The 57,671-nt window shown below is 39.2% G+C and carries 38 protein-coding genes and 2 pseudogenes (1 of these 40 running past the window's edge); 9 read left to right on the top strand and 31 right to left on the bottom strand.

What is annotated here, in order from left to right; all coding sequences use genetic code 11:
* Together ACHRWY_RS04630 and ACHRWY_RS04625 are read right to left on the bottom strand one after the other, a co-directional pair.
* Window positions 1–236: the 5' portion of a hypothetical protein gene (locus ACHRWY_RS04630; protein ID WP_395352978.1), read on the bottom strand. Its footprint begins 25 nt before the window's first position; the window shows 236 of its 261 coding nt (coding positions 1–236); its start codon is at window positions 234–236; its stop codon lies beyond the left edge, outside the window.
* 398 nt (window positions 237–634) lie between these two features.
* Window positions 635–1,876 (bottom strand): DUF6624 domain-containing protein, encoded by a 1,242-nt coding sequence (locus tag ACHRWY_RS04625; RefSeq protein WP_395352976.1) that lies wholly within the window; start codon window positions 1,874–1,876, stop codon window positions 635–637.
* 808 nt (window positions 1,877–2,684) lie between these two features.
* Here ACHRWY_RS04625 and ACHRWY_RS04620 point away from each other — a divergent pair.
* Together ACHRWY_RS04620 and ACHRWY_RS04615 are read left to right on the top strand one after the other, a co-directional pair.
* Complete coding sequence (locus ACHRWY_RS04620; protein WP_395352975.1) at window positions 2,685–3,104, top strand: hypothetical protein; 420 nt, start codon at window positions 2,685–2,687, stop codon at window positions 3,102–3,104.
* A gap of 300 nt (window positions 3,105–3,404) precedes the next feature.
* Window positions 3,405–3,959: a hypothetical protein gene (locus ACHRWY_RS04615; RefSeq protein WP_395352973.1), complete on the top strand. Its 555-nt coding sequence runs from the start codon at window positions 3,405–3,407 to the stop codon at window positions 3,957–3,959.
* 88 nt (window positions 3,960–4,047) lie between these two features.
* Here ACHRWY_RS04615 and ACHRWY_RS04610 read toward each other — a convergent pair whose 3' ends face one another.
* The 9 genes from ACHRWY_RS04610 to ACHRWY_RS04570 form a co-directional block, all read right to left on the bottom strand.
* Window positions 4,048–4,239 carry a hypothetical protein gene (locus ACHRWY_RS04610; protein WP_395352971.1) on the bottom strand — a complete coding sequence of 64 codons (192 nt, stop codon included), beginning with the start codon at window positions 4,237–4,239 and terminating at the stop codon, window positions 4,048–4,050.
* Between the two features lie 438 nt (window positions 4,240–4,677).
* Window positions 4,678–5,100, bottom strand: a complete 423-nt coding sequence (locus ACHRWY_RS04605; RefSeq protein ID WP_395352969.1) for a DUF417 family protein — start codon at window positions 5,098–5,100, stop codon at window positions 4,678–4,680.
* Window positions 5,101–5,439: 339 nt separating this feature from the next.
* Window positions 5,440–6,306, bottom strand: coding sequence for an AraC family transcriptional regulator (locus tag ACHRWY_RS04600; RefSeq protein ID WP_395352967.1), 867 nt, complete (start codon window positions 6,304–6,306; stop codon window positions 5,440–5,442).
* 256 nt (window positions 6,307–6,562) lie between these two features.
* Window positions 6,563–7,891 (bottom strand): L-fucose:H+ symporter permease, encoded by a 1,329-nt coding sequence (gene fucP / locus ACHRWY_RS04595; protein ID WP_395352965.1) that lies wholly within the window; start codon window positions 7,889–7,891, stop codon window positions 6,563–6,565.
* 78 nt (window positions 7,892–7,969) lie between these two features.
* Window positions 7,970–8,761, bottom strand: coding sequence for an SDR family oxidoreductase (locus ACHRWY_RS04590; protein WP_395352964.1), 792 nt, complete (start codon window positions 8,759–8,761; stop codon window positions 7,970–7,972).
* Entirely contained in the window at window positions 8,752–9,585 is an 834-nt protein-coding gene (locus tag ACHRWY_RS04585; protein ID WP_395352962.1) for an amidohydrolase family protein, read from the bottom strand. Before ACHRWY_RS04585 ends, ACHRWY_RS04590 begins: the two co-directional genes overlap by 10 nt.
* A 1-nt stretch (window position 9,586) precedes the next feature.
* Window positions 9,587–10,603, bottom strand: a complete 1,017-nt coding sequence (locus tag ACHRWY_RS04580) for a zinc-binding alcohol dehydrogenase family protein (protein ID WP_395352960.1) — start codon at window positions 10,601–10,603, stop codon at window positions 9,587–9,589.
* A gap of 395 nt (window positions 10,604–10,998) precedes the next feature.
* Entirely contained in the window at window positions 10,999–12,372 is a 1,374-nt protein-coding gene (locus ACHRWY_RS04575; protein ID WP_395353216.1) for an MFS transporter, read from the bottom strand.
* Window positions 12,373–12,881: 509 nt separating this feature from the next.
* A complete protein-coding gene (locus tag ACHRWY_RS04570) occupies window positions 12,882–13,895 on the bottom strand; it encodes a GntR family transcriptional regulator (RefSeq protein ID WP_395352958.1) in 1,014 nt (337 codons plus the stop codon).
* Between the two features lie 223 nt (window positions 13,896–14,118).
* On the opposite strand from ACHRWY_RS04570, the gene ACHRWY_RS04565 reads away from it, so the two are divergent.
* The 7 genes from ACHRWY_RS04565 to ACHRWY_RS04535 all read left to right on the top strand — a co-directional run bounded on the left by ACHRWY_RS04565 (window position 14,119) and on the right by ACHRWY_RS04535 (window position 23,871).
* Window positions 14,119–15,132: a LacI family DNA-binding transcriptional regulator gene (locus tag ACHRWY_RS04565; protein ID WP_395352956.1), complete on the top strand. Its 1,014-nt coding sequence runs from the start codon at window positions 14,119–14,121 to the stop codon at window positions 15,130–15,132.
* A gap of 476 nt (window positions 15,133–15,608) precedes the next feature.
* Window positions 15,609–17,210 carry a hypothetical protein gene (locus ACHRWY_RS04560; RefSeq protein ID WP_395352954.1) on the top strand — a complete coding sequence of 534 codons (1,602 nt, stop codon included), beginning with the start codon at window positions 15,609–15,611 and terminating at the stop codon, window positions 17,208–17,210.
* A gap of 412 nt (window positions 17,211–17,622) precedes the next feature.
* Window positions 17,623–18,288, top strand: a complete 666-nt coding sequence (locus tag ACHRWY_RS04555) for a hypothetical protein (RefSeq protein ID WP_395352952.1) — start codon at window positions 17,623–17,625, stop codon at window positions 18,286–18,288.
* A gap of 263 nt (window positions 18,289–18,551) precedes the next feature.
* Complete coding sequence (locus ACHRWY_RS04550) at window positions 18,552–20,276, top strand: alpha-L-fucosidase (protein WP_395352950.1); 1,725 nt, start codon at window positions 18,552–18,554, stop codon at window positions 20,274–20,276.
* A gap of 45 nt (window positions 20,277–20,321) precedes the next feature.
* Window positions 20,322–22,775, top strand: a complete 2,454-nt coding sequence (gene galB / locus ACHRWY_RS04545; protein ID WP_395352948.1) for a beta-galactosidase GalB — start codon at window positions 20,322–20,324, stop codon at window positions 22,773–22,775.
* Between the two features lie 325 nt (window positions 22,776–23,100).
* Window positions 23,101–23,364 carry a sulfatase-like hydrolase/transferase gene (locus ACHRWY_RS04540; RefSeq protein ID WP_395353215.1) on the top strand — a complete coding sequence of 88 codons (264 nt, stop codon included), beginning with the start codon at window positions 23,101–23,103 and terminating at the stop codon, window positions 23,362–23,364.
* 204 nt (window positions 23,365–23,568) lie between these two features.
* Window positions 23,569–23,871, top strand: coding sequence for a sulfatase-like hydrolase/transferase (locus tag ACHRWY_RS04535; RefSeq protein ID WP_395353213.1), 303 nt, complete (start codon window positions 23,569–23,571; stop codon window positions 23,869–23,871).
* A 219-nt stretch (window positions 23,872–24,090) separates the two neighbouring features.
* Here the strand turns inward: ACHRWY_RS04535 and ACHRWY_RS04530 are convergent, their stop codons facing one another.
* The 20 genes and pseudogenes from ACHRWY_RS04530 to ACHRWY_RS04435 all read right to left on the bottom strand — a co-directional run bounded on the left by ACHRWY_RS04530 (window position 24,091) and on the right by ACHRWY_RS04435 (window position 57,540).
* Window positions 24,091–26,121, bottom strand: coding sequence for a sulfatase-like hydrolase/transferase (locus ACHRWY_RS04530; RefSeq protein ID WP_395352945.1), 2,031 nt, complete (start codon window positions 26,119–26,121; stop codon window positions 24,091–24,093).
* Between the two features lie 182 nt (window positions 26,122–26,303).
* The gene (locus tag ACHRWY_RS04525) at window positions 26,304–27,830 is read right to left on the bottom strand and encodes an arylsulfatase (RefSeq protein ID WP_395352943.1); all 1,527 of its coding nucleotides are present in this window, start codon (window positions 27,828–27,830) and stop codon (window positions 26,304–26,306) included.
* 159 nt (window positions 27,831–27,989) lie between these two features.
* Entirely contained in the window at window positions 27,990–28,154 is a 165-nt protein-coding gene (locus ACHRWY_RS04520; RefSeq protein ID WP_395352941.1) for a hypothetical protein, read from the bottom strand.
* Between the two features lie 322 nt (window positions 28,155–28,476).
* On the bottom strand, window positions 28,477–31,269 hold the full coding sequence (locus ACHRWY_RS04515; RefSeq protein ID WP_395353212.1) for a carbohydrate-binding protein: 2,793 nt from the start codon (window positions 31,267–31,269) through the stop codon (window positions 28,477–28,479).
* Window positions 31,270–32,100: 831 nt separating this feature from the next.
* Window positions 32,101–32,763 (bottom strand): annotated as a pseudogene (locus ACHRWY_RS04510) (glycoside hydrolase family 98 domain-containing protein); the annotation flags it as partial.
* A 251-nt stretch (window positions 32,764–33,014) separates the two neighbouring features.
* The gene (locus ACHRWY_RS04505; protein WP_395353211.1) at window positions 33,015–34,865 is read right to left on the bottom strand and encodes a glycoside hydrolase family 98 domain-containing protein; all 1,851 of its coding nucleotides are present in this window, start codon (window positions 34,863–34,865) and stop codon (window positions 33,015–33,017) included.
* Window positions 34,866–35,069: 204 nt separating this feature from the next.
* Window positions 35,070–39,449 carry a carbohydrate-binding protein gene (locus tag ACHRWY_RS04500; RefSeq protein ID WP_395352939.1) on the bottom strand — a complete coding sequence of 1,460 codons (4,380 nt, stop codon included), beginning with the start codon at window positions 39,447–39,449 and terminating at the stop codon, window positions 35,070–35,072.
* 138 nt (window positions 39,450–39,587) lie between these two features.
* Window positions 39,588–41,474 carry a glycoside hydrolase family 98 domain-containing protein gene (locus tag ACHRWY_RS04495; RefSeq protein ID WP_395352937.1) on the bottom strand — a complete coding sequence of 629 codons (1,887 nt, stop codon included), beginning with the start codon at window positions 41,472–41,474 and terminating at the stop codon, window positions 39,588–39,590.
* A 144-nt stretch (window positions 41,475–41,618) separates the two neighbouring features.
* A pseudogene (locus ACHRWY_RS04490) lies at window positions 41,619–41,939 on the bottom strand (L-rhamnose mutarotase); the annotation flags it as partial.
* A 250-nt stretch (window positions 41,940–42,189) separates the two neighbouring features.
* On the bottom strand, window positions 42,190–44,106 hold the full coding sequence (locus tag ACHRWY_RS04485; RefSeq protein ID WP_395352935.1) for an alpha-L-fucosidase: 1,917 nt from the start codon (window positions 44,104–44,106) through the stop codon (window positions 42,190–42,192).
* A 257-nt stretch (window positions 44,107–44,363) separates the two neighbouring features.
* Window positions 44,364–44,885 (bottom strand): carbohydrate binding domain-containing protein, encoded by a 522-nt coding sequence (locus ACHRWY_RS04480; RefSeq protein WP_395352933.1) that lies wholly within the window; start codon window positions 44,883–44,885, stop codon window positions 44,364–44,366.
* Between the two features lie 154 nt (window positions 44,886–45,039).
* The gene (locus ACHRWY_RS04475) at window positions 45,040–45,918 is read right to left on the bottom strand and encodes an aldo/keto reductase (RefSeq protein ID WP_395353210.1); all 879 of its coding nucleotides are present in this window, start codon (window positions 45,916–45,918) and stop codon (window positions 45,040–45,042) included.
* A 130-nt stretch (window positions 45,919–46,048) separates the two neighbouring features.
* Window positions 46,049–47,170 carry a glycoside hydrolase family protein gene (locus tag ACHRWY_RS04470; RefSeq protein WP_395352931.1) on the bottom strand — a complete coding sequence of 374 codons (1,122 nt, stop codon included), beginning with the start codon at window positions 47,168–47,170 and terminating at the stop codon, window positions 46,049–46,051.
* 19 nt (window positions 47,171–47,189) lie between these two features.
* A complete protein-coding gene (locus tag ACHRWY_RS04465) occupies window positions 47,190–47,408 on the bottom strand; it encodes a glycoside hydrolase family 95-like protein (RefSeq protein WP_395353208.1) in 219 nt (72 codons plus the stop codon).
* A 120-nt stretch (window positions 47,409–47,528) separates the two neighbouring features.
* Entirely contained in the window at window positions 47,529–47,699 is a 171-nt protein-coding gene (locus tag ACHRWY_RS04460) for a glycosyl hydrolase family 95 catalytic domain-containing protein (protein WP_395352928.1), read from the bottom strand.
* A gap of 30 nt (window positions 47,700–47,729) precedes the next feature.
* Window positions 47,730–48,842, bottom strand: coding sequence for a glycoside hydrolase family protein (locus tag ACHRWY_RS04455; RefSeq protein WP_395352926.1), 1,113 nt, complete (start codon window positions 48,840–48,842; stop codon window positions 47,730–47,732).
* Window positions 48,843–48,873: 31 nt separating this feature from the next.
* Entirely contained in the window at window positions 48,874–51,108 is a 2,235-nt protein-coding gene (locus ACHRWY_RS04450) for a glycosyl hydrolase family 95 catalytic domain-containing protein (protein WP_395352924.1), read from the bottom strand.
* A 68-nt stretch (window positions 51,109–51,176) separates the two neighbouring features.
* Complete coding sequence (locus tag ACHRWY_RS04445) at window positions 51,177–52,205, bottom strand: glycoside hydrolase family protein (RefSeq protein ID WP_395352922.1); 1,029 nt, start codon at window positions 52,203–52,205, stop codon at window positions 51,177–51,179.
* A gap of 125 nt (window positions 52,206–52,330) precedes the next feature.
* Window positions 52,331–55,150 (bottom strand): glycoside hydrolase family 2 protein, encoded by a 2,820-nt coding sequence (locus ACHRWY_RS04440; protein ID WP_395352919.1) that lies wholly within the window; start codon window positions 55,148–55,150, stop codon window positions 52,331–52,333.
* An 8-nt stretch (window positions 55,151–55,158) separates the two neighbouring features.
* On the bottom strand, window positions 55,159–57,540 hold the full coding sequence (locus ACHRWY_RS04435) for a right-handed parallel beta-helix repeat-containing protein (RefSeq protein WP_395352917.1): 2,382 nt from the start codon (window positions 57,538–57,540) through the stop codon (window positions 55,159–55,161).
* Between the last annotated feature and the right edge of the window lie 131 nt (window positions 57,541–57,671).

The following is a 57,671-nucleotide window of genomic DNA, read 5'->3' as shown; positions in this document are numbered from 1 at the left end:
GGGTAGTGATAAAAAACAAAGTCCGGTATTACACCTTCATCGGGTCTTCTCAGGGCCGATGCCTGCCAGATAACCGGGATATCAATTTCAATTTTTGAATAAGGTAGCCCCCGGAACAAAAACTGCCCGCTATTTAATGTTAATTCAGGTTCCAAAAAAGGTCGCTTTTCTTTCATCCAGATCTCAAGCCTTACTAAGAGCCCTGACATATAATCAGGCAAAGTTTTCTCTGCCATATCATTATTACCGGTACTTTCTCGGGCTATAATACGAGGGCACTGAAAAAGTAGCTATTTATCAGAAGAGGTTGTTTTCATATTTGAAAATAACCTCTTTTTCTTTAATGTATTCGGATAGGTGATGGAGAACACTTTCGTACAGACGATTCTCAGAGCCTCAATTTTACTTGTAAAATTACCTTTTTACTTTTAAAGGACTTTTTCAGTGCCCTCTATAATACCCTAAAGGCTTTTTTTCCAGTGCTGAATTCTAATAATCTATAGATTAAACATACTTATACATGGAGCCCGGCTAAGATCAAATTCCTGCTTAAGGGAGGGTGAAAATGTACAGAGATACACCAAGTGAAAAAATAACGGGTGCAAGAATTCCAAATATACTCATTAACTCCAATCTACTTTAAGATCTGTATCCAGCGCCACTCACTGTGGAAAGAATCAAATTCTTTCTCTTCGGAGATCTCTTGGATGTTCAGCTTGTCCATGAATTTTAATAAAGTCAAAAAATCCAAGGAGATGCTCTTGTATTTTTCCTGGGCATTCCTATTGTAGATTCTGGCAAAGATTACCGCTGCCTTATAATTTTGCTTATCAGTCATCCCCCCCAAGATCATTGATGCGGAATTGTAGTAATCATATACTTTTTCAAACTCCCCTTTTTCGAAGGATGATTTGGCTGCCGCGATTATTTTTTTTGTTTCAATACGTGTTGACCTGTCATTTAGTGAGGCCTTGCGCCTTGAAATTTCATTATAGTGAAATCCGTAATTCACTCCATAGATTTCCAGTGGAAGAAGTCCCAGTTTTCTTCGCCTTTCATTTACCCTGTTCTGTTTTATGATGGGCCTGAATCCGCTTGCTTGACCATTGGAGGTCCATATAACCTGTGTTCCGTACAACTGCTTGTAGTTGAGGTTGCATTGGACCCGGTCGTATAAAAAAGCAAAATTCTCGAGGTCGATTTCGTGGGTCTCTAAGAGCTTTTCCATTTGGTGCAGTGCCAATTTCTGCAGCTCGATGTCCTGGTCGGCGTGCTGAACTATGAGCCAAAGGTTATTCTGGCCGTCTTTTCCGATTTCCGATTTTTTCGGCCAGCCGTACCTTTCAATTATCTTTCTCGCCTCAGTCAGGTTTTTCAGGTCCGAGGCATTAATTTCCCGGGTCAGCTTTTGTATCTCAGCTGTATCACTTGTAACGATACGCGCCCGCCTGATTCTCTGGTCTTCATAAGTCATACTGTTTATCTTTTTGCGCAATTGGGGCGGTCCGAGGGTCTGCTGGTATGCCTTTTCGAGATCTATGGCTCTTGTGACCATTTCTATCCATTTCTCAGGCATTGCCTTTCTTAAATTATCAAAATCTCCATCAATAACAAGCAGGTCGGCTTCTGTACATCCAGAACCCAGTGACTTGCCGATAGTTTTAAGGGCAGCTTCCAAATCATTTATGGACGAGTATGCAGCTGATAATTTGTATAGGTTCAGAGCATTCAGCTCATGCATTGCGGCCGCCTGCTCAAATTTGGTGACAGCGTCAGCGTAGTTTTTTTGCAGGTGAGAGAGATTGGCCTCTGCCAGCAGTGTTTCATATTTGACGTTGACCTGGGCTTCAAGACGAAATCCGGTTATAAGCACCACTATAAGAATTATTTGAAGTTTTATTGGAAAGGATTTTAAAATAATTGCCCCAAGAACTATTCCATGAAAAATTGCCGTGTTAAAAAAGTTGTAAAGATCAGTCTATATATATAGTAGTTACTTAGTTACGCCTTGCTTCTTTTTTAGGTCATTAACAATTTTACTTGTCGAAACTATAAGTTTTATTTACTGTTAAAGGAACTACAATAAAAACTAAATAAAAAGACAATTAAATAAGACCTGAAATACAAATTATTACCCGGTAATTGCAAAAAAATCTTCAATAAAGTGGTTAGATATTTGAATGCTTCCCCCTATTTAGAATAACCTATTGAAATTTTGATGGGTTATTTGTTCTTTGTTACCTCGATCAAATTTTGTAAATATTGCTAATAACCTAAAAACAAGGTTTACTTTATCGATTGATCAAAGCATTTGCAGTTGCATTTTTTCGCACTTAAGGTATAGAATCGCTTCAATATAAATACAAAAAGTTGACAAAATTTCATATTGCAACCGTTCCCAATTGTGGGAACGGTTGCAATCTTATATATATCACACAAACCCATAATCATCTAAAAATAAAATATATCTTTATGAACTTCAAAATGCTTTTCTATACCTTTTAAGTGATAAAGGATTTAAAAATTGCTGAGATATGCTGTATCAGAATTAATAATACAGCATTGATCCCAGACAATACTCCGTCATAAGACATCCCATTAAAAGGCTTGTTAAGAGTTTTTTAATATTCTGTTTCTGGGGCTATACAGAAAAACACTCTGGTTAATCAACTATATATTAAACGATGAAAGCAACAATTCTTTTTTTATTTGTCATTTGCATCTTCATAGATTCACATTCGCAGTCAAAATCATTTACTGCTAAAGAGGGACTAATGAACCTTTTAACTAGTAAGCATCAATATGAGCGTGCACTTCACTTTAATAAAAATAAAGCCTCAGAGTTTAAAATAAAATACACTCAGGCTTACCAAAAAATCAACGCAGACAAGCGCGAAATAATAGCTTATATAGATAATGCTTTAAAAACTGACGCGGTCACACTAAGCAAAAGAAGTACATTTTATAATTATGAAAATCCCTTAAGTTCCTATAGTGATCCTAAGAATATAATTTCCTGGAAAACTTACCTTAAGATAGTGAAAGAAAGTCTGGAGAAATCGAAAAATATTTTGCCTACCCTTTCAGAGATCCCAAATAATTAAATCAGTTAACCATAATCGATGATATTAGTATGAACACATTTCTATTAACGATTATGCCTTTGAATTATCCGGCTCTATTTTTTCTATGGCTTATTTTCCCATCAGGCAGGACGCTGTTTTGCGGGCGGACCCTTTAAGGTAGCCTCTGTTTTAAGACCAACTATCATTCTTAATAACAATTTGCGTCCTTTTTTTTACTGATAATCAAAAAATCATCAACAGAAAACATGGATTTGCCCCCCCTCACTTTTGTGAGAATTATGGACCATGTCAATAATAAACTAACAATCAATATTTTACATGAAAAAGATAATCATTTATTTAAAACACCTTTGGCTTTTAACAGCACTGCTAGGCTGCAGTTACATTTGTAAAGCTCAGACTGGCACCCTAGACACTGTCCTTATCAAAAAGACGCTCAATATTTATTTTGTCATCAAGTTGAAAAATGCACCAGATCAGACATCCAGAGCTTTGATATTAGACCCTAATCTCATCGCAAATCTGGATATGCCATCAAAAGCCGAGTTTAAGAAGCGGTATGGACAAATTGAAGCTGATATGTTTATGATCATAACAGCAAAACCAGGCGTCAAATTTCAGAACTTATCTCAGATATTTCACCTTTACGGGGTTGATAAGCAATATCAAAATTATCCTGTGTATGTTGATCAAATGGAAACCACAGAGCCCAAAACACTGCTTGCTAATGTTGGATCCATCGAAACGGTAAAGGTTAATAAAGAGAAGAAATATATTGATATTGAAACTATATTTCACAATAATGGAGTCAATTTTAGAAAAGAAGCGGAAAAATCCCAACAAGAGCTTATAAAAAAAACCCAGGAACATTAAATTACCACCCAACGTAAACAAGTCAGGTAGCAATATTGCTGTCTTTTGTTATCTTAACCAGATGATCTGCATACACTACCCATCGGTTTTATTCCCCTTGATACCAAATAGAAAGGATTGGGCTGGTCATGTTTGAAAATGATTCTGCTATTGCAATATACCATGCCGGAAGTGTTGGTTTTGTCCAGGCAAATCTAGGCATTCCTCCTCTCTTCCCTACTCCAATTACCGGCAATATTGATGATGCAGCACCGGTAACTCCTTTTATATAAATTTTCATATTCTAAATCATCTAGTAGCACTGTAAATGCCTGTACCAATTCTATTGTCTTTTTAAAGTCGGATGTAATTCCAAGGACTCTTTGGCAATAAATTGCAACGCAAAGCAAAGCTGCGGATCATTAAATGAAGCGATATCTTTTTGGGTAGTGGAAATAACAAAGTCTGGCGTGACAACTTCATCGGGCCTTGCCAGGGTAGATGCCTGCCAAATCACCGGGATATCAATTTCAATTTTTGCTTTAAACTAAATATTATCTTCAACGCACCTCAAGAATAAAGACTATTCTTAATTTATCAGACCTCTAAATTACTGATGAAGATCGCGTTACTGCTATTTCTTCATCCTGCATTATGATACCCCATTGGCCACGATAGCTATTAATAAAATGTACAATTTCGCTATCTATGCCTTATTAAAAAAATAAAAAAACTTTTTTTATCTTCTAGTTTTTGCGTAGACCATCACCGAAATTGCCAAGAACGGAATATCCTTTAGGATGAAAAAATCGGTCACCGGAAAATTTTCCACCATCCTGAAAACTTTTGGTGTAGTAATCAAAAAACTCAAAGTTGTCACAAATATAATTCCTGATGCTACACTAGCATACATTCCCACTTTTTTATAAAAAAAAGAGAGCAGTAAACCTACTCCAGTTATAACTTCAAAAGTTCCTATAATATTAGAAACTGTCTGTACTGACATTACTTTGTACATCCAACCCATTGCACAATGGTTTTCCACTAAATCTTTAATAGCGTTCGCTTCTACGGCAGTAAATTTAAAAAGTCCTATCCAAATCAAAATAATTACTGTCCCTAACACTCCAATTCTGTACGCAATCTCATTTAAATTCATCATTATATCAGTTTTTAATTTTACAATATTCAAAAGTAATGCCTCTTTTTGTTACATATTGTCAGTTACTTGACATAAAAGAACAATTATTCAATTAAAGTTCATTGTTTAAAAATTCATTACAAACAAATGTCAACTACCATAAATGTTATAGCCTGCTGAGGGGACCAAGTACCTTTTCATCCGACTTTTATAGTAAAAATTACTACGCCGTTATTATTTATAAAACTTACTGAAAAGATCTCATCAGAAAAATCAAGTAAAAACAGCACGTAAATTATTGCCTCCATACTATTTACTTGTTTCAAAGTGTATTATAATAAAGAATAAGGCGTGCCAAATTTAAACTAAAGCTTTTTTACGGTATTCCCTGGGTGTCGTGTTTTTTAGGCTTTTGAAGAGCTTATTGAAGTTTGAACCTGATTTATAACCACACTGATAGGCAATTTCAGAAATATCTAAATCAGTTTCAATTAAACTCTTACAGGCATTTGAAATCCTGACTTCATGGAGATATTCCCCAAAAGGCTTTTGGGTTTTTGCCTTGAACATTCTACAGAAAGATGTAGGGGTCATATTGGCAATTTCAGCAATCTGCTCAATGGATATTTTCTCTTTGTAATGCGTCTTTACATATTGAAAAACCACGGCAAGACGGTCATTTTTATTATCCTTGGAAAGCGCCAGATAAGAATCATAATTAAGGTAGCGCAAATCTTTACTCTTTGACAAAAGAAATAAAATTTCAAAGACTCCCATAATAACTTCAAAACCTTTCTTTTTAAGGAGTTTTTCCATTTTCATTGCAATGAGTGTTCTAGTTTGTCCGCCAATAGATACACCTTTTACGCTCTGAGAAAGAAATTTTCTTATCTCCCCAAATTCTTTGAGCTCATAAAAAGAAGTGCTAAAAAGATCTCTGCTAAAATAAATGACTATGGACTTAGCTTTAAGATTTCTGATTCCTTTGTAGAAAATCCTGTCATTGAGCCAAACATGCGGAATATCCTCCCCGAGAAAAACCATATCACCGGGTCCAAAGGATTCCACTGCGGTTCCTATAATTCTTTTTCCATAGCTCTCCTGGACATATACTAGTTCAAAATCCGGATGCGAATGGAAAGTGGACTCAAAGAATGCTGCCTCGCGAGAAAATACAGAAAGTGGTGCATTGGTGTAGCAGGAAATATTTGTCTTTACAATTTTCATAATTCAATGAGCATTAAATGCCAATAAAATCAAACTACTGAGCCTTGTTTGTTTGTAAAAAAGACAGACCATAAAGGAGGTACAATCTTAAAACCTCCTTTTATGGCTGCCTGGGATAAATCTATTTAAAAAAATTCCTTTGTTTAAAAGGAACCAACAAACTAATAACAATAGAATTTATTCCCTATTTAATAATGGATATCTTAACCTTGCAAAGGCGCTCAATACGGTCTTTAATTAAACTTGTTCCACGGGTTTAATTGGAATTATTGCGTAGAGACACCCTACCATAATTGGCCACAACTGCCAAACAAATTAAAGGCAGGATAAATGAAAAATTCACCTCGTCAATATAGCCCAATACTTGACAATCGGCGAATCCAGGGCCACCCCAATCCAGGATACTGCCTTGTAAAACCGGCATCAGGGCGCCGCCAACAATAGCCATAACGAGTCCCGCAGAGCCAATTTTTGCTTCATCTCCCATATCTTTTAAGGCTATGCCATAAATGGTTGGAAACATAATGGACATAAAAACAGAAATACAAACCAATGAAATTAGCCCGGGCATGCCCTCAAAGAAAATTGCTCCAGCTGCGCACAGCACTCCTCCAATACCAAATACCATCAAGATTTTCGACGGGTTTATACTTTTCATTAGTCCGGTTCCAATCCATCGGCCCAGTAAAAATAAAAGCATCGCCGCTATATTGTAATAAGTAGCTGTCAGCTCCAGTGAAAATGTTTTATTGATGTTGTCTACATATTGAAAAATAAAAGTCCAGCACATGATCTGCGCCCCTACATAAAAAGCTTGCGCTAAAACCCCGTGTTTGTAATTTTTGTTGGCAAATAACTTTTTAAAAGAATCTCCAATGGACATTTTATCTTCATGCGCTGTTTTGGGCATTTTGGTAAAAATGATGATTAGCAGAATAATGAGCACAAATATTCCCAGTCCGATGTATGGCACGCTTATCACATCTAAATCATTCTTGCGAATTAAGGCCAACTCATCTGAATTTAAAGCCTTTAGGGCCTCCGGCGTGTAATGGTCTGATTTTATTTTATCTATCACTAAAAACTGGGCCATGACAAGGCCCGTTATGGCACCAACAGGATTGAATGCCTGCGCTAAATTTAAACGTTGGGTGGCAGTCTCTTTATTTCCAAGAAATAAAATGAGTGGATTTGAGGTGGTTTCGAGAAAGGCCAAACCACAGGTAATCACCCAGAGTGAGATCAGAAAAAACGTGTAACTTTGATAATGTGCCGCGGGATAGAACAAAAAAGCGCCAGTTGCATACAAGATAAGCCCTACTATAATTCCTGATTTATAGCTGAATTTTCTAATGAATAAAGCTGCCGGCAAAGCCATAAAGAAATAACCGAAATAAAAGGCAAATTGTACCAGTGAGGCCTGCACATTGGATAATTCGGGCATTACTTTTTTGAAAGTAGAAACCATTGGCGTGGTCAAATCATTGGCTATTCCCCAAAGGGCAAATAAAGTTGTGATGATAATAAACTGAAAAAGTAATTCCTTTTTTACTACAGGAATCCTAAAAGATTGATTGGTATCCATGAATTGAATTGGTTAGGTTGATTGGTTAGAAAGAAAAAGTAATAAACAAGTATGATTTGTTCTCTATGGCAACTGTTTTTAAACTGTCAACAAGGAACGGTCCAGGTGTACATAACCTCCATCACAAAAAATGAACTGGCCAGTGGTATGTGAGGATCTCTCCGATATGGTGAATAGACAGGTATCAGCAATCTCATCAGGGGTTGTCATTCTGTTTTCCAAAGGAATTTTTTGCACAATGGATTTTAATTTTTCCTGCCCGTTCTCTAGTGTATCAATCCAGCTTTGGTAGGCAGGAGTCCAGCATTCGGCTATAATAATAGCATTTACCCTTACCGAATCCTTGATTAAATCTACCGCCCATTCGCGCGTTAAACCCAGAACACCACCTTTGGCAGCGGCGTAACCAGAAGTCCCGCCCTGACCGGTTAACCCAACTTTAGAACCAATATTTAAAATTTGGCCTTTGGAAGCTTTTAAATAAGGAAGCGCATACTTGACCATTAAAAAATAACTCACCATATTGAGTTTAAGAGAATTCATAAAATCTTCATATGAAGCCTCAAGTCCTACTCCGTCATTCACACCGACATTGTTGATCAAAGCGTTAATTCGACCGTATTTCTCCACAATCTCTTTGATGGCCCTCTGAACTTCTTCGGGATTGGTTACATCGGCCTTACAAAACAATCCGTCGATTCCCTTACTTTGAATTTCTTCTATATAGGCATATCCCCGATCGTTTCTGTCAATTATAACGGGAATAGCCCCTTCGATGGCAAGATGCTCCATGATGGTGACTCCAATGCTTCCTTTAAGTCCGGCCGCACCGGTAATAACTACTACCTTTCCTTTTAATGCTAAATCCATAATTTATAAAATTGTATTGCATTGCCGCCCATAATAGCCTCTTGCTCTTTGATGCTTAATTTTGCAATGAAATTCGTTACTAATTCTTTTGTTTTTCCATAGTCTGCGGCCAGTAAAGATACCGGCCAATCAGAGCCAAAAAGGAGCCGCTCTGGCCCAAAAGCATCCAGGGCCAATTGCATGTAAGGCTCTATTTGCTCAGGGGTCCAAGAGCTATAATCAGCCTCGGTACTCATTCCCGAGAGTTTGCAATAGACATTTGGATATTGGCCAATTGCGCTCAGTGCAACTGCCCAGCCCTTATAAAACCCGTCTTTAATATAGGGTTTTGCAATATGATTGATAATAAATTTTTGATTTGGAAAACGGCTTACAAGTTCCACGGCTGCCAGCAACTGATGCGGAAAAATAAGAATATCATAAGTGAAATTATATTTTTGCAAAGCGGCAATTCCATTTAAAAAATCGGGACGTACCATGAAATTATGATCCGCTTCGCCCTGCAGCACATGTCTGAATCCCTTTAGTTTTTCAAACCCGCTGTAGCGGTTCAAAACACTCTCGATATCCAAGGCCTTTAAATCAACCCAGCCGACAACTCCTTTGATAAAGTCATTTTTTTGGGCCAAATCCAGAAGAAATTCCGTTTCACCCAGGCTTTGATGGGCCTGAACAGCCACGCAAGCGTCAATTTGGTTAATCTGATAGACCGCTTTTAAATCTTCAGGCATAAAATCCCTTGCAATGGCTTTCATATCCTCCCCGATCCAGGGTTGTTTCTGGGGGTCATATTTCCAAAAGTGCTGATGTGAATCTATGGTCATGTTATGTCAGCTTAAAATCAACAGTGGCTTTAATTACCCCAGTAGCTGGATTGAGCCAACTGTCAAAATTATCAATCATCTCGGTATAAGGGACATTATGACTAATGTAGGATGCTGTTGGAAACTGGTCCAAAATACTTATAACGTGCTCAAAATCTTCGGTAGTGGCATTTCGGCTGCACATCAGGGTTATCTCTTTGGCGTGAATAGCCGGATGACTATAGGTCAATTCTGCCTTGGATAATCCAACAAGCACAAAACGGCCGCCATGTGACATATAATTCGGGCAGCTTTCTAAAGCACCTTTGAAACCTGATGCATCAAAAACAGCCGTACAGAGGTCTCCATTGGTAATTTTGGTGATTTGCTCAACGGTATTGGCATCGGCTTTCACGGTATAATCTACAACAATTTTTTCTTTGGCATAAGCCAAACGCTGCTCATTGACATCAATGGCAATAACTTTAGCCCCGGCAATCTGAGCCAGTTTCATTATCCCGATTCCGATGGGACCACAACCAACCACAGCCACGATCTCTCCCGCAGCAATGCCTGCTCTTCGCACGGCATGTGCCCCTATGGCCAGTGGCTCCACAATTGCCATCTGGTCATCAGATAAGTTATTGGCCGGTAAAAGAATTGAAGTGGGAACCGAAATTTGTTCCTGCATTCCTCCATCGGTATGCACCCCTAATACTTTAATATTGACACAGCAGTTGGTTTTTGCGTTTCTACAGGCAATACAAATACCGCAGCTAATATAGGGCATCACTACCACTTTATCTCCGGCGTTTATTCCTCTGGCGTTTTCACCAGTTTCCAGTACAGTACACGCCAGTTCATGTCCCAGTATTCTGGGATAGCTAAAAAATGCCTGATTTCCGCCATAGGCATGCAAATCCGTTCCGCAGATCCCTACCTTATTAACTTGTAATAAGGATTCATTTTCTTTTCTAACGGGAGCTTCTTTTTCTTTTAAAATAAACTCACCTGGCTTTTGGCAAACAATATATTTCATACGTAAAATTTTTTTTGATTCGGGGCGATGGCTGCAAAATCCATCACATCACTTATTTTGGGTATGGCCTTGTAGAGCATACCGATTATAATCATAAACCTGGATCCGTTTCACAGCGCATTGGATATACTTTATTTTAAGAAAACCATGTAAGTCAAAATCTTAGAGATTGCAACATCATGCTTTTACGATTCAACGGCACCAAGAGAGAAACGGAAAGAAAACCATAACTATGGTCTAATTCTTCCTATATCTTTGAAATTATATTTTATACTACTAAGAGTAGGTTTTTCAATAAAATCGGGGCGCCTACTTTTCGCCCCGAAATTAAAAGGCGCCATAAAAACTATCAAAAGGCAGCCACCACTACTGAGTTAAACAAAAAAACCTCAATACTATTTTTTATTAATCGAAATACCATAGATCCCACCAAATTTCAACATTAGCCACGCTATTGGATGCAGGAATGCCATAATCAAAAACCACATCGCATATCCCTGGCCCTCAACGGCATTCAAAACCGGATTTAATGCAGCGTGAAAAGCCGTGTCCAAAAAGCCAGCGGGTTTATCAGATGGGCCGGTCACCATGGAAGCTACAATCATATTCATTACAATGCCTCCCACTGTACTACCTGCAGCAACTACGCTAAATACGGTACCAAGGGAATGTTTAGGCACGATATCCACCACCAGTGAGCTGATGTTAATTAACCAGGCTAAGGCAGCGATGATAGTGAAAACCGTTAAGGTAAGTGAAGCACTTAAACCGGTTGCTGTTGCGATAAAGGGAGATAAAGGCATAAGCAAGGCACAAAAGAGCATAACCCACATCCTACTTTGCACAGGCAAAATTCCTTTTTTTACAATTTTGCCCGATATGACGCCTCCCAGAAGGCTGCCAACACCGGCGGCCGCGTAAATTATCCAGGTAATTTTTAAATCTTCCTGGGATAGATTTCTATCGGAGCTTAAATATTTAGGAAACCAAAATTGATAGAAATACCAAACAGGGTCTGTAATTAATCGGGCCAATAACAAAAGCCAGGTACCTCTGAAAGACAGCACCTGTTTCCATGACCATGGATTTACATTCTCAGCACTATCAGGATTCTCGGCAGCTGAAGCTGTTTGTAACATAAGGAGTTCATCAGGGGAAATTAATTTGCTTTTTTCCGGACGCCTGTAAATCATTAACCAGGGAATCAACCATACTAAACCCGCCAGACCAGTTAGAATAAAAGCAACACGCCACCCAGTACCGGTTCCTAGGCAATTTGCTATTGCGGGAACTCCCTGTGTATAATCATAAGTGGCCAGTGGAATTACTATGTAAGGCGCAATTGTAGCCCCGATAGTGGCTCCCATGGTGTACAAACCTATAGCCAGGGCTCTTTCTTTTGCCGGAAACCATTCCGAAACAGCCTTTGAGGCTGCGGGCCAAATACCGGCCTCCCCTAGCCCTAATCCAAATCTATAAAAACCTAAGGAGTTTACACCACGCGCAGCCGCGGTGAGCATGTTAAATACGGACCACCATGCTACAAAGAAAAACAAACTGGCACGCGTTCCGATTTTATCGGCAATACGGCCTGAAATCAGATAAGCAATGGTGTAGGCTATTAAAAATATATTGATAACATTGGCATATTGCTGATCATTCATGACCAAATCGATCTGTATCGTTGGAGCTAAAGCCGACAGGGTTTGCCTGTCAATATAATTTAGAACCGCGGCGATAAATAACAATACAATAATCCACCAGCGCATACCTTTTATTTTCATATTTAATTTTAATAAGCTGTTACGTAAAATATTTCTTTTATACCTTTTATTTTATTGGAAAAATTTGTTTTTATATTTTATTTCCTGCAGAACATTAGTCTTGCTTATTGATCTAATAATTATAAATACCTCTCCCGATCCAATTCTGTACAAAACCATTAAATGAAAATTAAAACTAACACTGGGTTTATATGGTTTTAAAACTTAGCTGGTTTGGTTTGGTCTGGTTTGGTTGGCAAATATATAATATTTTTTAGAATAACAGCCAAAATCTATTTTTTTTACAATAAAAAAAACGGCTTTCATTATTTTATAGTACAATATTTAACAATAAGAGAAAGAATGATATAATAATTTAACACCAACAAGAAATGATAGGTAAAAAACTAATTTTGATTTATGCCAGGTACTGGTGGCAACAAAAATTTGCGATAGATGAAAAACATTCCAAACAAGCATATTGGAAAATCAGGCTAAAACAAGGAATTCTACTCTTAGATGGAAGCTCTTATAATAATTTCTGAAGGATTCTCTTCCGAGCCAGTTTCATTATTATTTATAAGCTCGGCAGCGCGCTGGCCCATTTTAAAAAAATCAGTAGAAATAACAGTTATTCCTCCTTCTAAAATTTCCTTTAACTGCGTTTCATTATAAGAGATAACCCCTATCTCTTTTCCAAGATTGTAATTGTTTTTCCTGCAGAATTTGATGATTTTTACAAGGTCATCATTTTTCTCGCTAATTAAGATGTACAAAATTCCCTTTTTTATCTCATCAATTTCGGTATGATCGATGGTGGAACTTTTCGTCCCAACAAAAGAACAGTATTTTTTAAATCCTTTCATAACCGAAGTTTTATGAGGAGCAGTTAAGGGAGCCACCAAGCAAATTTCTTCATACTTTTTAATCTCAGAAGAAACTTTTGAAAGTGATTCAAAGATGTCATTTTCAAAATTTTGATATATTTGACTGTGCTGGGTTAAAATCCCATGCTCTTTTTGATCAATTAATATTAATTTCCCATCCGGGATTAAATTCAGCACATCACTTACATCTTCATTAAAAAAAGTACTAATTACAAAATGAGTGTAAGAGTTTATATTTTCAACTATCAATGATCTAAAAACTTTTTTATTGCCATGATGAAAAAAGATATCAACTTCAGAATTTTTATCTAGATTAAATCGTAATCCATCATAAATCCTTTCTTTAAAGGAAGTCATCTTATCTAACATAAAAAAAACTCTGTGCTGAATACTTGTATTTACTTTAGTGATAAAGTAACCTTTTGTATTGGAAGAAGTAATAATTCCTTTTTCAGAGAGAATATTTAACGCTTTAAAAACCGTTTCGCGACTGAGTCCCAATTTATCAGAAATATTTTTAACAGATGGAATCCTATCACTTATTTGAGCATTACCAGATGTTATATAATCAACAATGGTATCCACTAACTGTATGTATTTGGGAACTTTTGATTCAGGATTAATCTTTAAATGTTCAAGCATAGGTGATAATTATAATATTTTAAACAAATATATACAAAGACCTTAGTTATGTACCAGACCAGACTAGTTTTTTTTACCTTTGAAGAGAAAAAGCACCACAGGAAAACTAATTTTAAACAGGCAATCCTGCCAATTAACGGATATTCTGGGCGCATTTTTGCGTCAAATATAAAAAACATTACCTTTATCGATACTAAATAACTAACCAAACCAAACAGACCAAATGAAGAAACACCAGATAACTATCGTGGATATTGCCACGGAGTTAAACATGTCTAAATCCACTGTTTCCCGGGCACTCAATGGGCATGCCAATGTAAGTCCCCAGGCAAGAGAGGCTGTGCTTGCACTTGCCAAAAAACTTGATTATCAAAAAAATATGCTGGCCATTGGCCTTATCAGAAAAAAAACAAATAATATCGGTATTATTGTTCCCGAGTTCTCAAGTTCATATTTTCCCCAGTTGATTATCGGCGCGCAGCAAGCTGCCAAACTAGCAGGTTACAATACTGTTTTTAGCCAGTCTAACGAAAACTATGAAACCGAAGTTGCCAATACAAAAGTAATGCTGGCCAATCAGGTTGACGGTATTTTGATCTCTCTGACAAAGGAAACCAAAAATTACGACCACCTCAGGGTCTTTGAAAGAAAGGGTATTCCTATTGTGTTCTTTAACAGAGTCTGCAGCGAAATGCCAGTTCCTAAAGTGATCGTAGATGATTTTGAGGGCGCTTTTAACGCCGTAGAATACCTTATAGAAAGCGGGAGAAAAAGGATTGCACATCTGGCTGGTCCCCCTTCATTACTAATCAGCAGCCGTCGCCTTGACGGTTATAAAGCTGCCCTGAAAAAACACAACATTCCCATCGATGAAGAACTCATCATATCCTACGACCTTGAAATTTCTAAAGTCAATACTTATGTAAATCAGCTCCTTGATCTTAAAACTCCGCCAGATGCAATTTTTGCCGTGAATGATCCAACTGCTATTGAAGCTATGGGGACTATCAAAAAAAGAGGCTTACATATTCCCCGGCAAATTGCTGTTGTCGGCTTCAGCAACGATTATGCTTCGGGGCTCATTGCGCCAAGTTTAACAACAGTTGCCCAGCCTATTTCAGAAATCGGCCGTACTGCCGCGGAGTTATTAATTGAACAGATTGGCCGGGATGTTAAGGATTGGAAGGCTGTGACAAAAGTCTTAAAGACGCACTTGATAATAAGAGAATCGACATAAAAACCTGCTGAATTATCATTAAAAGTCCACATGCTGGACACAATACCTATAAATCATATCCTTCATTTGAGTTTTACTATTTTAGGTTGCACGATAATACTAATAAAATATTTGTCGTATTAAAGCGTATATCACCTCAGGGAAGAAATTAAGTAGTTTGGTATAATTTCCTCCTAAAATTTCAGTACAATGCCATATGATGTCGATCGAAACTTTACCTGAATCATAGGATTGGCCATGACTTATTGAAAAGAATCTTTACAGTCCCTTTCTATTGTTCTGAAGAGATAAAAAAAAAGTTACTCAATGGGAACGTTCCCATTTATTGGGAACGTTCCCATATAATTTAGCATCTTGTAAAAAAGGGTTCTCTTACTTAATGAGATAAATTTGGCACACAAAAATGGTCATTATCAATCAAGCATGCCTTTTCTGGCAGCGGTTGGTAATTTGCCAACCAGATTTCTTATAAAATTATGTTACACAAAAGGACTTTATTTCTGCTTCTGCTGCTGTTTTTATCTTTGAATTTAGTTGCTCAATACTCAAAAAAAAAACAGCAGGCAGATTGGTCCTGTTTAGTTAATGATAATCACACATTTTGCCATTTTTTTCATGCCTATGAACAAGCAAAACAAGATAACAATACTGCCAATAAGGCCGAAGCGCTACTATATTTAGGAATATGGTCTTATGGAAATAGTTTAGAAAATGCTCTTCAATATGCCAAAAATGCATTGGAGAACTATTCCAAACTTGAAAAAACAAAACCCGCCTTGGCCAAAACCGGGCGTGGTAAATGTCTTGAGCTAATGAGCATAATTTATACAAGACAAGGAAAATATTCGCAAGCTGGAGCAATGAGGGGTCAAGAACTCGGTTTATTTGAAAATAGTAATAGAAATAGCCTATTAAACCCGTTATCACATTCCAGCTCCGAACCGCTTTTTCAGATCCAGAGCATTAAAGATTCTGCAATCTCAACTTTCAAAAAAGCGTTGAGAAATGATTTTGAAAATTCATCCAATGAGGTTTCATTGGCGTATTCCTATCTTAAAATCGGACAATATGCCTTAAAGAACAACTATAAGAAAAGGGCTCCGCAATATTTCGGAAAAGCATTAAGCATAGCTGAAGGTACTCACGATAAGAAAGCTCAATTTTTTTCATTAATAAATCTAGGAAAATACCACTTCGATGCTTGTGATCTTTCAAAAGCAAATGACTATTACCAAAAGGCAAATAACATAGCTATTACCCTTTCGGATAAAATATTTGAAATAAAAGCAATTCAGTATCTGATTGCTTTAAGGAAAGTGGAAAAAAAATACTTTGAAATTACCCAGCTTCAAAATCGTCTTTTGTTTATTAAGGATCCCTTTTTATTATTGGAGAAAGAAAAAATCGGAAAAAGACTGGAAGTACAATTCAAAGTAGGTGAAAAAAATAAAAAACTGGCAGCTGTCTATAAGGAAAAAAAGGATATTGAACATACCAATTTTACTTTGACCCTTTTAATTATCACTATTTTTATAATATTAATGATTGTATTTTATTTTTCACACAAGATTAACCGGCGTGATAAGCAACTGCTTCAGCTAAAAAATGACCTTGTCGAGGCACTGGAAAAAGAGAAAGAATTTGAAGAAATCAAATTTCAGAATGATCTTGAGCACAGGGAAAACCAGCTCAGCAGCATCACTTTACAAATACTTGAAAAAAATAAGCTGTTAAACGAAATCAAAACCGCAATTGAGAAAAAAGAGCCTCTTTCAGAACAGCAGCTTCTAAAGGTAGTGAATCGTCATCTCGAGCAGAATATTTTGTGTAACAATTTTGATCTTTACTTTGAGGGTATTAATAAAAATTTTTATACCCGTCTCAAACAATCCTATCCCGATATCAGCTCTAATGACCTAAAAATTTGTGCCCTTATAAAGCTTAACATGTCTGTGAAAGAAATGTCGCTTTTTCTAAATATTTCCCCAGATAGTGTAAAAACGGCCAGGTACCGCCTGCGCAAAAAACTAAACCTTACAGCTGAGCAAAATCTCACCGAAATAATTTTGTCTATCTAAGTAAAATATATAATCAGTATTATTCTGCCAGGGTTAAGCCCTTCACCCCATGTTACAAATAGCCTTTAAAGACAAACAGTTTAAAAGGTAGCCCTATCTATTTTATCCTTAGGAGGTCTCAGGTAAATACGCTAACTATCAAAAGACAATCTATTTAAAGATTACCAAAGTCTCCAGAAAAATCCAGAGCACTGCATCGCTATACTTTTACATGGATTAGTTTACTAAATTTCTATCAGGGGATCCCTGTTGTCTATTTTTTGTCTACACCTTTTTTTAAGCCGCGACTTTTCTTTGCTCTAATTTTGATCTAAAGAATGCTACTATTCTCATTGTCCCAACTTTTAGTTCCAAGTTAAGGCTCGTGAGCTCACTTATGGTATTTTCCAAATAAAAATAATCCCTTAAAAAAATGAAAAACAGTGCTGCTTTTTTTATCTTTTGTTTAACTTTAATAGTTCCTCACTTCGTATTTAGTCAATCTCCCATGCCGCAAAAAATACCAAACCTAACACAGGAATTTGACATCATTTGCAAAAATTATGAAATTGACATAATAAAAACACCTTTAAAGACCAGAAAAGATACAACCACATCTACTGGTCTGCACATTAATAATTTTTTAATATACAATACAGCTAAGGCAAATGATATTTCTCCGGGCTATTTTTATTGGTACAATAACCAATGGAATAACTTAAAAAATATTATAAAAAAATATGGAATTCCTAGCACTCAGGGAAATACAGGTGATGTGTATGTAGATCTATCTACAAGAGATGTTTATGTTAACAATGGCACCATGTGGATCACAAAGATTAAAAATGATAAAAATCTGGCCCTTGTTAAATATAATTCTGCCTCGGGATTGTTAACCTATATCAATGGTAGAGTCAAGGATGATTCTATTAATTTATCTTTATTGCTGCCAAACTTTGGAAAACCAAACTGTATATCAATGAATGTTTCGAGAAAAACTATTAGTTTTATAGATAAAAATGGGTCGCTTATAATCTTTGATACCAGATTTCTAAAAAAGGAAACACAACACACAAGCTCTCATGATAAAACTCAATAACTTACTACTAAAAGGCAAATAAAGAGCCTTACATCTGATCATACTATTCACGCCCCAAATATTGTACCTAATTTCCAAAACAAGTACTACACTACACCTAAAAAATCTTGCAACCGTTCCCATATATTGGGAACGCTCCCAACATAAAAAACTAAGGTTCAATTACAAAAGGTATAAGGCAATGATTAGATTTGAGACACAAAGAAAACAAAGTCCAAAAGGCTTGCCTAATTCACAGTAAAATGAAAACTAATTTTAGAAAATTGACGATATCGTTTTGGTTAATACTGACTATCGTTTCTCCTGCTTTGTCTCAGGAACAAAAATCACCAGTTGACTCCATTCCGATGGAAAAGATACCCGTTAAGATCGCCGAAGGCCCTTGTGAACCAACCTGGAAATCACTTGGAGATCATTTTAAAGTACCCAAATGGTTCCGACAGGCAAAAATTGGAATGTGGCTTCATTGGGGCCCGCAAGCCGCTGGCCAAGACGGTGATTGGTATGCCAAATGGCTTTACATGCAAAAATTCGCCTGGCCAAAGTATGTTAATGTCTATTCAAACCACGTACAAAAATTTGGGCACCCAAGTGAATTTGGCTATAAAGATATCTTACCTTTATGGAAAGCCGAAAAATGGGACCCCGAAAAACTCATGAAACTGTATAAAAAAGCAGGTGCACGTTATGTTATCGCCCAGGGAATGCACCATGACAATTTCGACCTCTGGAATTCGAAATATCAACCCTGGAATTCCGTTAAGATTGGCCCGAAACGTGATATTCTTGCGGATTGGAAAAAGGCTGCTCTAAAGGAAGGTATGAAGTTCGGGATAGCTTTTCACGGCGATTATTCACTATGGTGGTTTCAACCTGCCTTTCTGAGCGATCTAGAAGGCCCAAAGAAAGGTGTGCCTTATGACGCTGCACAAAATTATGATGGAAAAGATACCTGGTGGAAAAAAATGGGACTTGATTTAAAAGACCTTTACGGAATTGACCTTAAAGACGATGTGACCTACCCTTCTGGTTTTAATGGCGATTCAGTGGCCTATAGAATGAAAGACCCTTTATCCCATGGTATTGCAAACGGCAACCTGAAGAAAAATATAGATTTTGCACGATGGTATGCCAATAAATGGACTAACCGTGTAATAGATGCGATAGATCAATTTTCTCCTGATTTTATTTATTTCGACGGAGGAAAATACACCTATCCTTTTGCAGGATGGAAAACCGGACGTGGTTACAGGGCAGATGCAACACCCAGGGTTATTGCTCACCTCTACAATACTAATATGAAGAAAAATGGCGGCAAACTCAACGCTATGGCATTCACCAAAGGAGACGAGGATCCAAGAGCGGTTGCTGTAAATTCTGAATCACGTGTTCCCGAAGGAATTAAACTTGACCAGCCTTGGCAGGCTGAAAATGGTTTGGGAGAATGGTTCTATCGAAAAGGTACTTTCTACGACAGCGGGATGGTCATCCATCAGCTCCTTGATGCGGTATCAAGAGATGGTAACTATGTGATCAACATTCCCCTTACCCCTTCCGGTGAGCTTGATCCTGGAGGCGAACAAACCCTTAAAGACATGGGCGATTGGATGGATATTAATGGAGAAGGTATCTATGATTCATCGGCATGGAACAAATGGGGTGAAGGAACAGTAATGATGGAGATTGGAAATTTGGGACCTAAGCAGGCCAAAACACCCTATACCTCAAAAGATATCCGTTTTACGGTCAACAATGGCAATCTATATGCTTGGCTTATGGCATGGCCTTCTGACCTCAAAGCGGTAATAAAGTCCTTACCATCTAGCGCTGGAAAAATTTCGGATGTAAAACTTTTAGGAAGCAGAGAGAAACTAACCTGGAAACAAACTGAGGCTGGTTTGGAGATTATGCTGCCTAAAAATATACCCGGTAAGTTTGCATTCGGCCTTAAAATTAAGGGCCAAATAAAAGGTCTGGAATCAAAATAATATGACTCATTGAGCAGATACTAAATTAATTACAAAATTATCTACATGAGAATCTCACTTCTATTTTTAGTGCTATGCAGTGTTTTAAATAGCTTTGCACAAACCAATCCCCGTAGAGTTGAACTGCTCGATGAAAACTGGAAGTTTATGCAGAAGGAAATTGCCAATGGTAAATCTATAGATTGCAACGATACCGACTGGGAAGTAGTAAAAGTTCCCCACGACTGGGCTATCCGCGGACCATTCGATATGAATATCGACAAGCAGTTTATACAAATAAAACAAGATCGTGAGGCGAAGCCTGATTTGCATACCGGTCGTACCGGTGCTTTACCTGCATATGGTGTAGGTTGGTACCGCCGGCAAATCAGCGTGAGTGCCCAAGACAAAGGCAAACGCATTTTTATAGAGTTCGACGGTGCCATGAGCAATGCAAAGGTTTTTCTTAACGGTGAATTTGTCGGTGAATGGCCATATGGCTATGCTTCATTCTCCTTCGAACTAACCGAGAAAATAAAGTTCGGAACCGATAATCTATTGGCTGTCCGTATCGAAAACAAACCCGAATCGTCACGTTGGTATTCTGGAGCAGGAATATATCGGAACGTTCGGCTTGTTACCACCGATGATGTGCACGTAAAACATTGGGGAACTTACATTACCACACCGTCAGTTTCAGTAAAAAAGGCTGAAGTTTGTATAAAAACGAGCATAATAAACCAAAAATCGACAAGTCAGAAGATCACCTTGGTTACAGAAATTCTGAACAGCAAGGGTGAGAAAGTTGCCAAAAATTCTTTTGCTCAAACTTTCCAAGATACCGCCACCTTCAAGCAAACACTAAGGGTGGCTAAACCAAGTCTTTGGAGCGTTGAAGCACCAACTTTGTACAAAGCTATCAGTAAAGTATATGTGGGCAATACATTAAAAGATGTGTATGAAACTTCCTTTGGTATTCGGACGCTCCGCTTCGATAAAGACAAAGGTTTCTTTCTAAATGACCAGCGTGTGCAGATTAAAGGTGTTTGTAATCATCACGATTTAGGAGCAATTGGAGCTGCCGTAAATCTGCGTGCAACCGAACGCCAACTGGAAATGCTCAAGGAAATGGGTTGTAATGCCATCCGTACCTCGCATAACCCACCTTCGCCAGAATTACTAACTTTATGCGACCAAATGGGCTTTCTGGTGATGGTCGAAGCTTTTGATGAATGGAAATTGGGGAAAAACAAAAATAGCTATCACAGACTATTTGATAAATGGGCAGAAAAAGATCTGGTGGCAATGATCCATCGCGATCGTAATCATCCTTCTGTTTTTCTATGGAGTACCGGTAATGAACTTAATGAGCAAAATTACAAATCAGGTGCTAAGGTGGCACAATTTCTTACCGATATCTGCCACAGGGAAGACCCAACCCGACTGGTTACCGCAGCATTCAACTCACCGCAATATGCCATTAAAAATGGGCTGGGCGATGCCATTGATGTCATTGGAATCAACTACATTAATCCACCATGGCGCTTCACTAGTTACAATAAAATCCACAAGGATTATCCAAACTATATTTTTCTAGGCTCAGAAACCCAATCAACGCTAAGTTCTACCGGAGTTTACAAACTTCCCTTGAAACGAAAAATCTATCCGCGCTATCCCGATTATCAATTGTCATCATTTGACGTTGAGGGGCCTAGTTATTTCACTACACCTGATGAAGAATTTGCCATGCTCGACGATTGCCAGGCAGCTGCAGGAGAATTTGTCTGGACAGGCTTCGATTATTTAGGTGAACCAACTCCATATTATGCAGGAACACCAGCACGTAGTTCGTATTTCGGAATCATAGACTTTGCCGGAATCAAAAAAGACCGTTTCTATCTGTTCCAAAGTCATTGGAGCAGTAAACCCATGTTGCATCTTTTACCGCATTGGAACTGGCGTATTCGCGATACAATTCCGGTGCTGTGTTACACCAATTATCCTAAAGCCGAACTATTTGTAAATGGCGTCAGTATGGGGGTAAAAACTTTCGATAAAAGTCAGCCATTTACCCGATACCGCTTGATTTGGCCCGAAGTGATTTACCAGCCCGGCGAAATCAAAGTTGTAGCCTACGACAATTCCGGAAAAGCAGCAGACACAAAAGTCATTAGAACTGCCGGCGAGCAGTATCAGATCGTATTAACTGCCGATAGGAAAACAATCAATGCTGACGGCAAAGACCTTTGCTATATCACAGCGGAAATTCACGATAAAGACGGAAATCTTTGCCCGACAGCAAACAGCTTGATATTTGTAGAAGTTCAAGGTGTAGGAAATTTAAGGGCCTTATGCAATGGCGATCCTACCGATCAGACCTCGTTCGCTTCCAATTATTACAGGGCTTTTAATGGTAAAATGATCATTGTGGTAGAGCCATCTAAAATGCCGGGCGATATTGTGGTGAAGGCCATGGGTTCTTACCTGAAAGAGACAAGTATTGGAATTTCAACAAAATAACTGAAATGTGAAGCGGGCATAAAAGCTTCAAGTGATTCAGTGGCTGTTTCATGCTGTTGTACAGTTAAAGATTAATTAAATATTGACGGACTAATGAGCAAGGCATTTTCAAAAAAAAAGATATATGAACGCATACCGAAATATTAAATTCCTGACAATTCGCCTTAGCGTCTTGGTTTGTATATTTGGTTTGGCTAAGTGCTATGCACAGAAGCAACCAAACGTTCGATGTCTTGTATTGGAAGATACCTCCCCTGGTTTTATAGGCTGCTATGGTAAGTAAGTATGCTAAAACACCTACAATAGATCCTTAGGCTAAAATTGGATAAAATTCTCTAACGCATTTTCAACTGGAACGGTTTGCTCTCCCAGCAGGAGTTGTATCATTACAGGGGTTAAAACTTACAAACTAGGAACGGGCAATCACACAAGCAGTTATCAGACTGCGGATTCTATCCACGGGTTCCCTTATTATTTAAAAAAAACGGGGTATTATACTTCAAACAATGCTAAAACAGATTATAACAGTTGTGCCGAGCGGCGGATCATCCAAGAATCGTGGAATGAAAGTTCCAGCTATGCGGGATGATGGAAAAAAAATCCTGGTCAGCCATTTTTTGCTGTATTTAATTTTATGGCTTCACATGAATCACGAACTTCTAACTGTCCGTATGCAGATTACCAAAAATTAGTTTTGGAGAAACTGCCAAAAAACCGGGTAGTAAAAGAACAGGAATTACCCCTCCCACCATTTCTGAAAGACTCTCCCGAACTGAGAAAACAATAGGCCAGGATTTATAATAGCATCTCTCTGGCCGACTATCAGATTGGCAAAATATTACAACGATTAAAAAAAGATAATCTGATGGATAGTACGATCATTATCCTTTATGCAGATCACGGTGAAGCAATGCCAAGAGGAAAAACAAACGGTATCGATCTGGGATACCGGGTACCATTTATCCTTTACATTGCCCCAATGTATAGTTCTCTTTCTCCTAGAGACAAACATGCTAAAGAAGTTCTGATGAGAGATATCCAAACTTCTCACACCCATTGCTACAAGCAGAAGTACTACATTAGATATCGTATATGAACCACGGAAAGGATTTTTTAGAAAATAAATAAACTCAAAAAATCAAAAGAAGACAATCGTGTTTCCAAGCCAAATACAATGGATATTCTGCTTTACAAACTTCAAGAAATTCCACTGGCAGGTCAAAAAAAAGCCGTCATATTACCCCAAAACCTGAAATAATTGATTTGCATGGCCGCATTTGACCAGGGCTTTTCCAGGTTGCAATTATCTTGCTTTTTAATTAAAACTAAATAGTAATTTAGATGGAATTTCTTGTTGCTCAATTTTATCTGAAGACCATTTAAGTATTGGTTTTTCAGTTGAATTTTTATAATATAATTTAAAAGGATGAAGACCTGCTTTAAGTCTTAACTTTCCATATGTATTTTTGCCATTGTTAAAATCTGCATCAATTACCCCTATATCATGTACCTTCAAAAAGGACTTCACTCCCGGTAAAGTATAAAAAGTATATTCTCCGCTTGTAGGAATCTGGATGTATCCCTCTGCGCAGACTACACCCTCTGCTTGTCCGGCATCTACAGCTGAAAAATTAATTGCCTTTTTAACAGGAGTATTTACGTCGTGTAGCCAGTTCACTTTCTCAGGAAAAAACTGCCAGTTGATTTGTCTTTTGACCCGGACACCCTTTACAGCTGGAATAAATTCATCGTCATAAGGTCGTTTAGCCAGTGTATCTAATCTATGCATCTGTAAAGTTCTCGCCTTCATTTCACTTTGGAGATCCGACAAAGTCGGTGCCAGATTGTTAGTTTGCCCAGGGTCATTAACAATATTATAAATTTCGAAGTCATCATTGTGCGAGATCACATTATACCTTAATCCCACATAATCCCTAACCCTGATTAACTGCATTTGATTACGCTTTCGATCTCGGTTTTCAGGGCTAAACTCAGCATAAGAAGGTGTATTGCCTTTTTCAAAATATTCTATATAAATCTCGCTTTGTTTTGCTTTGCCTTTGCCTGTAAGAACAGGTACTAGTGAAACACCATTTACCGAGGCCGGTGCAGTTTCCCCCGCAGCCTCAATAAAAGTAGGTAACCAGTCATAGGCAGCATTTGCTGTTTGTATTTGTTTTCCCGAAATAATGTGTCCTTCCCAGGTAACGATTGCCGGCATTTTTAGCCCTCCTTCAAGGCAATCCCGTTTTATACCGGCAAATGGCCCAAAACTATCAAAAAAATTAGCTTGATATGAAGTATATCCCTTGGGTAAATACGATTCTTTTGAAGGGCCATTATCGGATGTGAAAACCACTATTGTGTTATCTTCAATTTTCAGGTCCTTTAGTAATTGCATTAAGTCACCAACGGCATCATCAATTCTTCGTACAGATGAAGCATAACGGGTATATGTATCCGGCCAGGGCACTTCGGGGGTTAAAGAATTTTTATCGTCATCATACGTGGCGCTTTTGTACTCGGGATACCTATAACTATCTATAGTTCCAGAGGCTGTATTGATCATTTGCCCAGGCTTTCCCAACCATTGTAGCCCCCCGTTTAAGCCTCCTCCTTTTGGGTAGGTCTGGGTTGGTAGTTCCAGCACAGCATGGGGGGTATCATAAGAGATAAAAGCAAAAAACGGCTCTTCAGGGCTATTTTGTTGATTTTCTACAATCCATTTTTTTGCACATGCCGTCCATAGGTCAGCCGTATAACATTTATCTAAATCTGAAGAAACTTCCTTAAAATTATTCCAGACTTCCCTTCTGCCTCCGTATAATCCTTCTTTGGGATAATGTTCATGGCCATCTGAATGACGCATATATCCAAAAAAGTAATCGAATCCTCGCTTAAGAGGGTGTGCCACCCAAGCCAAGGTGTCTTTTCCTATACCTTGTAACCCCCATTTACCAAATAGTGCTGTTCGGTACCCGAGTTTTTTTAATAAGCCTGGCATAGTATAATTATCTTCCAGGGCCTTATCGAATTGATTATCACGAATATTGGCATGGCCTTGATTTTGACCCAGAAATAAAGAAGCTCTTGAGGGAGCACAAACAGGTGCTGCAGCATAGTGCTGCATTAACATAGCCCCATTTTTTGCCAATTGATCTATATTAGGCGTTTGGGTATACGGATTGCTTCGGACATTTTCTAGTTTTCGATTGTTTTGATAAAAAACACCTACATCTCCATATCCCAAATCATCAGTTAGAATAAAAATAATATTTGGTTTTTTTTGAGCCCAAAATGAATGTACTAAACAAATTAATAATAAGACTAAGAACCGATTCTTCATAACTAGCATTTATTTTATATACTGATAATTTTTATTTGTTTCGAAAATAGCAGGAGATTTCCTTTCAGTATTTCAGTATTTCATTTTTTAACAACTACGTCAACACTTTTACTTTTTAACTCTGATTCAATATATCAATAAATTCATATATGACAGAGGTATAAACAATATTAAAAATCAACTTATTTAATTTTAGCCAATGGGTTATCCTTCATCAATTCTAAATCTGAAATTAACTCTTTCAATTTTTTAGTTTTTGTTTTAGCAAGGTTTTTTTTCTGACTGATATCTGATTTAAGATTATATAGTTGATATTCATTTAAATTACCTAATTCAATATTAACATTTTTATTAATTTGAGCTCCCTTATAAGGAGGAATTAATACCCAGTTTCCTTTCCTTAAAGCTATTTTTGTAGCAGCTTCAATAATTAATGAGGCTCTGCCATTTTTTTTATAACCTAGAAATGTTTCCATAAAATTTTTGCTGTCTAAGCTGTTGTCTTCCTGAGCGCCAATTAAAGAGGTTATTGATGCTAATAAGTCTACTTGTGAAACTAAAGCATTTGATATTCCGGGTTTAATTTTTCCTTTCCAATACGTGATAAAAGGTATCCTTGTTCCTGCTTCAAACAGACTATATTTTCCCCCTTTCATTAAACCTGAGGGATTGTGATTTCCTAATTTTTCAATTGCATTGTCATAGTAGCCATCATTCAAAACTGGGCCATTGTCACTTGAAAATATAATTAGGGTATTCTTTAATAATGCCTCTTGTTCTAATGTTTTTATTAATTCTCCAACACACCAATCGGCTTCTAAAATTACATCTCCTCTGGGGCCCAGACCCGATTTTCCAACAAAATTTAGGCTAGGAGTCCTGGGAACATGTGGCTGCTGCATTGCATAGTATAAAAAGAAAGGTTCTTTTTTATTGTTTCTAATGTAGTTTTGTGCTTCGGATAAAAAGACATTTGACATTAATTCATCGTTCCATATAGCCGATCTCCCGCCTTTCATAAATCCTATTCGGGAAATTCCATTAACAATAGTATTATTATGGCCATGACTCCAATTCATTTTTAGGAGCTCTGGATTGTTCAGTCCTGTAGGCTGATCATCAAAATTTTTATTGTAATTTACTTCTATTGGATCATTTTTATCAAGATTGTTAACATAACCATTTTTGATATACACTGTTGGTACTCTATCTTGTGTAGCAGCCATAATAAAACTGTAGTCAAAACCTATTTCATTAGGACTGGGGTTTATTTTTTCATTCCAGTTAATACGACCATTTCCAAGTCCTAAATGCCATTTTCCAACAATTCCAGTGTGATAGCCTTTTGACTGAAGTATTTTCGGAAGTGTTGCTTGTAGTGTATCGATCAACATAGGCGCATCACCATCTAAAATTTTAGCCTTTTTTCTCCAAGGATACATTCCTGTTAGTAAAGCATATCGGCTTGGAGTGCAAGTAGCCGATGATGAATGCCCATTAGTGAATTTTAGTCCTTCATTGGCTAATTTATCTATATTAGGTGTTGAGATTTCAGTTGCACCATAAGAACTTAAATCTCCATATCCTAAATCGTCTGTGTAAATAAAAATAATATTTGGAAGCGATGAATAATTTGTTTTTACTTTTGTCAATTGTGCAAAAGAAAATTGTACAATCAATAAAATTGATAATAAGTTTATGTTTTTCATTTTATTAAATTAACCCGTTGGGTGAAATAGGTGTGTGTCGGTTTCGGCAACCAGTAGCTATACCACTTTCAGCCATCGAGTAGTTTTAACATCACCGAGGGTTTATCCCAACCAATGCTCCATAGCGGACTTTTATAATCTGGTAAACCATAAATTGGGTCAGGTTACATCGGTAAACTGGCGCTGTTGTATTATTTTCCAAGTTTTACCATCCCAGTGTGCCAGTACTCCCTTTTCCTTTTCGTTCCTGGGTGCCTCTGCTACTTTAAAGTCTTCCGGTTTCATATCGAAAACAACTTGTTTACCATTGTTGGCCACAAGCATCCGGTTTTGTACAGTTTAGATCCCCTTATGACAGCCTGACAAAGATTTATTAAAGAGCTAATTTACCGCACGTTTACTTCATTAAGTTTTCCTTCCATATCATAAAAACAAACCATATTTACAGGGTCGGTTATTACCGCTGAAAAATATAAATTTCATTTTCGATATTCCATCTTTTTTAATTTTTGTCTGGTTTAAAATTTGTGCTATAGTTCTTTCCAAAAAGGTTTTCAGAAAGAACTAAAACACATCATTCATCATTTCATGTCTCAAAGTCGCCGATCAATTTTAATCTAAATCCGGCGAAATTGTCACTTTGGTATTATTGTTTGATAACCTTAAAGGTCTTTATACCTTCAATGGTTTTTACCGTAACTAAGTAAATTCCGGTACTTATAGCAGGTAACTTAATATCTAGTATGCTTACCCCTGGTTTAACATCCGCAACTTTTTTGTTAAAAACATGTTCCCCAATTACAGAGTAAAGATCAACCTCTACATCAGTGGCCATTTTATTGGAAACTTTTAAGTTAAATTCATTCCCCGAAAAAGGATTCGGATACACAATGGTGGCGGTATTGCTATAATCATCTGTTGGGTAAAAAGATACTTCCTGTTTTGCTGACATCCTGGCCTGGCTTCCAGTCAATTTACTAAAAATCAATTTATTGATTTGATAGCCGCCGTTTATAAAATACAGTCTCATCCTGTGTGTACCCGCAGTCAGAGCAATCTCTTTTGTTACTGATGCCCAAGTATTGAAATTGGAAGTATTGGGCACATTGATGATCCCGCTGACATCAACTCCATCCATATCAATTCTTAACTTTCCGCCTGTCGTGGTGTTGGCACACCTGAGATCAACCATATATGTGCCGGTTTCTGCAACCTCTAGAGTATAATCCAGCCATTCACCATTCACTATACTTTGTATCTTGTACCCTCCACCTGTATCATTACAGGTGTTAACATCCACATCGCCGCCAGGCCTGAAACTTTGGTCACCAGTATTGCCTGTTCCTGTATCGTGATAGGCTTTACCTTCTATTCCGATATCATAATTCTCTGCTTCTATTGTCCCGGGAATAACATTGGCCGCGAATGGTCTGGAAGGCAAAACGGTCAAAGTCTGCACCACATTCGGCGCAGGAGAATAAGCAGAATCGCCTGTCTGTTGTGCGGTAATTTGCGTTGTCCCATTACTTACAATATGAATCTGGTTATTGACAATGGTTGCTACAGCTGGACTAGAACTGGTATACGTCACCGCCAGTCCCGAACTGCTGGTGGCAGCTGGTGAAAAATCAGCATCACCAGGAATCTTACCAACGGGCAAACTGTTAAAAATGATAGTTTGCTCAAGTCTGGCTACTTCAAATGTTAGTTTATTGAAGTGATGGCCGCCGTTTATAAAGAACACCCTCATCTTGTGTGTACCAGCCGTCAACTGAATATTTTTTGTTACTGAAACCCACTTAGAAAAGCCCGAGGTGTTGGGCACATTTATGATCCCACTCACATCAGCACCGTCAATTTCGATTCTCAATTGCCCTCCTTCGCTAGAGCTGGCGCATCTGAGATCAACCAAATAAATTTTGCTTTCTGCAACCTGTACTGTATAGTCTAGCCATTCCCCTGCAGCTATACTTTGTACTTTATACCCGCCACCGGTATCATCACAGGTATTAAGGTCCACATTGCCGCCGGCTCTGAAAGTTTGGTCTCCGCTATTACCGGGTGAGGAATCGTGATAGGTATTACCTTCTGTTCCAATATCATAATTCTCCGCTTCTATTATCCCGGGAATTAAATTGGCAGCGTATGGTTTAGAAACTGGGCTGGCCAAAACGGTCAGGGTCTGCACAAGTTCAGGCGCTTCAAAATAGACTGCGCTACCTGGCTGTCCAGCGGTTATTTGCGTAGTCCCGGCAGTTAGGATATGAATCTTATTTTTGATAATAGTTGCCACTGCAGGATTAGAGCTAATGTAGGTAGCAGGCAGACCTGAAGTGCTGGTCGCGCCAGGTGAAAAATCAGTATCACCAGGGATTTTATCACCAGGTAAGCTGCTAAAAGTAATCGTTTGGTCAATCCTTGGTGCTCCGCCAAATATCAGTTTATTGATTTGGTAGTCGCCGTTTATAAAATACAATCGCATTTTGTGCATACCTGCGGTCAGGGGAATTTCTTTTGTTACTGAGGCCCAGTTTGTGAAACCCCAAGTATTAGGCACATTCATGATTCCGCTAATATCTACTCCATCGATTTCAATTCTGAATTGTCCGCCTGAACTGTTACTGGCACACCTGATTTCAACAGGGTAATTCTTGGTTGCCGCGACCTGTACCGTATAGTCCAGCCATTCCCCGCCAGCTATACTTTCTATCTTATACCCGCCATCAGTATCATTACAGGTATTAAGGTCCACATCTCCGACGGGTCTGAAACTCTGGTTCCCGTTATTGCCGGGTGAGGTGTCGTGGTAAGCTCTACCTTCTATACCAATATCATAATTCTCTGCTTCAATAATCCCCGGAATAACATTAGCACCGTATGGTTTTGAGAGCGGCATTGACAAGGCTGTTAGTGTCTGTACCACTTCAGGCGCTGCATTATACAACGTACTGCCTGGCTGAGAAGCGGTAATTTGCACAGTGCCAACACCTGTAATACGAATTTGGTTGTCTACAATCGTGGCTACTGCAGGATTAGAGCTGGTATAACTCACCGGCAGTCCCGAATTGCTAGTGGCGCCAGGCGAAAAATCTTCACCGGGAATCTTATCGACAGGTAAGTCACTAAAACTAATCATTTGGTCCGATCGAATCGATGGGTTGGAAACAATATTGACATTAACCGCACCCGAGGTGTGGTCGATGGTGAGTGTTAAAGTACCTGTGGCGGCATCCCAGTTTTGCTGCACGTAACTGTCCTTGCTACCCTCAACAATAACTAAAGGTTGTTCATCACAGTTGAAATTCAGGGTTGTTTTCTTTTCTACGCAAACGTATTTTTGTCCGTAAGCGCTTCCGTCATTTGCAGCGTAGCCGCTGGACTGGAACCAGTAATTGCCCTCTGCTTCTCTTCTTCCGAACAGGATATTCTGAAACGGCATCGCCCCGGAAAGGGATCTAATGCCGTCCGTCCCCAGGGGGAAATTAAAGTTCTGGTCGATATCCGCATTCTCGTTGCTGTTGATTACAAAAAAGCGGTTGTCCACTTCCACCGCCCAGGCATCATTACCGGGTGTCACCGCCGGGTACAGCGACTCGAATTTCGTCTGAAGACCGGAATCCGTCTGGTAGCTGCTCAAAGGAACCGTTTCTATACCGGTAGGGACCTGGCTGGATGCATCTGGATGAGGCAATATCGGCATCATCAGGTAGCGGGGGTTATTGGGGAGCAATTCCCTGACCAAAGCATTTAAGAGTTGGTTTTGACCAGTAGCTTTGTGAGCAGCCGCATAATAAAGATCAGTCGCGGTGCCCGTATTGGTATAGGACGTATCGGGCCAAATGCCCGATGTCATCTTATACAATCTGGCAAAGGGCTCAGCATTCGTTCCGGAAGGTACCGGCTTATAGTTGACCTTGTTATAATTGTAGGTCATCAGATTGGCGCCGGTATAAGCGGCTGTTGTCCCGTCAGATAGTGCGTAGGTTCCGCCATATGGGTTGGCAATGGCTTTCACTTTAGACAGCACCGCACTCTTTGACGGCAACATATCATGGGTAATCATACCTCTAATAAAAGGTTGCAGGTACTTCGCATTACTGGAATTCGGCACACCCTGCCTGTTGAAGCTCCCGGTTTCCAGGAAATTGATCTTTCCTCCCATGGCGGTACTTAATAACCAGCTTTTTAAAAAATGAGTAAAAGGAACTCTAGTTTGGTTACCGTCACTTTTGATGTAAGTGGGGAATACATTCGCGTTTTGGAAAGAGCTATAGCACCATACCCAGTCATCATTCCATGTACCGTAGTCGCCGGTCAGCCCCGTGACCCAACTACCAAAGATCGATCCTTGGGTCACAAGAGCGCCATGAGGCTTGGTGTTTTTGAAGGTAGGCTGCAGATATGCGCCCAAGCCTTCATTTTTTAGCGTGGTATAATAATCGGAAAAAAATCTCGTATAACTATTATATCCCCATCCCCCTTCCCCAAGAATACATCTTTTATTATACTTCTTACAGACCCTCAACAGGTCTATGATGTAACCGGTAGTGGAACTGTTATATGTCCAGAAATTTTCTCCAGTTTCGATACCTTTGCAATTTTTTGTATTTTTAAACAAACTATCCACTTGGCTGGGTGTAAAATAATAGTTACCCACACCTGGTGTTAATGGCGTTGGCGGATCTGGATACGGGTCATAACCTCCATTATCTCCCACATTTATGACGAATTTAAATCCGGTACTGTCGATTCGCTTGCAGACATCTAGATAGGTATCGCCATTAAATGAGCTGTAATCACTCAGGTTTTGCGAATAATACCATGCACAGTTAGCGGCCACAGAAAGGGTAACCTGCCCCTTGATATCGGCAGGAAAAAGGGTACTGAGTATCGCGATTCGCTGTGCGTTTGTCTTGTTGCCTTTTCTAAACATTTCCAGAAGACCTCTCTGGTAGAATTCAGGTTTGTTCTGGGCTTGGGCATTTAAACCCAACATAAAAAAGAAGAACAAAACTGCTAGTGTTTTGGTTAATTTTGTTTTCATAATTAGTTAATATTGGTTAATATTTGTTAATCGAATCTTATAAGACTTACCAAATTCATTGAACTTTCAACTCCATTTAAGATCATAGAGTGTCCCCAGATTGAAGGAATGTTTTAAATTGCAAGCCCTGCTAATTTGAGCTAACGTACTTTATTTAAAAAAATACTAAAGCTAACGGCTCCAGCCTCATGGCTGATCGTAACTTTTAAAACTTTAGTAACGGTATTCCAGGTTTGCTTTACAGAACCACTTTTTCCATCTTCAACCACAAGCATTGGCCTGCGCTCGCAACTAAAATTCAAAGTAGTGCTCTTTTCTACACAAACGTATTTTTGCCCTACCGTAAAGCCGTCGTTTACAGCATAACCATTAGATTGGAACCAGTAATTATCCGCAGATTCCCTTTTGCCGAAGAGAATGTTCTGAAAAGGAATGGCCCCGGAAAGCGATTTAATGCCCCCTGTACCCAGGTTAAAAACAAAATTCTGGTCTATATCCGCGTTTTCATGACTGTTGATTACAAAAAAACGGTTGTCAATCTCCACTGCCCAGGCATCATTGCCTACTGTTACTGCGGGGTAAAGCGACTCAAATTTCCTCTTCAGCCCGGCATCGGTCTGGTAAGCGCTCAAGTCAATTCTTTCAAGTCCGGAAGGAAGTTGAGTAGCCGCATCAGGATGCGGTAAAAGCGGGATAATTAAGTAGCGTGGATTGTTAGGTATTTGTTCCCTTATTAAAGCATTTGGTAGTTGCATGACGCCTGTATTTTTATATGCTGCTCCATAATATACATCTGTAACACCGGTATTGGTGTAGGCCGGATTATTCCAGATCCCCGATGTGATTTTGAATAAGCGGGCAAAAGGATCCGCATTTGTTCCGCCCGCAGGCTTGTAATTAACTAAGTCATAATTGTAAGTTACAAGATTTGAGCCCGTGTAAGGGGCCGCCGTACCATTCGACAGTGAATATGTACCGTTGTAAGGGTTAGCTATTGCCTTAACTTTTGCCAAAACAGCTGCTTTGCCCGGTAACATGTCATGGTCAGCCAGCCCTTTAATAAAAGGAAATAGATAGGGTGCACAATTGGCGTCTGCCACCCCTTGCCTGCTAAATGGCGATGTTTCCATAAAATTGATTTTTCCTCCCATTGCTATTGTTAACAACCAGGCCTTTAAATAATGAGTAAAGGGGACTTTTTTATAGTTCTTTTCAGTTTTATCATAGGCCGGAAAGTCATTTGCATTCCCAAAGGAGGCGTAGGTCCAAACATATTCATCATTCCAGGTGCCAAAGTCGCCTGTTAATCCTGTAAGCCAACTACCAAAAATAGATCCCTGACTTACAAGGGCACCAAAGGGCTTTGTGTTTTTAAATGCAGGCTGTAAGTATGCCCCTAAACCTTCGTTTTTAAGAGTAGTATAGTAATCAGAAAAAAACCTCGTATAAGTATTATATCCCCATCCACCTTCTCCAAGTGTATACCTTTTATTATACTTCTTACATACCCTTAGCAGGGCGATGAGATCCTCAGCGTTAGTACTATTATAGGTCCAAAAATTTTCGCCTGACTCAATGCCCACGCAGTTTTTTGCATACTTAAATATACTATCAACCTGATTTGGCGTAAAATGATAGCTCCCCCTACCTAGCGGAATCGGGGTTGGGGGATCAGGATATAACTTATGGTTACCTTTTTCTCCCACATCCACTACAAATTTAATTCCTGTACTATCGACGCGCTTACATAGATCTAAATAGGTATCTGTGTTAAACGAAGAATAATCACCTAAATTCTTTGTATAATACCATGCACAATTTGCACCAAGTGAATAGATCATCTGTCCCCTGATATCTTTTGGGAACAATGTATTTAGTATTACAATTCGCTCTGCATTTGTCTTATCGCCCTTTCTAAGTATTTCCAAAAGTCCCCTTAATTGGAACTCAGGTTTGTTTTGTGCTTGTACATTGAAACAAATTACAATCATATAGAAAAGAAGCACTATCCTTATACTGCTTTTAGTAAAATTTTTAATCATTCGGTTAGTGTTTGTATGGATTAATAATAAGGGTAAGTAAATTTTGTTCCATCGATTTCAGTGCCTTTCACCAAAATAACTAAGTGAAAGTATTTGCAATTATTAAGAGAATACTCTTAGTTAATATTGAAATAAGCCTTTCAAAAAAACACACTATTTTTTAATAACCTTAAAGGTCTTTATTCCTTCCATGCTCTTTACTTTAACTAAATAAACTCCCGTACTAATAGCCGGTAAATTTATATTCAGTATGCTTTCGCCCTGCTTAACGTCCGTATATTTTTTATTTAAGACGCGCACCCCTATAGTAGAGTAAATCTCTACCTCTACATCAGTGGCTATTTTATTGGAAACTTTTAAGTTAAATTCATTCCCCGAAAAAGGATTCGGATACACAATGGTGGCTGTATCGCTATCATCATCTGTTGGGTGAAAAGATAGCTCCTGTTTTGCTGACATCCTGGCCTGGCTCCCAGTCACTTCACTAAAAATCAATTTATTGATGTGATAGCCGCCGTTTATTAAAAACAGCCTCATCCTGTGTGTACCTGCAGTCAGCTGAATATTTTTTGTTACTGAAGCCCAGGTACCAAAACTCGAGGTATTGGGCACATTTATGATCCCGCTCACATCAACTCCATCCATTTCAATTCTCAACTGCCCCCCTGAAGCGGAGTTGGCACACCTGAGTTCAACCAAATAATTTCCATTTTCTGCAACCTGTACCGTGTATACTAGCCATTCGCCACCAGCTGTACTTTGTGTTTTGTACCCGCCGCCTGTATCATTACAGATATTCACGTCCACATCGCCGCCGGGCCTGAAACTCTGGTCTCCAGTATTACCTACACTTGTATCGTGATAGGCCTTACCCTTTATTCCGATATCATAATTCTCTACTTCAATTATCCCAGGAATAACATTGGCCGCGAATGGTCTGGAAGGCAAAACGGTCAAAGTCTGCACCACATTCGGCGCAGGAGAATAAGCAGAATCGCCTGTCTGTTGTGCGGTAATTTGCGTTGTCCCATTACTTACAATATGAATCTGGTTATTGACAATGGTTGCTACAGCTGGACTAGAACTGGTATACGTCACCGCCAGTCCCGAACTGCTGGTGGCAGCTGGTGAAAAATCAGCATCGCCAGGAATCTTGTCGGCAGGCAGGCTGTTAAAAGTGATCGTTTGAGCACCAGTGAATGTAAGTCTATTAAAATGGTAACCACCATTTATAAAATGCACCCTCATCTTGTGTATACCTGAAGTCAGCTGAATATTTTTTGTTACTGAAACCCACTTAGAAAAGCCCGAGGTGTTGGGCACATTTATGATCCCACTCACATCAACGCCGTCAATTTCAATTCTCAATTGCCCTCCTTCGCTAGAGCTGGCGCATCTGAGATCAACCAAATAAATTTTGCTTTCTGCAACCTGTACTGTATAGTCTAGCCATTCCCCTGCAGCTATACTTTGTACTTTATACCCGCCACCGGTATCATCACAGGTATTAAGGTCCACATCACCGCCGGCCCTGAAAATTTGGTCGCCACTATTGCCGGCTGAGGAATCGTGATAGGTATTACCTTCTGTTCCAATATCATAATTCTCCGCTTCTATTATCCCGGGAATTAAATTGGCAGCATATGGTTTAGAAACTGGGCTGGCTAAAACAGTCAGGGTCTGCACAAGTTCAGGCGCTTCAAAATAGACTGCGCTACCTGGCTGACCTGCGGTTATTTGCGTAGTCCCGGCAGTTAGGATATGAATCTTATTGTTGATAATGGTTGCCACTGCAGGATTAGAGCTAGTATAGGTAGCAGGCAGACCTGAAGTGCTGGTGGCGCCAGGTGAAAAATCAGTATCACCAGGGATCTTATCAACAGGTAAGCCGCTAAAAGTAATCGTTTGGTCAACCCTTGGTGCTCCGCCAAATATTAACTTATTGATTTGGTAGTCGCCGTTTATAAAATACAATCGCATTTTGTGCATACCTGCGGTTAAGGGAATTTCTTTTGTTACTGAGGCCCAGTTAGTGAAACCCCAAGTATTAGGCACATTCATGATTCCGCTAATATCTACTCCATCGATTTCAATTCTGAACTGTCCGCCTGAACTGGTGCTGGCACACCTGACTTCAACTGGGTAAGTCTTGGTTGATGCGACCTGTACCGTATAGTCCAGCCATTCGCCGCCAACTATACTTTCTATCTTATACCCGCCATCAGTATCATTACAGATATTAAGGTCCACATCGCCGACGGGTCTTAAGCTCAGGTCCCCGTTATTGCCCGGTGAGGTGTCGTGGTAAGCTCTACCTTCTATACCAATATCATAATTCTCTGCTTCAATAATCCCCGGAATAACATTAGCACCGTATGGCTTTGAGAGCGGCGTTGACAACACGGTCAGTGTCTGTACCACTTCAGGCGCTGCAGTATACAATGTACTGCCTGGCTGAGAAGCAGTAATTTGCACAGTCCCAACACCTGTCACACGAATTTGGTTGTCTACAATAATTGCTACTGCCGGATTAGAGCTGCTATAACTCACTGGGAGCTCCGAAGTGCTAGTGGCTCCTGGCGAAAAATCTTCACCGGGAATCTTATCAGAAGGCAAGCTATCAAAGGTGATGGTTTGGGCCGATCGGACCGATGTGTTGGAAACCACATTGAAATTAACAGCGCCAGCACTATGATTAATAATCAGTGTAAGTGTATTGGTAACAGGATCCCAGGTTTGCTCAACAGAACCCGTCTTTCCGTCTTCAATAATAACCTCAGGTCGTTCATCACAATTGAATTTCAAGGTACTGGTCTTCACTACGCATTTATATCTTTGTCCTACAAATTTTCCATCCGATACACCATAACCGTTAGACTGAAACCAGTAGTTACCCTCAATCTCTCGTTTGCCAAACAGGATGTTCTGAAGAGGCATAGTTCCTGAAAGAGATTTAATCCCACTTGTACCCAGATTAAAAACAAAGTTCTGGTCTATATCCGCATTCTCATGACTGTTTATCACAAAGAAGCGGTTGTCTACTTCCACCGCCCAGGCTTCATTTCCGTCCGCTACTGGGGGATATAGTGACTCAAATTTCGTTTTTAGACCCGCATCTGTCTGGTAACTGCTTAATGCCACTTTTTCAATGCCAGAAGGTACAACTGCATCAGGATGAGGGAGTACAGGTATAATCGCGTAGCGCGGGTTATTGGGAATCATTTCCCGGACCAAAGCATTTAAGAGTTGTTTTTGACCAGTAGCACGGTAAGCAGCATCATAAAGCTTGTCTGTTGCAGAGCCTGAGTTGGTGTAAGTGGTATCTGCCCAAATACCCGATGTCATTTTGTACAAACGGGCAAAGGGCTCAGCATTTGTCCCGCCCGCCGGCTTGTAGTTAACCTTGTTATAATTGTACGACAAAAGATTGGTACTTGAATAAGCTGCTGCTGTTCCATCAGACAGCGTATAGGTACCGCCATATGGGTTGGCAATAGCTTTAGTTTTAGCTAACACAGCTGCCTTACCCGGGAGCATATCATGTTGAGTCAGGCCTTTTATAAACGGATATAGATAGGGTACAAAATTAGGATCTGGTCTTCCGTCTCCAAGGAAAGAGCTTTGTTCGGAGTAATTAATTTTACCTCCCATAGCTATTGTAGACAACCAGGTCTTTAAGAAATGGGTATAGGGGTATAAGAGCTCATTGTGATCACTTTTGGCATAAGCAGGAAATTGGTTAGCATGGCCAAATGACCCGTAAGACCACACAAAGCTATCATTATAGGATCCATAGTCGCCCACTACATTTGTAACCCAGCTACCTAATAAAGCTCCCTGAGTCGCCAGGGCACCATAGGGTTTGGTAGTCTTGAAAGTCGGTTGCAGGTACGCCCCTAAACCTTCGTCATGTAACTCGGTATAGAAGTCATTAAAAAATCGCAAAAAAGTGTTATATCCCCATCCACCTTCCGCAAGGATATATTTCTTATTGTACTTCTTACAGACTCTTAATATAGCGATAATTTCGTTGGTATTTTGTGCATTATAGGTCCATAAATTTTCCCCAGCCATAACACCAGTACAATTTTTAGTGTATTTGAATATACTATCGATCTGTCTGGTTGTAATGTAATATCCACCTTGATCTACTGTAAACTTTTGTGGAGGTTCAGGAAAAGCAGGATACCCGGCAATATTGCCTGTAGAAACAGCAAATTTATATCCTGTACTATCCATACGCTGACATAAATCAAAATAATTATCATCAGTAAACTCGTCCAATTTTCCTGGTACCTTTGTATAATACCATGTAGTCAGTGCGGAAAGAGAATAAATAGTCTGATCCTTTATATCTGCAGGAATCATTTTTTTAAGTATGGCAATTCTTTGCTCATTTGTACTGTTTCCTTTTCTAAGCATGTATTGCAAGCCGCTTAAGTAAAATTCAGGTTTGTTCTGGGCTTGCGCATTTAAAACCAGTGCAGAAAAGAAGAACAGCACTGCTAGTGTTTTGGTTAATTTTGTTTTCATAATTCGTTAATTTGGTTAATAGAATCTATAAAACTTATCAAATTCACTGAACTTTCAATTCCATTTAAGATCATACAGTGTCCCCAGATTGAGGAAATGTTCGAAAATTATAGGACAGATAATTTCAGTTAGCGTACTTTATTTAAAAACAACACAAAAATTCACGGCTCCAGCCTCATGGTTGATTGTAAGTGTTAAAACTTTAGTAATGGAATTCCATGTTTGCGTCACAGAACCATCTTTTCCATCTTCAACCCTAATCGTTGGCATGCGGTCCGCCCTGAAATGCAAGATGGTTTTCTTTTCTACGCAGATATACTTTTGTCCTGTTGTTTTACCATCGTTTGCAGCATATCCGCTGGACTGGAACCAGTAGTTACCTGCAGCTTCCCTTTTGCCAAACAAGATATTTTGAAAAGGCATGGTACCCGAAAGGGATCTGATGCCGGCCTTTGCCAGTTTAAATACAAAATTCTGGTCGATGTCCGCATTCTCATTGCTATTGATCACAAAGAACCTATTATCCACTTCCACTGCCCAGGCATCATTGCCTGCTGCAACAGGGGGATAAAGCGACTCGAACTTCTTCTTTAAACTCACGTCCGTCTGGTAGCTGCTCAAAGCAACGGTTTCCACACCGCGAGGCACCTCTTCGGCAAGCCTTGGATGCGGCAAAATCGGGATTATTAGGTAGCGTGGATTGTTGGGGAACTGTTCCCTTATCAAAGAATTCGGTAGTAGTTTGACACCGGTAGCTGAAAATGCTGCCCCATAATATTTATCTGTGACCCCAGTATTGGTGTAACTGGTATCAGCCCATATTCCAGTTGTCATTTTGTACAAACGGGCAAAGGGCTCCGCATTTGTTCCGCCTGCTGGCTTGTAGTTAACAATGTTATAATTGTAAGTCATCAGATTTGAGCCGGTGTAAGCGGCTGATGTTCCATCGGAGAGCCTATATGTCCCTCCGTAGGGATTGGCGATCGCCTTGACTTTGGATAAGACCGCAGCTTTTCCGGGAAGCATATCGTGCGCGGTAAGCCCTCTTATAAAGGGGTATAAGTAGTGAGTATAACTGTGATCCGGGACGCCAAGCTTACTGAAAGCTGAGCTTTCCATGAAGTTAATCTTCCCACCCATGGCGATAGTTAATAACCAGCTTTTTAAATAATAAGTAAAAGGAAGTTTTTTATGGTTATTGTCTTTTTTGTTATAAGCAGGAAATTCGTTTGCATTTTGAAAAGAGCTGTAGGTCCAGGCCCATTCATCGTTCCAAGTCCCAAAGTCGCCGACTATTCCCGTGACCCAACTGCCTAATAACGCACCCTGGCTCACCAGGGCACCATAAGGCTTCGTGTTCTTGAATGTCGCTTGTAAATACTTACCCAAACCCTCGTCATGCAGCTCTGTATAGTAATCATAAAAAAAACGCATAAAACTATTATATCCCCAGCCCCCTTCACCCAGGATATATTTTTTATTGTACTTCTTACACACCCTCAACAAAGCGATAACTTCTTTGGCCGTAGTGGTATTATAGGTCCAGAAATTTTCGCCTGACTCAATGCCCGTACAGTTTTTTGTATATTTGAACAGACTATCAATCTGATTAGGTTTCAAATGCCATGAATTTCTATCACCGGGCACCAACGGAGCCGGTGGGTCAGGATAATTGATATAATTGAGTACTTCTCCAATGCTGACGACATACTTAATTCCGGTACTGTCAACCCGCTTACAGAGGTCTAAATAGCCATCGCCATTATATGAACTGAAATCATAAGGCTTCTGGGTGTAATACCAGCCCCAGTTTGCTGCAAGTGAGATAATGACCTGCTCCCTGACATCCTGTGGGATCAAAGCTTTCAAGATCTCAATCCGTTGTGCATTTGTTTTGTTACCTTTTCTAAACATTTCCAGCGCTCCCCTTAAATAGAATTCAGGTTTGTTCTGGGCTAGTACGCTAGAACATAGCATAACTAAAAAGAAAAGCAGTACTATTCCTTTAGATTTGTTAGTAATCATATATTATTCGATAATTTAAACCATTGATTAGTAATAATTTCATAAACAAGTATGGAAGTAATCATAAAGCAGTAAAGCATATTTTTCTGCTGATTCTTCAACCCCTATTGATTAAGTCTATGGACCAACTAAAATTTTACATTTTCAATCCATTTTATAAATATGCTCCATTAACCTCCATTTCTGATCCGCGGTAGCAGCTGTTGCTGCATCCTGAAATCCCGACATATATTCTTCCCATTCTTTCTGTCTTGGTTTTTCAGAGAGTTCTTTCATCGCCTGGTCGTGATCAAAGTCAGCTACAGTATCCATAATTATGAACAGTCGGTTACCCAATAGATAAATTTCCATATCCAAAATCCCTACTTCCTTCATTCCTTTGGTAATTTCCGGCCAGGCCGCACCTTTTTCGTGTAATTTTTTATAGGTTTTAATTAAACTTTCGTTGTTAATCAATTCCATAGTTTTGCAAAATCGTTTACCTTACTGTCTTTTCATAATTTATATTTTGTTTAGTTCAACCATATCCTTAACAAGCACATTCTTTTAGGGTCTAACCATGTTTCAAATTCCCTTAAAACATTATTACAACCTAGGGTATGGGTAATTCCTTTTTAGGGTTACCCATACCTTTATCCTTGCCCCGGTTACCTGTTCAGACCTACCCGGCTGGCACCTGATGCTTGCAGGCCCAGAAAACCTACAAGACGCCAGGTCATTTAACCGGTTCCAGTAAAACAGATTTCAGTTTAAAAAGCTCATTCCCTTTTTGCAACGGGCGGATGGATATTGTATAAATCCCTGCTTTCGAAAAGCTTTTAGTCGCTACGTTATGGTCTATAAGATTTAGTGGCGATCTGCTGTTATACTTGGAAGTACGAAGTGTACGGAACAAGAATTCTTGATTATCAACACTCATACTTCCTTCTCTTTTGGCATTTTCCTCTGAGCATGAATATTGCAGCGATATTTTATAGTCTCCAGGTTCAACAATCCGAATGCTGAAATCTGCCTGATCTGTACTGTCGCTTAAACCTGTTACACATATGGTATGTTTCCAATCCCCATAATAATGGCTGTAGTCAAGGTTAGAAACTTTTGCTTTCCCTTTAACTGATGCAAAAATAGCTTCCACAACATTTTTGCTATACTGACTGGAAACTGTAACCGGTACGTTTAAATCATATTCCTCAATTTCACCTGTATATTCCACTACAAAAACCACATTCGCGCTTTGATCGAACTTAGGCAATGCTAGCCAGATATCGTTACCTTTCTTTGTCCAAGAAACGGTTTTCTTATCACCAAGACTGTATACTTTACTTATCTGCCCTTTAAAATCAGGGATCAACAGCTGGCCGTTTGCCGGTCTGTTTAACACATGTAAATATTGTCTGCCAGGCTTGGAGGTACTTACACCCCAAGGTTGTGCAGGAATAAGGCCATAGGTGGTCGCGTATATGCTTTCTCCATTTTTTTTCAGCCATTTACCTGTTTCCAATAAAAACTTGACCGAGTATTCCGGTATACTTCCCTCTCCATCGGGCCCAACATTGAGCATAAGATTACCGCCTTTGGAGGCAACATTTGCCAAAAGCCTGATGATTTCTTCAGGTGTCTTGAAGTTCATGTCATGTTTGATGTAACCCCATGAGTCATTATGTGTAAATACGGATTCCCATGGCTCTTTAATGGGTACCGGAGGCACTTCTGAGTCCCCAAAATCTCTATAGTCACCCAAGCCTTGCCCCACTCGGCTACTAAACAAGCTTTTGGGCTGGAGTGCTTTCAACTCGTCTACAAATGTTTGTGTTTGTTCTCTTGTCATGCCTCCAGGCGTATCAAACCATACGATACCCAGTGGGCCGTAATTTGTTAAGAGTTCCTTGATCTGGGGAATGGATTTTTCACGATAATATTTCTGATAATCTTTTTTGGTTTCATCAAAATCCCAGGAATTTCTTCCACCATTTGGTTCATGCCAATCGGTAAACTGAGAATAGTAAAATCCAAATGGTATTCCCCGTTTCACATTTGCCTTTGCAAGGGCTTTCATTGGGTCTTTCTTGTAGGGAGTGGCATCTACAATATCAAAATCCGTTACTTTAGAATCATACATGGCAAAGCCTTCGTGGTGTTTGGCGGTAATCACCATATATTTTATACCGGCATCTTTAGCCAGTTGCGACCATTCATCAGCATTAAATTTAACCGGATTGAATGTTTGTGCCACTTTTTCATATTCAGCAACAGATATTTTAGCCTGATCCTTGTGCATGATCCACTCTCCACTGCCGTAATAACGTTTCCCTTTCCATTCTCCGGCTAGTTTAGAGTACAGACCCCAATGGATAAACATTCCAAACTTAGCGTCTCTAAACCATTGCACGTTTGGGTTTTCTTTACCAGATACTCTGCTGTCCCACATTTCATTCATATCTTGTGCATAACTGAAATTTGCATATCCTAGTACCAGTAACAGCTTAAATAACATATTAAGTGTCCTGGACTTACCTTTTAAATTCATATTAATTAGATTTAGTTTAATGTAGAGTGCAACTCCTTTTACATTTATTTTTTTTCTATTTTTTGATATTCGAAATTTTGAGGACTTATTCACAAGTGTTTTCATATAGTGATCCGGTCTTAAATTTGAATGAGTTTGCAAGCCTGAAGAACGTCATAACATTGCTTTAGCCCTCTTCTATGCTTTGTATTGCAACTCAACATTAAAAGAGTTGCTTCGTAGCCTTTGCGTTTTTTATCTATACAAACAATAAACTTGTTTGTCAGTACAAATGGCTTGTAAAAAACACTATGAAATCAAAATTCAAATACATAGTGTTTTTTTGATTATGATGCACCAGGTTTAATCTGATGTCCTTATATTTAATCTTTTTTTTCTATCAGCTTAAAACTATCTAGCAGATACTGTCCTTTATTTATTGATAAAGCAAACTTTGCTTTAGGACTATCAAATCCGTTGAATTCTATCTCTGATAGCTGCCACTCCCCTTCTTTTACTGGTTTCATATTTAAATAAGCCTTCACATCCTGAGCGGATCTTGGCTGATTTTCACTATAAACTTCCAAGGTTATATCATGCCCCTTTTGCAGTGTTTTTATCCAGAATTCCAGTTTGTATTTCTTATTTGATTGAATTGCAAAAGTTTGATTAGTCGATGACTGTGTATAAAATTTAGTGGACCCATTACCCGCTAAAATTTTAAGACCGTATTTTCCATCATGTTGAGCTTCTTCTGTAATCAATAGCTTATTGGCTTGGTCACTAGGGATGTACCAACCTAGTTTCCCTGTTTCAAATCCCTCATTTACCTTTAGAAGATTTTCTTGGGCGAATAATTGACCCCCTGCAAATAGGAGTGTTGTTAAAGTGATGCTTTTTTTCATGTTTTACTTGATTATATTATTAGTTATTTCTTTGGTTTAGTGAGCTCATTTAAATTAAAATACCGTGAACTTCGACCACTAGGGTCTGTCTACATGTTACTATTCAAAATTTCTAGGTGTGGAACACTAAGTATTTTCACCCACTGCTTGAGATTTAAATTTGAATGAGGTGATTGGTCGCCATAGCATCCCAGAACGATTGGGGAATTTCCTTGGTTGCCATATCAATATTACGTTTAACTTTTTCTGGCTTGCTGGTATTTAAAGCAACGGCCAAAATCCCTTTTACATTAAAACCAAAATTGAAGCAGGCTTCCGTGGGACTAGTGCTAAATTTCTCATACAATGCGACAAACTGCTTTCTCCAAGCCAGTAGCTGCCGTCCGCTTTCTATTTCAGGATCAACTTTGCTATAATTATAAAAATTATTGCCGATCAGCCCCCTCCCCGTAAAAACTGCTGAATTGATTACCGTAATTTCCTTTTCGCTTAATTCGGCTATAAAAGTGATTAATCCTTTTGGATGCGAGTGCACCGTTAAACTATTGGCAATCATCACCCAGTCGAGTTCGACACACTGAGTGATACGCCTGATTACCTTCCAGTCCTTAGAACCAATGCCTATAGCATTAACTTTTCCCTCAAGCTTAAGTTCATTTAGGGCGCGATAAGAAGACAAAATATCTTCAAAGCTTTTTTCAGGATCCGTTTCATCAACAGCTGTTTCAAGATATTCGTCAGGATCATGTACAGAAACCAACCAAGCATTATATTTACCCAACAGTCGATTTCCTTGTTCAAAACAATCGATAATGCCATGGTAACGGATTTTTTGGATAGCGTCATTCTTCAAATTCCACCATATACCTTTCTCAAAAATTGGCTCTAGAGTTTCTAGTGAGCTTTGGTACCAGCCTAGTTTGTTACTAATCAATACCTGATCAGGATCTACATTTAAATCTGTAAGACATTGTCCCAATACCTCAAGAGACATCCCGGCACCGTATTTTCCAGCCGTATTAAAAACCGGGATGCCAGAGCTGTGCTTAAAGTATTGTTCGGCTATAGCAAGTTTTTTTGATAAGGAAGTGCTTCGTACAAATTCCCCAGACTGCTTGTTCCGACTATAACTGCAGGAATATCAATTTTGCAGGTTACTGTTTTCATTTCTCCAACTTTTTAAGTGGCACTCTTACGTTATAAGAATTTTTCCGCGGACCCTCGCTATTGTCGTCAACTGCTCCAAATAAAATTTTTGGAATGCCATTTTCGAAATAGAGCTGTGGACGTTCCAGCTTGGTTCCACTGTCTTGACCGTTCTCCCATCTAAATGTTTTCCCAACAACAAGTGGATGCTTTGCCGCCTGCCAATCTTTAGCGTCTTTAGAAACCAATAGGGCCAATGCTCCTTCCTGCCCTGTATATTTCCCTACCACATCCCTTACTATAGCGAAATAAAAATCATTTTGAAACCATATATAAGGGTCTTCCGCTATCATCCATTCTTTTTCTGCTGTTTTAAGCTCAAAGATGGGCTTGGCTTCCTTTTTAAATGGGCCAAACGCAGAATCAGCAAAGGATACCCCAAACCTCACTTTTCCTCCTTTGAAGCTGGTACCTTTTTCAACCTCTTTATAAACAAGTACCACTTTATTGTCCTTGCTAAAAGTCACAGCAGGATTAGAAACCATTACGCCATCAGAGGCATTGATGTCCCCAATGTCCAGAACGGGTTTATCTAACCGTTTCCATGTGCCCGAAGGATCAGAGGCAACAGCTACACCAATTCGCTGATTGTTTCTATATTCCCACCAAGCATCGTCTTTTGCCGATGCAGGATAGTTTATTTTGGAGGTTCCTGTAGTACCGGTATAATACAGGTAATATTTGCCATTTTTAAATAAAACAGTAGGATTGCACGTGGTTGACCCGTCCCAGTATTTCCTATCCCTTGCTTTTAAAACAACGTTGACAAATTTGTAAGGCCCATTTGGATGATCCGCCACAGCATGTGCAATCTCCGAATTAGTGACCCATGCATAATGCCCCATCTTTTTGGGCCATCTGGAATAAAACAAATGGTATTTTTTATCATGACCTTTAATCATAGAACCACACCAGACAAAATAGTCCTTTTCTGAGAACACTGCATTGCTCGGCACCGGGCGCACCATAGACCCAATATCTAAATCTGGTGTACTTTGACTTTGAGCAAATACCGGCTTTGCAAGCCCCAGCAGTAGCACTGCCATAAGCTTTAAAAACTTAATATCTCTTGATTTCAATGGTCTTTTATTAATTGGTCTAATTATATATTGTATTTAAACTAATTCTTTTACTCTTTTTAGTTTTAGTAGTCGAAGTTTTATTACCGTATCGGAATTTGCATTCTCCTGCATTTCTGCAGAAGACTTGCTCCTTTCTCAATTTACTTTCATGCCAAAATATATCCAGAACAAATCCACCTCTGGCGAATAGTACGCTAACAGATCCCTTTTTCCAGGCAGATTGAAATGCTGGTATAAATTGGGCAGTGTATTTTTCATGCAGGTCACATTGAGCATTTTCAGTGCATGGTCATCATCTAATAACCTGACCCAAAAACTGGTCCTCCAGGCTTTACTCCGGCTAGTATCCTATCATCTAGCATGACCCGGGTCTGCTTAGCTGTAGCCACAAGTTTGGAGCATTGCTGTAAAGATCCTGGTTTGATGGAAATAATTCGTATAAATGAGGTAAATGGCGATTCTCGGGTTCTTTTTCCACATACTCATTTATCCATTCTAAATGCTGCCTCTTTGAACCAATCTGCATAAGCGTAAACTGGGCACTTTAGTCAAAGTGTCATTGTTTAAGCGGAACCCTAACATTAACTGAGTTGCTTCGGGGGCCTTCTGTATTATCGTCCATTGCTCCAAATAAAATCTTTGGAATTCCATTTTCGAAATAGAGCTGTGGACGTTCTAGCTTGGTTCCACTATCCCTTCCATTTTCCCATTTAAATGTTTTACCAACAACAAGTGGATGCTTTGCCGCCTGCCAATCTTTAGCGTCTTTAGAAACCAATAGAGCCAATGCTCCTTCCTGCCCGGTATATTTCCCTATCACATCCCTTACTATAGCGAAATAAAAATCATTTTGAAACCATATATAAGGGTCTTCTGCTATCATCCATTCTTTTTCCGCTGTTTTAAGCTCAAAGATGGGCTTGGCTTCCTTTTTGAATGGGCCAAACGGAGAATTAGCAAAGGCTACCCCAAACCTCACTTTTCCCCCTTTGAAGCTGTTACCTTTTTCAACCTCTTTATAAACAAGTACTACTTTATTGTCTTTACTAAAAGTTACAGCAGGATTAGAAACCATCACGCCATCATAGGCATTTATATCGCCAATGTCCAGAACGGGTTTATCTAACCGTTTCCAGGTGCCCGAAGGATCAGAGGCAACAGCTACACCAATTCGCTGATTGTTTCTATATTCCCACCAGGCATCGTCTTTTGCAGAAGGTGGATAATTGATTTTTCCGGTTCCTGTAGTACCCATGTAGTACAGGTAATATTTGCCATTTTTAAATAAAACAGTAGGATTGTGCGTGGTTGACCCGTCCCAGTATTTCCTATCCCTTGCTTTTAAAACAACGTTGACAAATTTGTAAGGCCCATTTGGATGATCCGCCACAGCATGGGCAATTTCCGAATCTGTGACCCATGCATAATGCCCCATTTTTTTTGGCCATCTGGAATAAAACAGATGGTACTTTTTATCATGACCTTTAATCATAGAACCACACCAGACAAAATAGTCCTTCTCAGAGAACACAGCATTGCTCGGCACCGGGCGCACCATAGCCCCAATATCTATATCTGGTGTACTTTGGCTTTGAGCAAATACCGGCTTTGCAAGCCCCAGCAGTAGCACAGCCATAAGCCTTAAAAAAGTAGTATCTTTTGATTTCATTGTTTTTTTATTAATTTGGTTTAGTTATATCTTATATTGTATTTAAACTAATGCTTTTACTCTTTTTAATTTTAATAGTCGAAGTTTTATTACCGTATCGGAGTTTGCATTCTCCTCCATTTCTGGAGAAGACTTTCACCTTTTTCAATTTACCTTCATCCCAAAATATATCCAGAACAAATCCACCTCTGGCGACCAGTCCGCTAACAGATCCCTTTTTCCAGGCTGATGGCAAGGCAGGTAAAAGTACAATCTCCTCATTTTGACTTTGCATCAAAAATTCAGCAATGGCAGCGGTATTTCCAAAATTTCCATCAATCTGGAAAGGTGGATGCGAATTGAATAAATTGGGTAATGTATTTTTCATGTAGGTCTCGTTCAGCAATGTAACGGCATGATCGCCATCTAATAATCTGGCCCAGAAACAGGTTTTCCAGGCTTTACTCCAGCCAGTCCCTCCATCACCACGCATGGCCAGGGTCTGCTTAGCTGCGGCAGCCAGTTTAGGGGATTTTTCCAAAGAAATCTGATTAGAAGGAAATAGTCCATACAAATGAGAGACATGACGGTGCTGGGGGTCTACTTCAGTATACTCATTTATCCATTCTAAAAGCTGCCCCTTTGTACCAATCTGCATAGGGGCAAGCTGGGCACGCTTTTCAAGTATCTGTCTGGAGAAATCTGAATCAACGCCTAAAATTGATGCCGCTTTTGAACTGATAGAAAAAATATCATAGATAATCTGGGTGCTCATCGTTGTTCCCATATCAACCGAATAAGGCTTTCCATCACTGCCAAGAAACTTATTTTCAGGAGAGGATGAAGGACCTGATACCAGCCATCCTTTTGTTGGGTGTTTTATCAAAAATTCATTATAGAATACCGCCGCGTCTTTAATCAGAGGATAGTTTTTTCTAAGAAAGCTGATATCATTTGTATAAAGATAATGCTCCCAGATGTGCGTACATAGCCATGCTGCTGCATCCTGGAAGAGCAAGTTTGCCCCTCCCCTTAACTCATTGACTCCCCAAGGCGTACTTCTGGTGCTCAATTCCCATCCATTTACGCCATAACGTTCCCTGGCAGACTTCTTTCCTGCTGGGTACATTCGCTGAATCTGTGCAAACATAGGCTCTGTAAGATCAGAAAGGTTGGTGACTTCTGCAGGCCAGTAATTCATTTCAAAATTAATATTGATAGTAAAATCGCTAAACCAGGCTGGTTTGAAATCCTTATTCCAGATCCCCTGCAAGTTGGCAGGTAATCCCCCCGGCCTGGAACTCGATATCAACAGGTATCTTCCGTATTGAAAATAAAGGGCATTTAAATCATTATCCGCTTTCGCTTTTAAAAGTCGCTCATCAGTTGGAAGTGAGCTGTATTGGGATTTCCCCAAATCTATTTTTACACGATCGAAATAGTATCTATAATCTTTTACGTGGGCTGACCATAAGTCCTGATAGCTTTTTGCTGAAGCCTTGCTAATTAACTGTTCACAACTCAACATCGGGTCTTTCTCCCAGTATGTTGTTGTGGCAGAAAGCAAGATCAAAACTTCATCTGCATCCTTTACACGCAATTTTGTACCTTCTGTAGTTAAACTACCATTTCGCGGTATGATTTTTAAATAGCTGTTAAATTTCGAACCTCCAAAATCGTTGCTTCCATAAAGAACAAGTCCGTCTTTACCCTTTGTCATCACCTGTGCCCCTTTGGACCTGCTGAGCTCCAGTTCAAAACTAATCTTTCCCTTCTGGTTACTGCCAAGCTTTATGACCATTACCTTTTGCGGCGCACTAATAAAGTAAGACCTGGTATAGGTGGTATTACCAGAGATAAATTTCACTTCACTGGTTGCATTACCAATGTCAAGTGATCTGGTGTAATTATTTACAGGTTGCTCAAGTGGCGAAAATCGAATAAAAAGATCGCCCAAAGGTTGATAGGCTCCATAGCGAGGATCATTAGGCGTAGTAAAATATTTTTGTGAGAGTCTTTCTGCTTCTGCATGATTTCCCTCAAATAACAGACGTCTGACCTCGGCAATTTTACCTGGCATTTCTTTATTATCGGTAAAATGGTATTGCCCCGACCACATACTCGATTCATTCAGATAAATATGCTCTTCATCCACCCCACCAGAAACCATAGCTCCCAAACTCCCATTTCCCAATGGCAAAGCTGCATTCCAAACCGCAGCAGGTTTGTTATACCATAGGACATTGCCCGGATCGCCTTTTCTATCTGCTGCTTTTGACTGTGTCACGCAAAAAAATAAGGCAGCCATATAAAAAAAACTGCTAAAATTTTTACTTATTTTCATTCTAATAATTATTATTTATTATTTATATCAAGTGGAATAGCCACTATAAAACTTTTCTTCTGCTTGTCCATTACAGCGGCAAAAAATACCTTAGGTATACCTTTTTCAAAATAAAGCTGAGGTCTTTCCAGACGAGTAACTTTCTCAATTCCAGAGACCCATGGTATCTCTATTCTGGAAGCTAGTACGTTTTTTGCTGGTTTCCAGTTGATGGCATCATCAGACTCAAATAAGGCTACCGAGAGTCCCTGTCCGGTAAAAGAACCTTGAATGTCTTTTACCAGTGCCCAGTATTTATTATTTTGAATCCAGATAAACGGATCTTCAGCAGCAAACTTAACCGATTCCTTCATAAATATTGGTTCAGGAAGTTTTTTAAATTTACCATCAGGTTTACTCGAAAACGCGACTCTATGGCTAACCTTCCCTCCAAAAGGAGCGGGACCATGGCCAACACTTTTGTAAACCATCGCATATTTACCATTTTTAAGTCTGGTCACTGCAGGATTAGCCACCATTAAGGAATCATATCCAGGAGAAATATCAATCAATGGCTTATCAGGTCTTTTCCAGGGGCCCAAAATAGATTTAGATACAGCAACACCTATGCGTTGGTGATTCCGGTTGTCCCAAAACTCGCCGGTACCATAATTCCCTGTATAATAGAGATAATACTTTTTACCAAATTTATGTATCGTTGGGTTGTGCGTCACATCAGCATCCCAATACTTTTTCGACCGCTTTGGCAACACCACCTTTAAAAATTTATAAGGACCAAGTGGGTTTTTAGCAACAGCTAGCGCAACTTCACTATCTGTTACCCAATTGTTGTGTATCAGGCTGTCCGGCCAGCGGCTGTAAAACAAATAATAATTATTGTCCTCCCCTTTGATCATACTTGCACACCAAACCTGGTAACCAGGATCAGTAAATTTAGCACTAGCAGGTACCCTTTGAATCCATTGATTAAAATTGATATCTTGTGAAAAAGACACCAACCAAGAGCAACAGATTAAAACTGTAAAAAAAAGTCTATTCATTTCTTAAAATTTATATCTTGTTTTTTATTTAAAATACATTATTGAATCCAACTGTAGGAACCATTATCATCCAAAAAAAAACGGAAATGCTCCCTATGCAGCGCAGCAAATCCACTATTTGCAGATTATCTTACAAGTTCGAGTCTGGCATCACTTATTTTTGCATTTTTTGGTATAGCTATGGTTACATAATCAAAATCAGATCTGTTTACCTCCAGCTCTTTCTGCTGTCCGTTAAGTAAATAACGAATCTTATAAAAAGAGCCATTTGTAGCTGGCTTACATACAAATACAGCTGATTCTCCTTCTGTGATTACACCCTTCAATTCAGGTGTTCCTGTTGATGCATTTAATGAAGGGGTTGTGGTGATTACTTCGCTCCAAACCGAAAGTTCTTTTTGACCTAACCCCTGGGGTGCAACAGCTACCTGAATATAATATTTGGTACCATTTTTTAATCCTTCGAGATGAAACATTCCAAACACCCTGCAGCTGATGCTTTTCCAGGAACTCTTATCATTCAAATCAGTACCATACCTCACCGTATAGTAGAAATCTGAGTAAGTATACCCCAAGCCTATATGTACTTTTCCATCATCAGGTTGTACCTGCCAAATTACCGGTGGTAATTTTTGATAGCCATTTTCTGTACTAACCGACACCACTTTCGAATTACTTTTACCTGCAGTATTACGGGCAACAAGAGTCAATTCCAATGGAACCCCTGGCCTTACTCCCTCAATATCTATATAGTGGTCAATAGTTGAATAGGACTCCTTTTGCTGCCCACCCTGCTTATAGCGCAAAAAATATTCATCCGTAAAATCGTTCTTGTCAAATACCACCCGGATTTCGCCTGGTGCTTTTAATATTTCTTTGATTACCGGAGCTGGCGGTGGCACTAAATGGATTACAGTGTCAAGTACATTATAGCCGGTGGGAGATAGCAATGCAATTTTCAAAAAAGCTGCGTTGCTGTTTTTTTCCCATTCAAAGGTCTTGTTCAATTCACCGCTGCCTGGCAAAATCTCAGGTAAAGATATAATACCTCCTCCGGCTGTTTTTTCATCTTTTGATCTGAGCTCCCACAGCAACGAATAATCTTTTAACTCGAACGAGGGTATGTCTGCTTTTGCCCTCGGCAATATACTCACCGAAGCTGTGGCTTTATTATCCTTGAAGGATAACTCAGCTTTTAAATTCTTAACCGGCGCGTAAAACCGGCGCACCTGATGATAGGCTCGTTTCTTATTTCTATAAACATCTATAACACCCCATTGGCGGTTTTGGTGCATAGGCGTGGCGGTTTCCAAGTTAGGAGCCTTATACAAACTTCTGTAATCATTAAATGTCCATACCGAATAACCAAACAAATTTTCCTTAGCAGTAACTTTATCCACAAGCATAGAGTTCCAACTGGTATTGTTTGGTGTACCGTATAAAAGGTTCGTTTTATACGCCCCGTATTCAGACATAAAAACAGGCTTATCTGGATAGCGCTTTTTGAGTTTATCTACAGCTTTTTCAAACCCCTCGCCCTCTGTGTATTTATTGATCATAATAAAATCACAATACTGCGCGGCATCATTATTCTGATAATCGGCTGTATTGGATACATATAAAACAAAACGACTCGGATCAAGGCTGGTTTTGATATACTTAATAATACCTGATACATATTCATTTACCTTTGGATGAGTCACTAAATTCCCCATTTCATTCCCCACACTCCAGCCAATAACCGAGGGATGATTGAACTGCTGTTCAATTAATTTTTTAGCAAATATTTTTGGCTGTTCTGCCTCGGCAGTCAAATAAGGAGACCAGTTATTGAATTCTGAAATACTTAATATTCCTTTTTCATCCAAATAGTCCATTACATCTTCTGGTAGTGGACGGTGAGACAAACGGGCCATATTAGCGCCAGCCATTTTCATCAGGTCTATATCTTGTTTATACCGCCATTCTGGAAGCATATTACCGGAAGTCCGATCATCTGCAACCCAGTTATAACCGGCAAGACGTACCGATTTTCCATTGAGTTTGAATTGATAGCCCACCAGTTCAATCTTACGGATTCCGAACCGATCACTATATCCATTCTTAAATCCGTCTTTCTTAATTACTGTTAGAGTTGATTGGTAAAGATTAGGATGATCAAAATCCCATAACTTAGTTTGCGATCTGTTCAGTTTATAAGAAATTAAACTTTCAACAACGGTGCCAGGAGGCAATTTTACCACAGACGGTGCAGTAGTCTTTACAATAGTTCCCTTAAAGTTGATAGCTGACATAATTGATACAGACTGAACCGAATCCGAAACATTTTGAAGAAATACTTTAACATTTACCAGTGCGGTACCTTTGGCAAGATCGGGCGTACTGATAATTTCCTGCCGCTGAACAAATACAGGATCTACAATACTCAGCACTACTGGACGTCTAATTCCTCCCCAATTGGTATAGGCCCCAAAAACTATAGTATTGTCTATCAAAACGGCAAGTTTATTCTTTTTACCTTTCTTCAACAATGAACTTACCTCAAAACGTTCCACATAATTACCAGCCTCTACGCTGGCTATTTCCTGACCGTTCAAAAACACACGGTAACTCATGCTCACAGCTCCGAATTCCAAGAATACATGCTTCCCTTTCTGAATTTCAGGGCTTTCAAAACTTGTTCGGTACCAGGCTTTGCCAAAATATTCTGCATACTGGTTGAGCAGTTCCCAGCTTCCCGGAACTTTTATATCCTCCCAGTAAGCATCATTATAACTACTTTGATACCACTTTTGGTCCAACCCCTGATCCAATTGGTCGGTCTTGAATTTCCAGATGCCGTCTAAGGTAATTCTTTGCTCTCCATCGGTGAAATCACCGGCATAAGTTATCCCAAGGCCACAAACGGTTAAGAGTATTACCAATAAAAATCTATTTAGTAACATATTTATATTTATTTAAGAATAAGTGTTAGTTCAGCAGGTTGCTGGTTTCTCCATATGCTGGCCATTGTTTTGCCTTTCCACATCACCTGTTGTACTGCAACTATCAGGTCTTTTACATTCAGCACCGGGTTAGTATTTACCGAGCGGATCACGTCTCCTTCTCTCAATCCACTTTTGTAGGCTAAGCTTTCAGCCTCAACTTTAATTATCAGGATGCCATCTCTATCAAGTAAGCCTGCTGCCGATTGCTCACCAAGGGATTCCACATTTTTAATCGAGGCGCCATTCCAAAACACTATCTCTCCCGCCTTTTCTGGTTCCAACAACTTAATGCCAGAGATAAAAGGCCTCGCGGCCTTGGCCTTTAAGGATTTACTGGTCACTCCAAAATTATCCATTGGAAAATTCTTAAAACCTATTGAAAGTGCCCCTGAACCAGGTTTTACATTATAAAGCCCATTTTTTTCATCAACAAATAAAGGATCTCCACTTCTACTATTTAGATCAGTACCCCTGGCTTGTGCACCTAAAAGTCCTGCTTTTTGTATAAAGAAATTGTTATCCACATCAGTACCCCAATCGTTTATCCTCACAGGAGCGTATCCCGAAGTAACAATATTATGTTTAAAAACGTCCTTGCTGCTCTTATACCAAGCATGAGGATGAAAAGTATTGTTAACCAAAACATTATTCTCTACAATTCTGCTGTATCCTTCACGAAGTTTTAATCCTCCGTTAAGGCATACATTATTATAGATTTTATAGTTTGTACTTCCGTCATCCAGATCAATGTCCCATCCATGGGCGCAATAAAAACGATTGTTTCTAAGTGTTATCGGCTCAATGACATCTAAAAACTGTATCCCAGGATTTTTCTCAACCAAAGAATCAACAGCTGATACCGCAGGTAACCAAAAGCGGTCACGGCCCCAGGAATTGAATGCGCCATGGTCCCCGGTTTCTTTCACGGAGTCAAAAACATCATTGTACTCGATAAGATGCCCTCCCCAGCAACCATCTCCAACATTAATCCCTGCTCGTGGTACATCATAAATGGTATTATGACTTACTTGTATGTTCATGGACATACTAATTTCAATTCCAGCAACCTGCTTTTCAATTTTGCCAATAGCATGGATCAGGTTGTCCTCTGCTGAACAATCTTTAGGATATAAGTCATTTTTTGGTCCAGGCCGCATATCCATTTGGGGTACCGGTACAAACGCTTCATATTTAAATGATGCTGATCTTACTGCACTTGTATCTCCCACAAAAGCGATAGCATTTCCACCGATCTGGTGAATGTAATTATGCTTAATGGCTACCTGACGGTTAAAACCACTTACAAATACAGCATTTCCGCCCAAATTTTCAAACTCACATTTTTCGACATTGACATTTTTCCCACCTTTAATAAGGATCGCCCCACCGCGGTAAATTCTCCAGTCACTCCTTAAGAGCGGTTCTTTGGTCAGCATAAAGGTCCTGTTTGTCCCTGTAAATACCAGATTGCTGATCAGTACATTTTTTGCCGGATCCTTTGCAGTTCCCGAAATTGTGATGATTTGATCTAAGACGGAAATTTCTGTTAAAGCGCTGGCAAAATTTGTCCCTTCAGGGGGATAGAAATATAAATTTCCTTCATCAGCATTATAGTACCATTCTCCCGGTGCATCCAGCTCTTCGAATATGTTCTCTACAAACCGGTATTTGTTATGCATTTTCGATGGCCTGTTGTTTTGCCATCCCCCTTCTAAGAGCAACTCCCCTTTGTTATCTTTACCTTTTATCTGGTAATGAAAATCACCCCATTCTCCCTGATGTAAAGCATGTATGTACCCACCCTTTGGGTTAGCCCATTTGCTAACTCTATCCTTGCTAAAAGCATCGGAAGCGGTTCCATTATACACCCGGGCATTACTGTCAAAATTCGGATATCTTGCCTGGGGCATCACTTCCTTATTTACATAAAACTGATCTACAGATTTACCTTCTCCGATACTAGCCCTTAAAATCTTGCCTTTATAAGGTTGCCATACCGTCTCGACGGGAATTGCACCGGTTAATACCACCTTTTCATTTTGATACCCACTAAGGGTAAGAAAGTGATCTTTTAGCACCGCTGGAGTAATTTCAATGGTTCTCTTCAGGTGATATCTACCCGACCTTATATAAATGGCTACGCTTTTGCTTTTGGATTGGCCTACTTTTTCTAAAGCTTTCTCAATAGTTTTAAAAGGAGCAGTGATTGTTCCGTTATTCTTATCATTTCCTTTTAAAGATACATAATAGGAATTATGTTGTGCGCTGGCACTGTTTAGAATGCTAAAAAAAAGCACAAGTGATCCGTAAATAACTCTGCATTGTTTTGATAAAATATTAATCATCATTTTTTAATATATATTTCTATTGATCTCTTTTCAGGCTTATTGCCAATACATTTGCTTTTTCATCATCTGTTTCTCCTTGGAGCAACAAAAGAACGAGATTCACATCGCCTGGGCATAAATTGAACCCTATG

The organism is Flavobacterium sp. FlaQc-48, assembly GCF_044007335.1.
In the GTDB taxonomy this organism is placed as follows: Bacteria; Bacteroidota; Bacteroidia; order Flavobacteriales; family Flavobacteriaceae; genus Flavobacterium.
This window is presented reverse-complemented; position numbering and strand designations above follow the sequence as displayed.

What these genes read in the sequence shown, in the direction of transcription:
- ACHRWY_RS04620 (WP_395352975.1), top strand. Translation starts at nt 2,685, where the DNA reads ATGAAAGCAACAATTCTTTTTTTATTTGTCATTTGCATCTTCATAGAT.
- ACHRWY_RS04615 (WP_395352973.1), top strand. Translation starts at nt 3,405, where the DNA reads ATGAAAAAGATAATCATTTATTTAAAACACCTTTGGCTTTTAACAGCA.
- ACHRWY_RS04610 (WP_395352971.1), bottom strand. Translation starts at nt 4,239, where the DNA reads ATGAAAATTTATATAAAAGGAGTTACCGGTGCTGCATCATCAATATTG.
- ACHRWY_RS04605 (WP_395352969.1), bottom strand. Translation starts at nt 5,100, where the DNA reads ATGATGAATTTAAATGAGATTGCGTACAGAATTGGAGTGTTAGGGACA.
- ACHRWY_RS04600 (WP_395352967.1), bottom strand. Translation starts at nt 6,306, where the DNA reads ATGAAAATTGTAAAGACAAATATTTCCTGCTACACCAATGCACCACTT.
- fucP (WP_395352965.1), bottom strand. Translation starts at nt 7,891, where the DNA reads ATGGATACCAATCAATCTTTTAGGATTCCTGTAGTAAAAAAGGAATTA.
- ACHRWY_RS04590 (WP_395352964.1), bottom strand. Translation starts at nt 8,761, where the DNA reads ATGGATTTAGCATTAAAAGGAAAGGTAGTAGTTATTACCGGTGCGGCC.
- ACHRWY_RS04585 (WP_395352962.1), bottom strand. Translation starts at nt 9,585, where the DNA reads ATGACCATAGATTCACATCAGCACTTTTGGAAATATGACCCCCAGAAA.
- ACHRWY_RS04580 (WP_395352960.1), bottom strand. Translation starts at nt 10,603, where the DNA reads ATGAAATATATTGTTTGCCAAAAGCCAGGTGAGTTTATTTTAAAAGAA.
- ACHRWY_RS04575 (WP_395353216.1), bottom strand. Translation starts at nt 12,372, where the DNA reads ATGCGCTGGTGGATTATTGTATTGTTATTTATCGCCGCGGTTCTAAAT.
- ACHRWY_RS04570 (WP_395352958.1), bottom strand. Translation starts at nt 13,895, where the DNA reads ATGCTTGAACATTTAAAGATTAATCCTGAATCAAAAGTTCCCAAATAC.
- ACHRWY_RS04565 (WP_395352956.1), top strand. Translation starts at nt 14,119, where the DNA reads ATGAAGAAACACCAGATAACTATCGTGGATATTGCCACGGAGTTAAAC.
- ACHRWY_RS04560 (WP_395352954.1), top strand. Translation starts at nt 15,609, where the DNA reads ATGTTACACAAAAGGACTTTATTTCTGCTTCTGCTGCTGTTTTTATCT.
- ACHRWY_RS04555 (WP_395352952.1), top strand. Translation starts at nt 17,623, where the DNA reads ATGAAAAACAGTGCTGCTTTTTTTATCTTTTGTTTAACTTTAATAGTT.
- galB (WP_395352948.1), top strand. Translation starts at nt 20,322, where the DNA reads ATGAGAATCTCACTTCTATTTTTAGTGCTATGCAGTGTTTTAAATAGC.
- ACHRWY_RS04530 (WP_395352945.1), bottom strand. Translation starts at nt 26,121, where the DNA reads ATGAAGAATCGGTTCTTAGTCTTATTATTAATTTGTTTAGTACATTCA.
- ACHRWY_RS04525 (WP_395352943.1), bottom strand. Translation starts at nt 27,830, where the DNA reads ATGAAAAACATAAACTTATTATCAATTTTATTGATTGTACAATTTTCT.
- ACHRWY_RS04520 (WP_395352941.1), bottom strand. Translation starts at nt 28,154, where the DNA reads ATGCTTGTGGCCAACAATGGTAAACAAGTTGTTTTCGATATGAAACCG.
- ACHRWY_RS04515 (WP_395353212.1), bottom strand. Translation starts at nt 31,269, where the DNA reads ATGCCGTTTCAGAATATCCTGTTCGGAAGAAGAGAAGCAGAGGGCAAT.
- ACHRWY_RS04505 (WP_395353211.1), bottom strand. Translation starts at nt 34,865, where the DNA reads ATGATTGTAATTTGTTTCAATGTACAAGCACAAAACAAACCTGAGTTC.
- ACHRWY_RS04500 (WP_395352939.1), bottom strand. Translation starts at nt 39,449, where the DNA reads ATGAAAACAAAATTAACCAAAACACTAGCAGTGCTGTTCTTCTTTTCT.
- ACHRWY_RS04495 (WP_395352937.1), bottom strand. Translation starts at nt 41,474, where the DNA reads ATGATTACTAACAAATCTAAAGGAATAGTACTGCTTTTCTTTTTAGTT.
- ACHRWY_RS04485 (WP_395352935.1), bottom strand. Translation starts at nt 44,106, where the DNA reads ATGAAAACACTTGTGAATAAGTCCTCAAAATTTCGAATATCAAAAAAT.
- ACHRWY_RS04480 (WP_395352933.1), bottom strand. Translation starts at nt 44,885, where the DNA reads ATGAAAAAAAGCATCACTTTAACAACACTCCTATTTGCAGGGGGTCAA.
- ACHRWY_RS04460 (WP_395352928.1), bottom strand. Translation starts at nt 47,699, where the DNA reads ATGCAGATTGGTTCAAAGAGGCAGCATTTAGAATGGATAAATGAGTAT.
- ACHRWY_RS04455 (WP_395352926.1), bottom strand. Translation starts at nt 48,842, where the DNA reads ATGAAATCAAAAGATACTACTTTTTTAAGGCTTATGGCTGTGCTACTG.
- ACHRWY_RS04445 (WP_395352922.1), bottom strand. Translation starts at nt 52,205, where the DNA reads ATGAATAGACTTTTTTTTACAGTTTTAATCTGTTGCTCTTGGTTGGTG.
- ACHRWY_RS04440 (WP_395352919.1), bottom strand. Translation starts at nt 55,150, where the DNA reads ATGTTACTAAATAGATTTTTATTGGTAATACTCTTAACCGTTTGTGGC.
- ACHRWY_RS04435 (WP_395352917.1), bottom strand. Translation starts at nt 57,540, where the DNA reads ATGATGATTAATATTTTATCAAAACAATGCAGAGTTATTTACGGATCA.